Raw genomic sequence first — 40,807 nt, 5'->3', positions numbered from 1 at the left:
CTAACGTGGCAGGTGGGTCAGTTTTAGATGATCATAACCCACCCAGGTGGGTCACTTTTGCATGCCGATTCACAGCCAAGGGTAAATACAAGGGTCGTGTCCCTACAGCCAAGCTACAGTCTGACAAGGTAATAGCACTGAAGGAAGCTGGTGTTCCCCGTCAACAAATCATGGCCCAGCTTGGTATCTCACAGGCAAGCTACTACCGTATCATAAGAGGGTAAACTCTACTGACCTAATGTCTAGGGGGTCTCTACTTAGGCGTAGGGAACCCTTAGATTCATACAGCTAGGGGGATAGTTGGTCCGGTAAGGCCCCCAATTTTTGGAAGAAAAGAATTACTTTTGAGACCTGATAAATTAGTACACGCATATCGAGAAATCAGTACACGGAACCCTTGGAGTTTTGCCTAAAACCCTTATAAATAAGGTATCTGGTGTGTAAATGGTAGGCCCGGAGGGACTCGAACCCCCAACCAAAGCGTTATGAGCGCTCTGCTCTAACCAATTGAGCTACAGGCCCGACCTGCGCTTGTCTCTAGCAGATGGAATTTGCCGGTCAAGCGGGTCGGGGCGTCTTGGGTGCGCATTTGCGGCGCAAGGGCATTCTTTCCTTCACACGCTTGCAACCCGCGCGGGCAGGGGATTGGCACCGCCTTTCAGGCGGTTTGCGCCTTGTGGATGGCGCAAGGCGCTTTTCTTCGTCTGCTGCTTGGGGTAACCCCGCGCCAGCACGATATGACAAGGGGCGTGGATATGACCGAGGGCAAGAACGGCATCACCTATTCGGATGCAGGCGTGGATATCGACGCGGGCAATGCCCTTGTCGAACGGATCAAGCCAGCGGCCAAGCGCACCACGCGGTCGGGCGTGATGTCGGGGCTTGGTGGTTTTGGGGCTTTGTTCGATCTCAAAGCCGCCGGATACAGCGACCCGATCCTTGTCGGGGCCACAGATGGTGTGGGCACCAAGCTGCGCATCGCGATTGATACCGGCAACGTCGATGGCGTGGGCATCGACCTTGTGGCGATGTGCGTCAATGATCTGGTCTGCCAAGGTGCCGAGCCGCTGTTTTTCCTTGATTACTTTGCCACTGGCAAGCTGGACACCGACACCGCGGCCCGCATCATCGAAGGCATCGCCGAAGGCTGCGTGCGCGCGGGCTGTGCCCTGATCGGCGGGGAAACCGCCGAGATGCCGGGCATGTATCCCGACGGTGATTTTGATCTGGCCGGTTTTGCCGTGGGCGCGATGGAACGCGGCGCTGCCCTGCCTGACGGGGTGGCTGAGGGCGACTTTCTGCTGGGGCTGGCCAGCGACGGGGTGCATTCGAACGGCTACAGCCTTGTGCGCAAGCTGGTCGAGATGTCGGGCCTTGACTGGCAGGCCGATTGCCCATGGGCCGAAGGGACGCTTGGCGCGGCCCTGCTGACGCCAACGCGCCTGTATGTGCGCCAATCGCTGGCGGCGGTGCGCGCGGGCGGTGTGCATGCATTGGCCCATATCACTGGCGGCGGCCTGACCGAGAATCTGCCACGCGTCTTGCCCGAGGACATGGGCGCCGAGGTGGACCTTGACGCATGGGATTTGCCGCCGGTCTTTGGCTGGCTGCGCGAACAGGGTGGCATGGACGCGGCCGAGATGCTGAAAACCTTCAACTGCGGGATTGGTATGATCCTGTCGGTCTCGGCAGATCGTGCCGATGAGTTGCAGGCCTTGCTAGAGGCCGAAGGCGAAACCGTGTGCCGGTTGGGCCATGTGGTGGCCGGGCAGGGCGTGACCTATACGGGGTCGCTTGCGTGACCAAACGTGTGGTCATTCTGATCTCGGGGGGCGGGTCCAATATGGTCGCGCTGCTGGACAGCATGAAGGGCGACCACCCGGCGCGGCCCGTTCTGGTGCTGGCGAACGATCCGGCAGCGGGGGGGCTGGCCAAGGCGCGCGCGCGGGGCGTCGCCACGGCGGTGGTGGATCACAGGCCGTTCAAGGGGGATCGACCGGCCTTTGAGGCCGCCTTGCAAGACACGCTGGAGGCGCATAGCCCCGATATCATTTGCTTGGCCGGGTTCATGCGGGTTTTGACCGAAGGCTTCGTGCAAAACTGGCAGGGGCGGATTTTGAATATCCACCCGTCGCTTTTGCCCAAATACAAGGGCCTGCACACCCACGCCCGCGCGATCGAGGCGCAAGACACCGAGGCGGGCTGCACCGTGCACGAGGTGACGCCTGCTTTGGATGACGGCCCTGTTCTGGGGCAGGCACGGGTGCCGGTTTTGCCTGATGACACCCCCGACCGTTTGGCCGAACGCGTGCTTGAGCAGGAACATCGCCTGTACCCGGCGGTTCTGCGCCGCTTTGCCGAAGGCGACCGGCGGGCTATCATCCTGCCCTGAATCGGCCAAGTTATTTGCATCCACACGCCACTTCGCCCATACCGGGGCAAAATGAGCGTAAGAAACCTGTAGAAAAGCCATTCATGAAAACCATCACCACAACCCAAGACCTGGACGCCTTTTGTAAACGCGCCCAAACCTTTGACTACGTGACTGTCGATACCGAGTTTCTGCGCGAGCGCACGTATTTTTCCAAACTGTGCCTGATCCAGTTGGCGGTGCCGGGCGACGGGCCAGAGGATGCGGTTCTGGTTGATCCGCTGGCCGGTGATCTGTCGCTTGATCCGCTTTACGATCTGTTTCGTGATCAAGCCGTGGTCAAGGTGTTCCATGCGGCCCGGCAGGATCTTGAGATTTTCTTTGTCGATGCGGGCGTGATCCCTGAGCCCTTGTTCGACACCCAAGTGGCGGCGATGGTCTGCGGCTTTGGCGAACAGGCGGGCTATGAAACGCTGGTGCGCAAGATTGCGCGGCAACCGCTGGACAAGACCTCGCGATTTACCGATTGGTCCCGCCGCCCGCTGACCGAGGCACAAAAAACCTATGCCTTGGCTGACGTGACGCATTTGCGCGACATCTATGAATTTCTGGCCGCCAAGTTGAAAGAAACCGGGCGTGAAAAATGGGTGGCGGAAGAGCTGCGCACGCTGACCGCGCCGGACACCTACATCGTAAAACCCGAAGAGGCATGGAAACGCGTCAAGACGCGCAATGCCTCGGGGCGGTTTCTAGCCATCGTGCGCGAACTGGCGCAGTTTCGCGAAAGCTATGCGCAGGCCCGCGATGTTCCCCGCAGCCGGGTTTACAAGGATGACGCCTTGGTCGAACTGGCCTCGACCAAGCCGGCGACGCTACAGGATTTGGGGCGGTCGCGCCTTCTGCTGCGCGAGGCGCGCAAGGGCGACATTGCCGAAGGCATCCTGAAAGCCGTGCAAGATGGCCTGAACTGCCCGGCGGATGATGTGCCCAAGGTTGATACCGCGCGCAGCAAAATGCAGGTGAACCCGGCACTGGCGGATTTGTTGCGGGTCTTGCTGAAGGCCAAAAGCGAATCTTTTGGCGTGGCGTCAAAACTGATCGCCAGTGCGGCTGATCTGGATGCCTTGGCCAGCGGAGAGCGCAACGTTCCCGCCTTGGGCGGCTGGCGGCACGATGTTTTCGGTTTGGATGCTTTGCGGCTGTGCGAGGGCAAGATTGCTCTGGCGGCCAAGGGCGGCGATATCCGCACCGTTGAACTTTAGGCCAAGACTGACCATCGCCCCGACAGGGGGCGGGAACGGCACCCAGAGGGTTAGCGGGTAGCGGATCGTGCGTTGCGTTCGCCAAGAACGCGGATTGTGCGCACCTTGGCCAGATCTTGGTTGCTAAGGAAATAGCCCGCCGTGGCGCGGCGCACGCGTTCAGGCCCTTGCGGGGTGTTTGTGGGCTGTAACGCCTTCATTTCAAGGGTCAGAACGCCATCCACGGGTTCGCCTTCGGTGTCGGATGTCAGGCGCACATCATAGGCCCCTTGCTGAAGCGTTTGGCCTGTCGCCTTGACGATGGCGCCCGATGAGGTGCGTTCGATGGTCAGATCGGTGATCTGATCGACCGGGGTGCCAAGATAGACCTCTTCCTTATTGCCGCGTCGGAAGATGCTTGTTTCTTCGGGGATCAGCGGATTGGTCTGCGCCGGGGTGGCGGTTTCTGTGCGGGCTTCGGCGCGGCTGTTGCCGAACCAATTGCCCGGATTGACCCGCGAGTCACGCCAACCGCTGCATCCGGCAAGCGTGAGTGACAGAACCACGAGACCCGCAACTGTTTTCCGCATTTGGACCGCCCCTTTTGCTTTCATCCCAACTACCTTATCCCAACAGCGTTGAAAAGGTGTAAGCGAGGTCTGGACCTTCGCATCTTGCCCGCCTAGGTCAATACCAAAGCAGCAGGAGCATATGATGGCCACCGAAGCCTTTGAAGACATTGTCGCAGATTTCGAGTTTTTGGACGATTGGGAAGATCGTTACCGCTATGTCATCGAACGCGGACGCGCGATGGACCCTCTGGATGACGCGCTGAAGGTGCCGGCCACCAAGGTAGACGGCTGCGCCAGTCAGGTCTGGCTGCATCCGACCATCGCCAACGGGAAGTTCGACTTTGAGGGCGATAGCGATGCGATGATCGTGCGCGGGCTGATCGCGGTGTTGCGGGCGCTTTACAACGGCGTGCCGGTATCGCAGGTGGGGCAGGTGGATGCGCAGGCCGAGCTGGCCCGGTTGGGCCTGAACGATCATCTGTCGGCACAGCGATCAAACGGACTGCGCGCGATGATAGACCGGATCCGCCTTGTGGCGTCGCAATCCGCCTGATCCGAATGGGCGGCTGCGCCGCGCAGGTTTGCAGGAATGAGGGGCGCTGCCCCTCAAACTCCCCGGGATATTTTTGAACAGAAGAAGGGGTTTTAGGTCTTGCGGGCCTGATCGTGCAGAGCCTGTTCAAGATCGCCGTAGCCGGTGAAGCGGTGCTCGAAGTCAAGGCCAAGCCGTTCCGCGCAGGTGCGCGCCTTGTCGACAAGGGCCGGATCATGGGTTTGGGCCTGATAGATCAGTTTGGTGTAATTGCCGAACAACATATCACGTAATTCGGGATGACGGTCGAGCCCCATGGGTTTCCAGACGAAGGCATCGAATTGCTTGACCAGAAAATCGGTCAGGTAAAAGGCGGTGATTTCATCCTCGGCCCGCTCTGAAAAGGCGGCGTTGCCTTCGAAAAACGAATAGCAATGCGGACCTTCGATCATTTCGACGCCAAGCTCTGCGCATTTGGCCTGTAGCTGCCCGCCGGTGCCGCAATCGGCGTAGACCACGAAAATGTTGCTATAGCTGTCTTGATTGCGCGTGACGGCGCGGTCGACCTCGGTGACGATTTGATCAGGATAGAGGTGCAGTTTGGCGGGCAGGCATTGAAGGTCGATATGGGTCCAGCCATTGGCCTTGATCAAAGCCAGAATTTCACGCGCCAATGCCCCGCATGCGATCAGCAAAAGACGGTTTTCCTTGCCGCGCAGGTCCAGCCCGGTTTCGGTCAGTGTTGTGTCACTGGGCAGGTCGGTCATGGTGATTCCTTGCGCGGCGGCGGGGTAAACGCAAACGGCCCGCACTCAGGCGGGCCGTTGTCAAACCTTGGGCCGCATGCCCGAATTTAAGCTGTTACGCCTTGGTTATGCTTGCGCTTGACGTAGTCCTTCGCGGTTTCCACCGCAACCGCCGCGTCGCGGCAATAGGCGTCGGCACCGATGGCCTTGCCGAATTCTTCGTTCAAAGGTGCACCGCCGACCAGCACGACATAATCGTCGCGGATACCCTGTTCGACCATCGTGTCGATCACGACCTTCATGTAAGGCATGGTGGTGGTCAGCAGGGCCGACATGCCGAGGATGTCGGGTTTATGCTCTTCCAAGGCCTCAAGGTAGTTTTCCACCGGGTTGTTGATCCCGATATCGACCACTTCGAAGCCCGCACCTTCCATCATCATCGACACAAGGTTCTTGCCGATGTCGTGGATGTCGCCCTTGACCGTGCCGATGACCATAGAGCCCATGCGCGGCGCGCCGGTTGAGGCCAAAAGCGGCTTGAGGATGAACATGCCGCCCTTCATGGCGTTGGCGGCCAAAAGCACCTCGGGGACAAACAGGATACCATCGCGGAAGTCTTTGCCAACAACGGTCATGCCGCCAACCAAAGCTTCGGTCAGGATCTTGTAGGGGGCCCATCCGCGCTCCAGCAGGATGTTTACGCCTTCCTCGATTTCCTCTTTGAGGCCATCGTAAAGATCGTCCCACATCTGTTCGACAAGTTCTTCGTCGCTCAGCTCGGACAGGATGATGTCTTCTTCGTCGGACATTGCAGTGTTCCCGGGTCATGGGCGCATGCGCGCGTTCTGTTTCACTTAGCTTTCGTCAATTTGTCGCAGTGGCACTTTGCAAATTACGACATTGGCCGAACCTTGACCGACTTATAGTGTGCATTTGCGGCAATGGCTGCTGAAAAACTTGCATGATCTATATGGGGTTGCTGCATGATCGGCGCGCAGGGCTACCTACGAAAACAAACAGCCCCCGTCAGGGAGGCTGCTAGACGCATCATGCAGTTGTGGGGTCGCGCTTAGTCGCGGCGGCGGCGTGTGCGGCGTTTTTGCGGGCCACTGTTGGCATCGTCGCCGGTGCCGTCGGCGGCCGAGGAAAACGCGCCAAGCGCCTCGGTGATCTGGTCCAGCGTGGGCCGCGTTTCGGCGCGTGGGCGGGTCGACAGCGCCTCGTGCATCTTTTCAAGATGTTCAGGCGTTGTGCCGCAGCAGCCGCCAATAATCGTGGCGCCGCAATCGCGGGCCAGAACGGCATAGTCGGCCATCAGATCTGGGGTGCCATCGTAGTGGATGTGACCATCGACAAATTTCGGAATACCAGCGTTGCCTTTGGCGATAATCGGCCGTTCGGTGCCCTGCGCCGCAAAACCCAAAACCGTGCGCAGCAGGTCGGATGCGCCGACGCCGCAATTGGCCCCGAAGGCCAGCGGCGGGTTGGGCAGGCCATCGACCATCCTGACCATATCGGCCGAGGTCAGGCCCATCATCGTGCGCCCGGCAGTGTCAAAGCTCATAGTGCCACACCACGGCATGTCGGCCAGTTTGAACGCCTCGGCGGCGGCGGCGTATTCTTCAGGGGCCGAGATGGTTTCAAGCCACAAAACGTCGGCGCCGCCTTCTTTGAGGCCATCGGCCTGTTCGTGAAAGATTTCGACGGCCAGATCATGGGTCAGCGCGCCCATCGGGGCCATGATTTCACCGGTTGGCCCGACTGAGCCCGCGACCACAACCGGGCGATCACGGGTGTCGGCCACCTCGCGCCCGATTTCGGCGGAAATGCGCGACAAGTCGCGCGCGCGTTTTTCTTCGCCGTGCAGTTTCAGGCGGGCGGCGTTGCCGCCAAAGGAATTGGTCAAAAAGATATCGCTGCCCGCATCGACGGCCATCGCATATAGCTTGGTGATCCGGTCGGGATGGGTGTCGTTCCACAATTCGGGGGCATCGCCCGATTCCAGCCCCATGTTGAACAGGTTGGTGCCGGTCGCGCCATCGGTCAACAACCAGTCACGTGTTTGAAGCAATTTGGACAGGGCGTTTGTCATGATATCTCCTTGGGTGATAGCGCAGGGATGTGACACGGATCACACATCGGCGCAAACTCATAATACTCAACTGATATGTGAATGAAATTCCGATTCATGCGAGTCTGCGGCACTAAAAAAGGCGCGCCCTGACAGACGCGCCCGATATTAATTTTCGACGGCGATCAGGCCTCTTTGACCAACTGCTCTTTGGCAACCCGCAGCAATTCAGCCATCTTGCCGCGAATGGTGTCGGCGTCGGCCAGATCGCCCAGATCGGCGGCGACCTTGCGCACGACGTCCTCGTGGCCGGCCTCTTCGAAATCGGCGATCACGACTTCTTTGGCGTAGGCTTGCGCCTCGTCGCCGGTTTTGCCCAACAATTCAGCGGCCCAAAGGCCCAGCAATTTGTTGCAACGCGCCTCGGCGCGGAACTTCATTTCCTCGTCATGGGCGAATTTGTTTTCGAATGCGCTTTCGCGGTCGTCGAAGGTGGTCATTGGGCCTGTCCCCTCAGCATACGTTGCAGTTATCCCTGATATGCAACTCTGCGCGCCCAAGAGCAAGGCCTCAACGTGATCTTGCGACAATCGGGGGCATGATCTATGAGGACAGCACGACTTTTGGGGATTTGGCCCCGGTCGAGCGACGGAGGCTGCATGGCGCGGCGCAAAAAGATTTACGAAGGCAAGGCGAAAACCCTGTATGAAGGCCCCGAACCGGGCACCATCGTGCAGTATTTCAAGGATGACGCCACGGCCTTTAATGCCGAGAAAAAAGATGTGATCGAGGGCAAGGGCGTCCTGAACAACATCTTGTCGGAATATTTCATGAACGGCCTGACCAATGTCGGCATTCCGAACCATTTCATGAAGCGGCTCAACATGCGCGAACAGCTTGTGCGCGCCTGCGAGATTGTCCCGCTTGAGGTGATCGTGCGGAATTATGCCGCGGGCAGCATGGCCAAACGTCTGGGCATCGAAGAGGGCGTTCAGTTGCCCCGCCCGGTGGTGGAATATTGCCTGAAAGACGACAAACTGGGCGATCCTCTGGTCACCGAGGAGCATATTGCCGCCTTTGGCTGGGCCAGCCAGCAGGACATGGACGATATCCTGAGCCTTGCGCTGCGGGTCAACGATTTCTTGTCAGGCGTGATGTATGGCGTCGGGATCAAGCTGGTCGATTTCAAGATCGAGATTGGCCGCGTTTACGAAGGCGACTATCAGCGTCTGATCGTGGCGGATGAAATCAGCCCCGACAGTTGCCGCCTTTGGGATATCGAAACCGGCCAGAAGCTGGACAAGGATGTGTTCCGCCGCGACTTGGGCAGCCTGACCGATGCCTATACCGAGGTCGCCAAACGGCTTGGCGTGATGCCGAAAGGCGCCACGCCCATGGCGCGGCCCACGCTGATCAACTGACTGCAACCATGATGACCGCGGCCAAAGCGCCGCTTGATTTGAAACGAACGGGAAAACACTCATGAAAGCACGCGTTCACGTCATGCTGAAATCCGGCGTTCTGGACCCGCAGGGCGAGGCCGTGCGCCATGCGCTTGGCCAGTTGGGCTTTGACGGGGTCGAAGGGGTCCGGCAAGGCAAAGTGATCGAACTGGACTTGGCCGAAACCGACGCCGAGCAGGCCCGCGCCACGGTGACCGAGATGTGTGAAAAGCTTTTGGCGAACACCGTCATCGAAAGCTATAGCGTGGAGATCGCCTGATGCACGCGGCTGTTATCGTCTTTCCTGGGTCAAACTGTGACCGTGACCTGGCCGTCGCGTTCGAGAGGGCCGGGGCCAAGGTTTCGATGGTTTGGCACAAGGACACCGCCTTGCCCGAGGGCGTGGATATCATCGGTGTGCCCGGCGGGTTTTCCTTTGGCGATTACCTGCGCTGCGGCGCGATTGCCGCCAATTCGCCAATCTGCCGCTCGGTCGTGGCCCACGCGGAAAAAGGCGGCTATGTCCTTGGCATTTGCAACGGGTTTCAGGTGCTGACCGAAACCGGCCTTTTGCCGGGCGTGTTGTTGCGCAATGCCAACCTCAAATACATTTGCAAGCCCGTGGATTTGCGCGTGGAAACCGCAGACAGCCCGTTTACCGCCGGCTATGACGCGGGGCAGGTCATCACCGTTCCAATCGCGCATCACGACGGCAACTATTACGCCGATGCCGAGACGTTGAAGCGGCTGCACGGGGATGCACGGGTGGCATTCACCTATATGGACAATCCCAACGGCTCGGTCGACGACATTGCTGGCGTTCTATCGTCCAATCGCCGTGTGCTTGGCATGATGCCGCACCCCGAACGTATGGCCGAACCTTTGCACGGCGGCACCCAAGGCGCGCCGATGTTCGACAGCCTTGTTGCACAATTGACCAACGCGTGAGTGCTTGAGCCGGTGGGCACGGCGGCGTAATCTGGCGGTATGAGATTTTCGTCGGGCCAGTCTGTATTGAAGCGCAGTCGCACCACCAGTTGGCGCGCCCGGCTGGCACTTGTGTTTCTGGTCGTGGTGGCGGTCGCTGTTGTGGTTGTCACCAATCGGCTGCTGACCGACAGGTTTACCGAGACGACGCGCAACAGGGCCGAATTGCGGCTTGTGTTGTATAGCGGTAACTTGCTGAGCGAACTGCGCCAAAACGCGATTGTGCCACAGCTTCTGGCGCGTGACCCGGCGCTGATTTCCGCCTTGAATACAGGCGACTACACGCAATCGACACAGCGCCTTATCTCGTTCGTCGACGAGATCGGCGCAGCCTCTTTGACCTTGCTGGACCGTGACGGGCGCACGGTTGCCTCGACGGACAGAATTTCTTTGGGGCAATCGCACCGGCAGGCACCATATTATGTTGATGCGCTGCGCTCGAAAGATACTATTTTCCAAGTTTTGCGCGATGAAACCGGGCGTTTCCGGTTTTATTACTCCAGACGGGTCGACAGCCAAAATCAGGTTGTCGGCGTCATTCTGGTTGAGGTCGATCTGGGGAAATATGAACGGGCATGGGCCGGAATTTCCGACGCGGTTCTGGTGACGGACAGCGCGGGCAAGATCATATTGGCGACCGAACCGCGCTGGCGCGGTCTGAGCGAAGCTGAAGCCTTGCAACGGGAACCCGTGGACAGTGCGATCGAGCGGGCCATTCAGGCCACCGCCGATTGGACGGCGCTGCCTGCCGATGCCTATGTGCAAGGCGAGGCGGTGATGCGGGTCGAAGGGCGGGTGGCGTTTCGCGGATGGCGGATTGCCAGCTTCACCACCTATGCCAGCGTCCGGGAAAAAGTGAACGGATTTCTGGCGCTTGAGATCATGGGGTTTGCGATTCTTCTGGCCTTGGCGTTCTGGATGCTGAACCGCAAAACCGCCCTGCGCATGGCCTTGTTTCAACGGGAATCGGCAGAGCTTCGCGCATTGAACGCGCGCTTGCAGCGGGAAATCGCCGAGCGGGAGCGGGTGCAAGAGAACCTTGCCGTTGCCGAACAGACACTGGCGCAAAGTTCGAAACTGGCCGCCTTGGGCGAGATGTCGGCGGCGGTCAGCCACGAATTGAACCAGCCTTTGGCGGCGATGAAAACCTATCTGGCCGGGGCGCGTCTTTTGCTGACGCGCAACCGCCCCGACGAGGCGCTATCCTCGTTTCAGCGGATTGACGATCTGCTAGAGCGAATGGGCGCGATCACGAAGCAGTTGAAATCCTACGCGCGCCACAGCGGCGATACGTTCGAGCCTGTAAATCTTGGGGATTCGCTGTCGTCGGCACTGGCGATGATGGAACCGCAATTGCGTCAGCGGCACGTCAACATCACCCGCACCTTGCCCAAAGAGCCGGTCTTGATCATGGGCGACAGGGTGCGGGTGGAGCAGGTGATGATCAACCTGTTGCGCAATGCCATGGATGCCACCGAAGGCGCTGAAACCCCTGAAATTGACATCCTGTTGGCGGCGGGTGAAACAGCCGTGCTGACCGTGCGTGATAATGGTCACGGGATTGAGCATTTCGACAATCTGTTCGAGCCGTTTTACACCACCAAGCAGCCTGGTGACGGTGTTGGTCTGGGGCTTGCCATTTCATCGGGGATCGTCAACGACCTTGGGGGACGCCTGACAGCACGCAACGCACCGGGCGGGGGGGCTGTATTTGAGTTGCAGCTGCCTATCTTGACAGAAGAAACCCGTGCAGCGGAGTAACCTGCAATGCCAAGCGCAATGAAAATCGCGATTGTCGATGACGAAAAAGATATGCGCCAGTCGATCAGCCAATGGCTGGCCCTGTCAGGCTACGACACAGAAGCCTTTCCAAGCGCCGAAGAGGCGCTCAAGGTTCTGGGGCCGGATTATCCCGGTATCGTCGTAACCGACATAAGAATGCCCGGAATGGACGGGATGCAGTTTCTAAAGAAGCTGATGGGCACGGATTCCAGCCTGCCGGTGATCATGATCACCGGGCACGGTGACGTGCCCATGGCGGTTGAGGCGATGCGGATCGGAGCCTACGACTTTCTTGAAAAGCCGTTCAATCCGGACCGGATGAACGAATTGGCCAAGAAAGCCACCAACGCCCGGCGTATGACGCTGGACAGCCGGGCCTTGCGCCGCGAATTGTCGGACGGTGGCCAGCTTATGAAAAAGCTGATCGGCGCAAGTCCGGTCATGGAACGGCTGAAAGAGGATATTCTGGATTTGGGGCAGGCCGATGGGCATGTCCTGATCGAAGGCGAAACCGGAACCGGTAAAACGCTGGTCGCGCACGCCCTGCATGCGGTTGGGTCGCGGGCGGGCAAGAAATTCGTCTTGTTGTCCTGCGCGGCGTTCGAGGAGGACGCGCTGATCAAACGCCTGTTCGGCCCGATGCAGCCTGAAGACAGCCAACTGCCCGCGGTCGAAGAGGCGCGTGGCGGCACCTTGGTGCTTGAAGATGTCGACGCGTTGTCCGATGCGGTGCAGTCGCGTTTGCTGACCTTCATCAACGATGAAGGCACGCCACCCGAAACGCGGATCGTGGCCATTTCCAACATGCAGGAACAAGACCGCACATGCGAAGACGCGCTGCGCCCGGATCTGTTTTATCGCCTTGGCAGCTTGCGGATCACGGTGCCGCCGCTGCGGCAGCGCGGTGAGGATATCCTGACATTGTTCACCCGGTTCGCCGATCAGTTTGCCGATGATTACGGCTGTGAGGCACCGCAAGTGACGGCACAAGAGGCCGCACAGTTGTTGCAGGCGCCGTGGCCGGGCAACGTGCGCCAGTTGTTCAACGTGGCCGAGCGTGCGGTGTTGCAGGCGCGGCGTGGCAGCGGCACAATCGCATCGCTGCTGATGTCTGATCATCAAGAGATGCAGCCGGTCATGACAACCGAAGGCAAGCCACTGAAGGAATATGTCGAAGCCTTCGAGCGTATGTTGATCGACAACACCATGCGCCGGCACAAGGGCTCGATTGCGTCGGTGATGGATGAATTGTGCCTGCCGCGTCGCACGCTGAACGAAAAAATGGCCAAATATGGCCTGCAACGCTCGGACTATCTGGGCTGAGGGCAAAAGCAGCTGAGAGCGCGCCGAACGGTGCGCTCGGTGCGCTCGGCTGGGCTGACATCGTGTTTTCAACGCTGTCCTACGCGACGCGATAGGGGCGAAACACGATTTGGCATTGTCAGTCGGGGGCAAAACCCTCTATCAAGGACGCAGGAGCCTGGTCAGACCGAAGACAGGGTGTTCCGAAAAGTTTCGCTGTTTCGGGCGATTGAGGCACCTTTGTTGTGCTGTCGCTCCAAACAGACCGATCTGGCCCCGCACTGCCGGGCCGCCTACATGCCTGACCCGGTAGACCCGGACGTGCAGGCGCTGAATTGGCCCGTCGCTCGGGCCGGAGACCAAGAACCGCGATGAAAAGCGCTATAGGCACATACGATCAAAGGGGCCACTTCGGTGCGGCCCCTGTCAGTGTTTGCGCCATCGCCCCTAACATAGACCCACCGCAGACAGCCGCCCCACCGGGCCCGGCCTGTCTGACGTGGAGTAAACGGAAAACATGGCCAATAAAATGCTTATCGATGCCACCCACGCGGAAGAAACCCGCGTCGTGGTGGTTGACGGAAACAAGGTTGAGGAGTTCGACTTTGAATCCGAGAACAAACGGCAACTTGCCGGCAACATCTATCTTGCAAAAGTAACACGGGTTGAACCGTCGCTTCAGGCGGCGTTCGTGGATTACGGCGGCAATCGCCACGGGTTTCTTGCCTTTTCGGAAATACATCCGGATTACTACCAGATCCCCGTCGCTGATCGCGAAAAGCTGATGGAGGAAGAGCGCGCTTATGCCGAGGCGATGCGCGCCCGCGACGAAGAAGAAGACGCCCCGAAACGGCGCAACCGGTCGCGCTCGAAACCTGCCAAGGTCGAAACCAAAGATCCGCTTGTCACCGATGGTGGCGACAGCACGGCCGAACACGTAGCCGGCATGGAAATGATCGACCTTGACGGCGATCTGCCCGAAGGCACTTCGCCGGTTGAAACGGTCGCAGAGACCCCGGTTGAAGAACCGCTTGAAACCAGCTCGGACGTCACAAGTGACGCGGACAGTGCTCAGGATGTCGATGGGGACGATTTTGCCGAAACCGATGACGACCGCGCTCGGCGGTCGGACGCGGCTGGCAAGGACGACAGCATCGAGTCGGTCGCCGATGACGATGACAGCGACGACATTCGGCCTGTTCGCAAGCCGCGCCCGCGCAAATACAAGATCCAAGAAGTCATCAAGGTGCGCCAGATCCTGCTGGTGCAAGTCGTCAAGGAAGAGCGGGGCAACAAGGGTGCCGCGTTGACAACCTACCTGTCACTGGCCGGGCGCTACTGTGTCTTGATGCCAAACACCGCACGTGGCGGTGGTATCTCGCGCAAGATCACGAACGCTGTGGACCGCAAGAAGCTCAAGCAGATTGCGACCGAGATTGACGTGCCGCAAGGCGCGGGGCTGATTGTGCGCACAGCGGGGGCCAAGCGGACCAAGTCGGAAATCAAGCGTGACTACGAATATCTTCAGCGTTTGTGGGAACAGATCCGCGAATTGACGCTGAAATCCGTGGCACCGGCGAAGATCTACGAAGAAGGTGACCTGATCAAACGCTCGATCCGCGATTTGTATAACCGCGAGATCGACGAAGTTCTGGTGGAAGGCGAACGGGGCTACCGCATCGCCAAGGACTTCATGAAAATGATCATGCCGTCGCACGCCAAGAACGTGAAGCTTTATGCCGATCCGATGCCGCTATTCGCGCGTCATCAGGTCGAATCGTACTTGTCGGGCATGTTCAACCCGACGGTGCAATTGAAATCCGGCGGCTATATCGTGATCGGTGTGACCGAGGCGCTTGTTGCGGTTGATGTGAACTCGGGCCGGGCCACCAAGGAAGGCTCGATCGAGGAAACCGCGCTAAAGACCAATCTTGAAGCGGCCGAAGAAGTGGCGCGCCAGTTGCGTCTGCGCGATTTGGCCGGTTTGATCGTGATCGACTTTATCGACATGGATGAGCGTAAGAACAACAACGCCGTCGAGAAGAAGCTGAAAGACAAGCTGAAATCGGATCGTGCCCGCATTCAGGTGGGTCGGATCTCTGGGTTTGGCCTGCTTGAAATGAGCCGTCAGCGTCTGCGCCCCGGTATGATCGAGGCGACGACACAGCCATGCCCGGCCTGTCACGGCACGGGTTTGATCCGCTCGGATGACAATCTGGCGCTGTCCATTCTGCGCCAGATCGAGGAAGAGGGCGTGCGCCGCCGCTCGCGCGAGGTGCTGGTCAAATGTCCGGTTGGTATCGCTAATTTTTTGATGAACCAAAAACGCGAACATGTGGCCCAGATCGAAGCGCGGTATGGACTGTCTGTGCGGATCGAAGGCGACCCTGTCTTGATCAGCCCCGATTTTGCGCTTGAAAAGTTCAAGACCGCGACGCGCAGCGTGCCCGAAGTGGCCGCGCCTGTGGTGTCTGTGGACAGCTCCTTGATGGAGGAAGCCGAAGAGGAGGAGGAGGTCGTCGCGACCGAAGCCCCGGCTCAGGCTCAGGCTCAGGTGCAGGACGCTGCAGAGGAAGGCGACGACAAGCCCAAAAAGCGCCGTCGCCGTCGCCGCCGCCGGTCCAAATCCAAAGGCAATGGTGGCGAGGATCAGGGCGCGCAGGCCGAGGCCAACGGACAGGATGACACCGATCAGGGTGCCAAGACGGACGACGACGCGTCGACACCTGCCAACGCGCCTGCGGCTGCCGCAGGCGATGGATCGGGTGAGACCACGGCTGACAAGCCCAAGCCCAAGCGCACAAGAAAACCGCGCAAAAAGCCCGAGGCTGATGTGCCTGCGGATGCGGCTGTGGCGGCTGACCCGGTGGCGACATCTGACGAGGGGCTTACTGAAAAAGCGGCTGAAGCTGCGCCCGAGGCCACCGCAGAAGTGACCGAGGACAAGCCCAAACCCAAGCGCACCCGTAAGCCCCGCGCAAAAAAGGCGGATGTTGCACAGCCTGCCGAAAGCACGGCCCAACCAGAAGCCGAAGCCGAAACGGCGACCGATGACGCGACGCAAGCGGCAAAACCGGCGCGCAAGCCCCGCACGCGCAAAGCCCCGGCCAAGAAAGCGCCCGCCAAGGACGCTGCCGAGACCGAGGCGGCCACACCTGCGCCTTTGGCCGAAGCGGTGACCGAAACCGCGCAGGTCACGACCGCGGAACCGGCCCCGGCCGAAGCGAGCACGACCGAGCCTGTTGCAGCAGACCCAACACCGGCCAAGCCTGACACGGCCGATGCCAAGCCGGTGGACGCGGCAAAGCCTGACGACACCGCATCGGACAAGCCCAAGCGGCGCGGCTGGTGGTCAATCGGGCGTTAACCCGCCTTGGGTTTCGCAAGACATAGATGCCGCGTCCCTAGGGCGCGGCATTTTTCGTTTTGCTAAGGGATATCAGGACGTTTTGCGAAGGACGTAAACCTGAGCGCCATCTGCTTCGGTCACAGACACCAATTCGTGCCCGGATTCGTTGCAGTAATGTGGCACGTCTACAATGGCTGCGGGATCATCCGCGCGCAGTTCGATATACTGCCCGGGTGCCAACGTGCCAATGCGTTTGCGCAGCTTCAAAACCGGCAAAGGGCACAGCAGGCCGGTGGCGTCTATGTGATCAGAAATATCCATTCCTGCGACATAGTTGCCTTGTTACACCCTGTCCACAAGGATGTGACAATCGGTGACGTGACGCCGGGGTGGGAATTGATTATGTCAAACCCATGTTCGGATTCGAGATCATTGACGCAGGCCTTGCACCTGCCATGGCGATTGCCCTGTTTGCCGGGGTCATCTCCTTTCTAAGCCCGTGTGTTCTGCCGATTGTGCCGCCCTATCTGGCCTATATCAGCGGTGTGGCGTTGACCGATCTGACGGACCGGTCGCAAGCGCGCGCCAAGGCGTTTGTTCCGGCGCTGTTTTTCGTGTTGGGCCTGAGCACGGTGTTTTTGTTCCTTGGCTTTACGGCCTCGGCCATCGGGTCGATATTTTTGCAATATCAAGGCTGGTTCAACACGATTGCGGGGATCATCGTAATGATCTTTGGCGCGCATTTCGTTGGCGTTTACCGGATCGGGTTTCTTGACCGCGAAGCGCGTGTCGATGTGGGTGACCGGGGCGGATCGTCCTTTGGAGCCTATGTGCTTGGGTTGGCGTTCGCGTTTGGCTGGACACCGTGCATCGGCCCGCAATTGGGTGCGATCCTGTCGCTGGCCGCCTCCGAGGCGAATGTGGCGCGTGGCACTGTTCTATTGGCGATTTATGCCATCGGGCTTGGGGTGCCGTTCTTGCTGGTCGCAGCGTTCTTGCCGCGCCTGACGGGGCTGATGAGCTGGATGAAGCGCCATATGGAGCGGATCGAGCGTGTTATGGGCCTGTTGCTGTGGACCATCGGCTTGCTGATGCTGACCGGGGGCTTCTCGGCGTTTTCCTTCTGGCTTTTGGAAACATTCCCCGCACTTGCCGTGCTTGGTTGAGCCTTACTCTTGCCAAACTGCTGGTCTAAGGTGGCAGCGGTAAGAGGTGGGGCATGACAGGCAGCGTAAATCAAGTCGTTGGGCACCGGCGCGTTTTTTATATTCCGGGCTACGATCCGATCCATCCGCGCAGGTATCGCGAGCTATATCGCAAAGAGGGGGCCGCGCAGGCCGACACCTCGGGCTATGACGTGGCGTTGTCGCCCAAGGCTGCGGGCGGGCAGGGGCGATACGGCTGGCAAGTGCGGGCCCAGATCGACCAGCGGCAAATCCAAACCGAGTTCGAGGTTCTTGTCTGGTCCGACATCGTGCGCGACAGCATGGAGCAGGGCATTCTGGCCACCTATCTGCAACTTCTGCGCACGGCATGGGCGTACATCGCGTCGGGCGCGTTGTTTCGGCTGATGCGGTTGCGCAAAGGGCCGGTGATTGCGGCGCTGTATCCGGTGGGCATGTTGGTGCTGCAACTGCTTGTGGCCGTGCTGGCTGGCCATGTTGTGGGGCGCGGGCTGGCTTGGGCGGCGCAGGTTCTGCCGTTTGGGCCGGGCAGTGCCGGGGTGGTGACAGGGCTGGTCTATTGGTTGGGGCTTTTGCCCGTGGCTTGGGCTGTTTTGACTTGGTTCAAATCCAAAGATAATAAGCTCTTCGCCTATTACCTGATGCATGATTACGCCTATTCGGCGCGCTTCAACGGGGCCAATCCCCCCGAGCTTGAGGCGCGGATGGCAGAATTTACCGATGAGATCGCCGCCGCCTTGCGCGATCCGGTGGATGAGGTGTTGATCGTCGGCCATTCCTCGGGGGCGCATCTGGCGGTGTCGATCCTGTCGGACCTGATCCGCGCCGGGCAAGTGCCCGAGGGTGGACCGGTGCTGTCATTCCTGTCTTTGGGGCAGGTGGTGCCGATGGTGTCGTTCCTGCCGCGTGCACACCGCTTGCGCGCCGATCTGCGGTTTCTGAGTGCCAGCGATCAGGTGACGTGGGTTGACGTGACAGCGCCGGGTGATGGCTGTGCCTTTGCCCTGTGCGATCCGGTCAGTGTCAGCGGCATTGCGCCAAAGGGCAAACGCTGGCCGCTGGTGCTCTCTGCCGCCTTTACCCAAACCCTCAGCCCGGCGCGGTGGCGGGCTTTGCGGTGGCGCTTTTTTCGGCTGCATTTTCAATATCTCTGCGCCTTCGACCGGCCCGGCGATTACGATTATTTCCAGATCACGGCGGGGCCGCTGACGCTGGCCGAGCGGTATCGTGACAGGCGGCCATCGCCCAGCCGGATCGAAACGCCGGTTTCCAAATTTACCGAGATTTCAGCATGACGTTGCCGCCCAAACCCCCGGCCTGTGCCAAACGTGTGTCGCTATGGCGTTATATGAAGCTGTTTCGGCAAGATATTTTATCGGCGCAACCGGCGCATTTGTATCGCGCTTGGATGGCAGAATTTCGAACGCCGTTTTTCCGGTCGTTCCTGTGCAACCAGCCCGAACTGGTGGATCTCGTGCTGAAAGACCGCCCCGATGATTTTCCCAAATCCAACCGTATTCGCGAAGGGTTGGCGCCTTTGTTGGGCAATTCGGTTTTCGTCACCAATGGCGAAACTTGGAAACGGCAACGCCGGATCATCGACCCGGCATTCGAAGGCGGCCGCCTGCGCGACGTGTATCCGGCCATGCTGAAGGCCGGGCAGGCGGCGGTGGCCCGGCTTGAGGCGCAGGCCGATGGCCAGCCGGTTGAAATCGAAGCCGAGACCAGCCATGCGGCCGCTGACGTGATCTTTCGCACCCTGTTTTCCATCCCGATCGAGCATGAGGTCGCCGCGCAGGTGTTCGACAAGTTCCGCGCGCATCAGCGCGCGCAGCCGGTGCTGAACCTTGGGGCGTTTATCCCGTTGCCTGGGTGGTTCCCGCGGTTCCATAATGACAAGGCCCGGCGCACTGCGGTCGATATCCGCGGGCTGATCACCGGGCTCACGACCGACCGAATGGCGCAGATCAAGGCAGGCACCGCGCCGGATGATCTGGCGACCAAGATCATGACGACGCCAGACCCACAGACCGGCCAGACATTTGACACCGAGGAAATGGTCGATCAGGTGGCGATCTTTTTTCTGGCCGGGCATGAAACCAGCGCGTCGGCGTTGGCGTGGGCGCTGTATTTGCTGGCGCTCTACCCAGACTGGCAAGACAAGATCGTGGCTGAAACCGCAGATGTCATGCCGCAAGGCGCGCCAGATTTTGGCGATATCGCCAAGCTGAAAATCACCCGCGATGTGTTTCGTGAGACCCTGCGCCTTTATCCGCCGGTGCCGATGATGGTGCGCGAAGCGGCCTGTCCTGAAAGGTTCCGCGACCGCGAGGTGTCGCAAGGCGCGCAAATTGTCCTCAGCCCATGGCATCAGCACCGCCACGAACGGATTTGGGATAACCCCGATGCGTTTGATCCGGCGCGGTTTTCCACGCCCAACGGGCGCGACGGGCTGCGCTGTGCCTATATGCCGTTTTCGGCGGGCCAACGGGTGTGCACCGGCGCGGGCTTTGCCATGATCGAAGGCGTGTTGCTGCTGGCGCTGCTGGTGCGGGCCTATCGGTTCGAAGCCGTGGCTGAGCGCCCGGCGATGCCGGTGGCGCATCTGACGGTGCGCGGCAAGGATGGCATCTGGTTGAAGCTGACCAAGCGTAGCTAGAAAAGGCCCGGCAAAGTGGGGCCTTTCATGCATAAACTGCGCTGCGGCTCAGGCTTCGCGGCCCTCGGCCTTGAGGCGGGCGTGCAGGTTTGTGGCCTCGGGCGCGCCCGCCTCTAGCGCGAAGACATAGGCATGCGTCAGGTAAAAACACGACGCATCCACCGCATTGGCGCAGTCAGCGGCCTCGGCATATAGCTTGATCAGGGCGAAACGATCCTGCGCCTCGTGTGCGGAAATCATACGTGCATTCAGGTCATTCATTCTGCCGCCCTCGCTTTGGCGCGGTGGGTGTCCACCTTCGAGGCGACCCAAGCGTGGAAACAATGCGTCGGGCTGTCCATCACCGGCGAAAAGCGCCCGCCGTCGAACTGATCGGCGTGGCGACCCTTCTGCATGCCTTGGACGACAAAGATATCTTCTTCGAATACGGTTTTCCAAAGCTGGGTGTTGCGCATGCGCAGGCCTTCGTCGCTGTCGGGGACCGCGTAGTAAAGATGGATATGCTCAACCGTCTTTTCCGGGCCTTTCGGCTCAAGGATGATCGCAAAGGCATGGTCGCGATGTGTGCCCAGCAGGACATTGGGATAAACCGCGATATATTCGGCCTGTTCGTTCCATTTTGAGCCGACATCAGCGAAATCTGCAAAGGTTTCGCCGTTTTCATTGGTCAACTGGCGATAGACCATCGTGCCTTGGCCCGAATATTCGCCGGGTTTTTCGATGTTGTAATGATCTTCCAGCTTGGAATAGCTGTTCAGGCCCGGATGCACCCAAGGCAAGTGATAGCTTTCGCAGTAGTTTTCGACGGCCAGTTTCCAGTTTGTCTGCACCTCAAGGGTAAAGCGGCTGTCGTGGCCGCCATGATAAAGGGGCAGTTCAAATTCGCGCCAACGCTGCATGACATCGGCCATCGCGTCTTCAAAGGCGGGGGCATCGCCCGACACATTGATCCAGACCACATCGCGCCAGATGTGGCTGCGCACTTCGATCAGGCCCAGATCGTTGCGCTTGATCGCGTCGTGCGTGTTATGACCCGGCCCGCCGACATGCGGTGTGGCCACCAGATCGCCTTTGGTCGAATAGCACCACGAATGGTAGGGGCAGCGAATGGCGCCTTCGATCTTGCGCGGCTCTTCCACCAAGATCATTCCGCGGTGTCGGCAGATGTTCTGAAAGACCCGCACATCGCCGTCCTTGTCGCGCAGCAACAGGAGGGGCGTGCCCAGAAATTCCATCGGCACGGCATCGCCGGGGTCTGGCACATCGGCGGCGACAGCCAGACCGGCCCATTGCGAAAAGATCAGAGCCTGTTTTTCTTCGTTGAAAACGACAGGGTCGATGTAATGCGCGTTCGGCAGGCCGTTGGCGTTTTCAACGCTGTTCCGGACATTCGACAGATCGGTCACGGTCTCGGTCATGGCTGCGGTCTCCTATTTTGCGGGTCTTACTACCCCCAAAACAGGAATTCCGCCCTGTTGACCGCCAATTCGCGACGCGAGTTTCCTTCGGGCGACGTGCTGTGGCGATTTGCCGTGACGGGCCTTAGGTGCCGCGTGACAGGGCGGCGACACCGGTGCGGGCAATTTCCAGCAGGCCAAGCGGGCGCATCAGCTCGGCAAAGGCTTCGATCTTGTCAGGGGTGCCGGTGATTTCAAACACGAAGCTGCCCAAGGTGCTGTCGACCACATTGGCGCGGAAGATATCGGCAAGGCGCAGCGCCTCAACCCGCTTTTCGCCTTCGCCCTCGACCTTGATCAAGGCGAGTTCGCGTTCAACGGCGCGGCCCTCGACCGTCAGATCGTGCACCTCGTGGACCGGCACGATGCGGCCCAACTGGGCCTTGATCTGCTCGATCACCTGCGGTGTGCCGGTGGTGACGATGGTGATGCGGCTTGTGTGGCCGGTGTGGTCCACCTCGGCCACGGTCAGGCTGTCTATGTTGTATCCACGCCCCGAAAACAGGCCGATCACCCGCGCCAGAACACCCGGTTCGTTATCCACTTTTACCGCCAATGTGTGTGTCTCGGTGACATCCGAGAAATTGGGGCGAAGGTTATAGGCCGAATGCTTGGAGGAGCCTTTTTTGATTTGCAGGGCTGACATGTTCTTGTTCCTTGATAAATGGTGCGCAGTAAATGCGCACCCTACGAGGGATGGGGTAGGGTGCGCATTTACTGCGCACCCCGAAACGGTCAAACCAATACCGCGCCGCCTTCTTTGATGGCATCCTTGGTCGAGGCTTCGCCAAGCAACATGTTGTTGTGCGGCTCGCCCGAGGGGATCATCGGGAAGCAGTTTTCATGCTTTTCCACCAGACAATCAAAGATCACTGGCCCGTCGTAGTTGAGCATTTCCATGATCGCGTCATCCAGATCGGCGGCGTCTTCGCAGAGGATACCCTTGGCGCCAAAGGCTTCGGCCAGCTTGACGAAATCGGGCAGGGCCTCGGACCAGCTGGAGGAATAACGCTCACCATGCAGCAATTCCTGCCACTGGCGCACCATGCCAAGCCGTTCGTTGTTCAGGATGAACTGTTTGACCGGCAGGCGATACTGCACCGCTGTGCCCATTTCTTGCATGTTCATCAGCCAGCTTGCTTCACCGGCCACGTTGATGACCAAACTGTCAGGATGCGCCATTTGCACGCCGATCGACGCCGGAAAGCCATAGCCCATGGTGCCAAGCCCGCCGCTGGTCATCCAGCGATTGGGATCGTTGAAGCCAAGATACTGCGCGGCCCACATCTGATGCTGGCCGACCTCGGTGCAGATGTAGCGGTCATGCTCTTTGGTCAACTCTTCGAGACGCTGCAAGGCGTATTGCGGCTTGATCGTCTTGCCCGTCTGCTTGAACGACAGGCAATCAACCTTGCGCCACTCTTCGATCTGCGCCCACCATTTTTGCAGGCCTTCGCGGTTCACCTTGCGGCCGCGCGATTTCCAGACTTTCAGAACGTCTTCCAGCACGTGGCCGATATCGCCGATGATCGGAATATCTGTTTTGATGACCTTGTTGATCGAACTGGGGTCGATATCGATATGGGCCTTTTTCGAATCCGGGCTGAAGGCATCAAGACGCCCGGTGATCCGGTCATCGAATCGCGCGCCGATGTTGATCATCAGATCACAGCCATGCATTGCCATGTTGGCCTCGTACAGGCCGTGCATCCCCAGCATCCCCAGCCAATGTTTCCCATTGGCCGGATAAGCGCCAAGGCCCATCAGGGTCGAGGTGATCGGCACGCCGCTGGCCTCGACCAGTTCTCGCAGCAATTGACTGGCCGCCGGGCCAGAATTGATGACGCCGCCACCAGTGTAGAAAATCGGCCGCTCGGCCACTTCCAGGGCTTCGACCAGTTCCATGATCTCGGCCATGTCGCCCTTGACCTGCGGTTGATAGTGGTCGGTCTTGGCTTTTTGCGGTGGCACGTATTCAGCGCTGGCAAACTGCACGTCCTTGGGCAGATCGACCAGAACCGGGCCGGGCCGGCCAGAGGTTGCGACATGAAACGCCTGATGCATAGTGTCGGCCAGGTTCTTGGTGTCGCTGACCAACCAATTGTGCTTGGTGCAGGGGCGGGTGATGCCGACGGTATCCGCCTCTTGGAACGCGTCGGTGCCAATCATGAAGGTCGGCACCTGACCCGACAAAACGATGATCGGGATCGAATCCATCAGCGCATCGGTCAGGCCGGTCACGGCATTGGTTGCACCGGGGCCGGATGTGACAAGTGCAACGCCCGGTTTGCCGGTGGACCGCGCATAGCCTTCTGCGGCATGCACCGCGCCTTGTTCATGGCGCACCAACACGTGCCGAATATCATTTTGCTGAAAGACTTCGTCATAAATCGGTAGGACAGCCCCGCCAGGGTATCCGAATACGACGTCCACACCCTGATCCTTGAGGGCCTGAACCACCATTTTCGCTCCGGTCATCTGACGTGTCATTTGCTTACTCCGTTCATGACGTCAATGTTCATTCACACAAAAAAGCCCCCGGTCGGACGGGGGCGCATGGGGTACCTCTATGGCGTCCGTTACCGGCCCATGCGCCACTTTCCTACGACTACGATCAAACGTCCCATATCGGGAGGCTCCTTACTTTGTGTGTCCGCGACCTTATGGGCAGTCCAAGGGAGCGTCAACCGCATTTTCCAGCATAAATGTCGCAATCAGGGGTAATTTCTTTGCATTTGTTGCGCGGTGGAGTAGGATTGCGCAATTGACCTTGATGTGGAGCGCGGTCGGGCAAGGCGGTGGGCCAGAGTCAATCCATATGATGACACGATAAGCGCGCATACGCCGAATGTTTCTGGTCGTCGTGTCTGGGCGTGGTGAACAGGGGCTTGGGCGTGTTGGCTTCGCGCCCGGCAGGTTGTGACGGACTGAGATGTGCCGCACGCGATGGATTCGCCTTGGTCAATCAGACGCAGCGCATCGTCACCGGGCGCAGCAACGTCGGTCCTCGAAGACCGGCTTGTGTGGCGTCTTGTCACAGCTCCGAGCCGCAAATTCAGCTCGGGTGTGATCATTTATTGTATTTCTTGCCTTGCCTTGCCTGCGAACGGCCAATTTTTCAGAAGAACCAGCGCAATTCCTTGGGTCTAGGTATTTTCTATGGCGGAATGTGCGGTTAACCTATACCCGTTTGAACCGATCCGCGCGCCCGAACTTTGTGGTTTGGGCGCGCATCAAATCAATCTGGGAGGAAGAAAACCAATGGATCGACGCTCATTTTTGAAAAATACCGCGGTTGGCGGGACCGCAGCAGCAGCGGCCACCGCGCTGGCCGCACCTGCCTATGCCCAAGGCAAACGCACCTTGACCATGGTGACGACTTGGGGCCGTGGTCTGGCCGGTGTGCATGACAGCGCACAATACTGTGCCGATACGATCACCGCGATGACCGACGGCGCGCTGACCGTTGATCTGAAAGCCGCGGGCGAACTTGTGGGCGCCTTCGAAGTGTTCGATGCCGTGACCGCCGGTCAGGCTGACATGTTCCATGGCGTGGATTACTACTTCCTCAGCCAGCATCCCGCGCTTTCATTCTTTAGCCAAGTGCCGTTCGGGATGACTTTCCAGGAATTCAACAACTGGTTCTACCATGATGGCGGTCGTGAACTGGCCGATGACGTGTATTCGATCTTTGGCCTCAAAAGTTTCCCCGCCGGTAATACCGGGCCGCAGTCGGGTGGCTGGTTCGCAAAAGAGATGAACAGCGTCGACGATTTCCAAGGTCTGCGTTTCCGCATGCCCGGCCAAGGCGGTCAGGTGCTGGGCAAACTGGGCGCATCGGTGCAGAACCTGCCCGGCGCCGAAGTGTATCAGGCCCTTGCATCGGGCGCGATTGACGGCACCGAATGGATCGGGCCGTGGGCCGATGAAAAGGCCGGTTTCCAGGAAATCACCAAGTTCTATTACACCGCCGGTTTCCACGAGCCGGGTCCGAACCTGAACCTGAACCTGAACCTTGATGTTTACGAAAGCCTGACTTCGGCCCAGCAAAGCATCGTGGAAAACGCGGCGCGCGCTTCCAACCTGTGGACCATGTCGTTGTTCATGGCCAATAACTCGGCCGCGTTGCAGCGTCTTCAGTCGGGCGGTGTCAAACTGATGAGCTTCTCGGATGAAATCTGGGATGCCTTCGGTGCTGCCTCCAAGGAAGTGATCGAAGAGCCGCTTGGCGATGACCTCTACAAGACATGCTATGACAGCTACATGGCGTCGTTGAACAGCTCTGCCGCATGGGGCAGCCGTTCAGAGGGCACGTACTCCGCACAGCGCAACCGCGTTATGGGCCTGTAATCTTAGATGTCTCATAAGACCCGTGCCCCTGCTATCTAAGCCGGGGCACGGGGTAGTCTGTGCGCGCAACACATGATCCGGTGTGCGCCAGACATCAGCTTTCAAACAACCAAGGATTCAGCTTATGGATGAAACAGCCTCGACCGGAGCCTTTGGTGCCTTGGTTGATATGATCGTTGGGTTGTTCAGTGGAATCGGCTACGCCTTCTACAATCTGGGCTATGCCCTGACGCATCCGCAGCTATGGCTGGACTGGTCCGACAAGACCGCGATCATGCGCTTTGTCTATTACGGCGGGTCGGTTGAGTTCTTTTTCGTCATCTTTACGACGTTTCTTGTGATCACAGCCGTCGGGTTTTGGAAAAACAGCTTCATGTGGGGCTGTGTTCGTGTGCTGGAAGGATTTGCAAACACGGTTGGCCGCTTTTTTGCTTGGGCCGGGTTGTTGATGGTGGTCCAGCAGATCATCATCGTGTTTCTGCAACGCATCTTTGCGCGGCCGGATATCGTGATCGGCTTTGGTATCCCGCTGGAAATGGACATCAGCTGGTGGGCCGAAGAACTGAAGCTTTACAATGCCTTGGTGGTCACTCTTTGCGCGACTTATACGTTTGTGCAGGGCGGGCATGTGCGCGTTGATCTGGTCTATTCCGCCGTGCGCTTTCGGACCAAGAAGATGATCGACATGATCGGATCGCTTGTGTTCATGATGCCGATGGCGGTGCTGATCTGGTTTTATGGCTGGTTCTTCATGTGGCGCCATCTGATTGTGCCAAACCCATCCGCCAGCGACACCCTCGATCGGTTGCTTTTGAAATCCCGCGCCCTGCGCTGGAACGTCGAAACGATCGGCTTTTCGCCCAACGGGTTTAACGGCTATTTCCTGTTTAAAATCTTGCTGGTGGCCTTCGCCGCAATGATTTTCCTACATGCGATCGCGTTTTTCTATCGCTCTTATCTGGAATGGAAAGAGGGCGAGGACAGTGCCGGTAAATATCTCGACAAGGATAGCCTTGGCGAGGGTGAAGAAGCCTTTGAGGGCACTCATTAAAGGGACAGGACCACATGTTATTCGGACTTGACGGCGTCGAGATCGGCCTGATCATCGTCTTTTTGTGCCTCTTCGGGGGGATCTTGTCGGGCTTTCCGGTGGCCTTTGCCATTGGTGGCGCGGGGGTTATCTCATTCGGGATCATCGCGGCGATGGACAGCGCCGGGCTGTTGATCCATCAGGCGATTGATACTTCCAGCCAAGCCTATAATTCGCTTGTGGGAACGGGCGTTCGCCCCGAGACCATATCGACCTTCCGATATCCCGACTTGCCTCGAATAGGTGAGCCTGTGTTCCCGCAAGGCTGGGAATTCGCTCTTGACCGCAACGTCAGCTTCGTTGTCAACCGGATCAACGAACGTGTGCTGGCGGGGCAATCGATTGAAACGCTGCTTGCGGTTTTGATGTTCGTTTTGATGGGCATCACGCTTGAGCGCTCGAAGATCGCCAACGACCTGCTGACGACCATGGCGCGGGTGTTTGGCCCGCTGCCGGGTGGCCTGGCCGTGTCGGTTGTGGTTGTCGGTGCGTTTCTGGCGGCGTCGACCGGCATCGTGGGGGCCACGGTTGTGACCATGGGCCTGCTGAGCCTGCCCACCATGTTGCGCAACAATTACAGCCCTACGATCGCCACCGGCGTGATCGCGGCCAGCGGCACCTTGGGGCAGATTATCCCGCCGTCGATCGTAATCGTTTTGCTGGGCACGTTGGCGGGTGATTTGTATTCGTCAGCTCAGGAAGCGCGGGCGCAGACGGCAGGGTGCACGGATGCTTTGACCTATCTTGGGGAACCGGCGGTTGTGTCTGTGGGGACATTGTTCCAGGCGGCGCTGTTGCCGGGGATATTGCTGGCGCTGCTGTATGCTCTTTATGCATTCGGCTACGCGCTGTTTAATCCCAAACGCGCACCCGCCGTTGAACTGGGCAGCCCAAACAGTGAGGCCGTCACGCGCGGCGAGGCGTTCACATGGTTCCTTGGTGTGCCTGTGGCGCTGATCGCGGGTATGCTGCTTTTGGGTCAGGTGAACATCATCGGCTCGCAAAACTTGCAGGTCGACAGCTTTACCGACCGGGGCGAGTCCGCAGAATTGCGCACAAATGTCGGGGATGAATGCAAGGCGTCGATGATCGAGCTGCATGGCCAAGACGCTTGGGATGATGCCGTGGCCCAGAAAGCCGCCATTGATGAGGCCGGTGGGCAGGAAGAAAGCACACGCCTGAGCCCCGAACAGATCGCCGAGCTTGTCGTCGAGAAAGAGGCCAATGCCGCACCGATTGGCACCGGAGTTGCGACGATCATGTTGATCTTGGCGCTGATCCTTGCGGTGGCGCGCGGGGTCAGCCCGTCGTCACCGCCCGCGCCGCTTTTGATCGGTGGCTTGGGGATCGTTCTAGGACTTTTGGCCGATATCGTGCTGATTGCACCATCGACCAGTTCGGGCCTGTCTTTGGTGATCCTAGCGATACCCTATGCCATGGCGCTTTATGGCTGCACCCACGCGGCCAAGCGCCTTGCGCAAAACGATCTGATCCGCGTGGTCTTTCCGCCCTTGGTTCTGATCGTGGCGGTGTTGGGGTCGATCCTTGGCGGGATCACCAACCCAACGCCGGCTGCGGCGCTTGGTGCGGGTGGGGCGATCATGTTGGCGGCCTATCGCCGGCTGAAGGATATCGACCGTTCGGCCATGGTGATCATCTGGTCGACCTTCGCAATCATCGTCGCAATCTTGCTGGGCATCAACTTTGACTTGCGGATCAACAATGATGACGTGCCGCTGGAAAGCTGGCTGGCATTCTTCGGGGCCTATGCCGCCTATCTCTATGCCGCTTTTGGCTTGCTGTATTCCTGCTGGGTTCTGTTCTCGGGCGGTATCCTGACGCCGGTGGTCCGTGAAACGGCCAAGGTCACCTCGATGGTGTTCACCATCCTGATCGGCTCGCAGCTATTGAACCTTGTGGTCATCTCATTCGGGGGTGAGCATTATATCCAGCAATTCCTGCGCAGCTTTGACAACGAATACAAAGTGTTCCTGGTCGTGATGCTGGTGCTGTTCGTGCTTGGCTTTGTTCTGGATTTCCTAGAGATCATCTACATCGTTGTGCCAATCGTCGGGCCGGTCATCTATGGCGGCACCTTCGATCCGAAATGGGTGACGATCATGATCGCGGTGAACCTGCAAACCAGCTTTTTGACGCCGCCGTTTGGCTTTGCCTTGTTCTACCTGCGCGGGGTGGCCCCGAAAGAGGTGACAACAGGCCATATCTACCGCGGCGTGGCGCCTTTCGTGCTGATCCAAGTGCTGGGCTTGGCGATCCTGTGGTTCTTCCCCGAGATTGTCACGATTGTGCCCTCGCTGATCGGGTAGGACGTCCGGGCCAGAAACCGGATGCAAACTCGTAAAAGGCCGCTCTTTCGGGGGCGGCCTTTGGTTTGTGGTGCTTTCCCCTGTCCTCTGCGCATGCGACAAGGTGGGCCACATGAATAATGAGGCACAGCATGACATTACCGAACTTCGGGTTCCTGACCGCAGGTGATATTCGCTTTGGTCGCGGTGCGGCACAAGACGCGGCTGGCGCTGTGCTTGGCTATGGGCGCAACGTGCTTCTGGTGGTTGGTGGCAACGCCGACCGGTCCACGTGGTTGCGCACTGCGTTGGGGCAGGCCGGGGCGGGGGTCACGCTGTTTTCCTGCCGGTCTGAACCCGATGTCGCCTTGATCGAACAGGGCGTTGCAGCGGCGCGCGCGGCCAAGGCACAGGTGGTTGTGGCCCTTGGCGGCGGGGCGGTGATTGATGCCGGCAAGGCGATTGCCGCACTTGTCCCGGCCACCCGGCCGCTTGTGGATCACCTTGAGGTCGTGGGGCAGGGCCTGCCGTTGGATCATGCGCCACTGCCGTTCGTGGCTTTGCCCACCACCGCCGGGACCGGGGCCGAGGTGACCAAGAATGCGGTGATCGGCGTGCCGACAGCCGGGCGCAAGGTGTCGCTGCGCGACAATCGGATGCTGGCCGATCTGGCGATCATCGACCCGGCCCTGACCGATGATGCGCCATGCCTTGTGACGCTAGCCAGCGGTTTGGACGCGATCACGCAGGTGATCGAGCCGTATATCTGCCGCAAGGCCAACCCGCTGACCGATGCTCTGTGCCGTGATGCCATCCCGCGCGGGCTGGTGGCGCTCAAGGCACTGATGCAAGGTGAAACCCCCAATGCCCGCGACGAGATGGCTTGGGTGAGCCTGTGCGGCGGGCTGGCCCTTGCCAATGCCGGGCTTGGCGCGGTGCATGGCTTGGCCGGGCCGATTGGCGGGCTGACAGGCGCGCCCCATGGGGCGGTCTGCGGGCGCTTGTTGCCCTTTGTGTTGCAGCGCAACGCACAGGGCGCGACGGGGGAACTGGCAACGCGCTTGGCCGAAATTCGCGGCTGGATCGCGCAGGCGTTCGAGTGCGCGCCGGACGAAGCGACCCAAGCACTGGCCGATTGGTCGGCGCGCTCCGGGCTGCCGGGGCTGGCTGAGATGGGGGTGCACTCTGGCGATTACGCGACATTGGCCGAGGCTGCATTGGCCGCCTCGTCGATGAAGGGCAACCCGGTTGAGCTGTCACAGGCAGACTTGATCGCCGTGTTGGAGCAGGCGGCCTAAGCCACTGGCGCGGCCCGTTGCACCATGCCGAACAGGTCGCGCGGATCGTCTGGATCGGCCAGCAGGTCTAGCGGCAGATACAGATCGGTGCCGCCGATATGATCGCGGACATAGCGCAGGGCGCTGAAATCTTCGATCGCAAAGCCGACGCTGTCAAACAGGATGATTTGGCCTGCGCTGGTGCGACCGGGCTTGGTGCCGTTGATCACCTCCCAGATTTGCGTCACGGGATGATCGGGGGGCAGTTGCTGAATCTCGCCCTCTATCCGGGTTTGTTCGGGGTATTCCACGAAGATGTCACTGCGGTGCAGCACGCCGGGGGCCAGTTCGGTCTTGCCGGGGCAATCACCGCCGATGGCGTTGATATGCACACCACTGCCGATCATGTTGTCGGTCAGGATCGTGGCATATTGTTTGTCGGCGGTGCAGGTGGTGATGATCTGTGCGCCTTCCATCGCGGATTCGGCGCTGTCGCATACATGAACATTCAGTCCCAAGCCCTTGAGATTGTGTGCCGTTTTATGCGTGGCGGCGGGGTCAATATCCCACAGGCGCACGGATGTCAGGCCACAGATCGCTTTCATCGCAAGGCTTTGGAATTCCGATTGCGCGCCGTTGCCGATCATCGCCATGGTATCGGCCCCTTTGGGCGCAAGGTGCTTGGCCACCATGCCCGAGGTGGCCGCAGTGCGCAGCGCTGTCAGCACGGTCATTTCCGACAAAAGCACCGGATAGCCGTTGCTGACATCGGCCAGCAGGCCAAAGGCGGTGACGGTTTGCAGCCCGTTACGGGTGTTCTTGGGGTGGCCGTTGACATATTTGAACCCGTAAACTTCCCCATCCGATGTGGGCATTAGTTCGATCACGCCCTCGGTGGAATGGCTGGCGATACGCGGGGTCTTGTCGAACAAATCCCACCGGCGGAAATCCTGTTCGATATAATCGGCCAAGCCGCGCAACATCGGTTCAATCCCGATATGGTGCACAAGTTTCATCATGTTCTCGACCGAGACGAAGGGCACGAGGGCCTTGTCGGAAGGGGGTGTTGCGGGCATAGGAGTATCCTTTTTACGCAAAGGCTTGTGTGGGGCGATCAAAAACACGACGACCAAGGGCGGAGGCCGCAAGATCGACCATGACCTGCGCTGTGCGCCCACGCTCATCCAGAAACGGGTTAAGTTCGACCAGATCGAGCGAGGTCATCAAGCCGCTATCGCAGATCATCTCCATCACCAGATGCGCCTCGCGTAAGGTGGCCCCGCCGGGAACCGTGGTGCCGACAGCGGGGGCGATGACCGGGTCCAGAAAATCAACATCAAGCGACACATGCAGCGCGCCGCCCGCTTTGGCCACGCGATCCAGAAAGCCCGCCAGCGGTTTGGCGATGCCGGTTTCGTCGATTTGGCGCATGTCATGTGTCACGATGCGCGAGTTTTGCAGCCTGTCGCGTTCGGCCGGATCGACCGACCGCAAGCCCAGAATGCAAATATGATCTTCGGGGATCGGGGCGCAGACCTGCGGAAAGCCGCAAAACCCGTCGGCTCCGGTGGCATAGGCCAAGGGTGTGCCGTGCAGGTTGCCTGAACTGGTGCTGTGCGGCGTGTGAAAATCGCTATGGGCGTCCAGCCAGAGCACAAACTGCGGTTTGCCAATCTTTGCGGAATGGGCCGCAACCCCCGGAACAGAGCCCAAGGACAGGCTGTGATCGCCACCCAGAAAAATTGGCAGGCCATCGCGCATGGCGCTTTCCGCTGTTTTGGCAATGGCTTGAGTCCAGCCGATGGTTTGCGACGGTGCGTGTATATGGGCCGGTAGATCGGTTTGGGTGTCACACGGTTCGGGCGACAGGTTGCCAAGGTCGCAGACGCTGTGCCCCAGATCGGCAAGCGCCGCGCCAAGACCGGCCACGCGATACGCGTCGGGGCCCATCAGGCACCCGGGTCTGGCTTTGCCACTATCGACCGGCGCGCCGATCAGGATGCAGGTTTCTGGCGTCATGAGGATCGCTCTGTAATGTGAAGATATCTAAAAATTGTTGCAAAATAGGTTGAGTGACAGCCGTCAAATTGCACTAATTGGTGGTTAATTGATCAAACTGATAAGGTATATTGCCGTTATGGATGAAACAGACCGCAAGTTAATCTCGGCCCTGCGTCATGATGCACGGGCGTCTCTGTCGGATCTGGCGACCCGTTTGGGGGTGTCGCGAAGCACGGTCAGGGGCCGGATGGAACGGCTGAAACAGTCGGGCGAAATCGTCGGATTCAGCGTGGTTTTGCGCGGTGATACGGCGCGCGATCCGGTGCGCGGGCTGATGATGATCGGAATCGAAGGCCGCGGCGCGGATCGCATTATTCGCCAACTCAATGGGTTAAGCGCAGTGCGGGCGGTGCATACCACGAACGGACGGTGGGATCTGATCGTGGAAATCGGCACCGATACATTGGAGGCTCTGGATGCGACGCTGGCGCAGATCCGCAAATTCGATGGCATATCCAGTTCGGAAACCAGCCTGTTGTTGAATACACGCAAGGCCGGTGGCTGAACTGCTGGCCGACGTGACGGGGATACGCCAGATTTGAGCGTGTCAGGCTTGTTTGCGGATGCGCCATGCAGCGGCAAGCCAGACCACCGCCAGACCAAGCGAGGCCAGCATGTTCCAACTGGCCATCGACAGGCCGAACATCTCCCACGGGACTTCGTCACAGCGAATGACGGGCGCGGCCATGATCTGATCAAACAGGGCATCCGTGCTCACACCGGCGGGGCTGGTCGAGCTGCACGAGGACGGACCAGCCCACCAAGCGCGTTCAACGCCAGTATGATAAAACGCAATCCCGGTGGTGGTCAGCGCGGCAACGGCGCCTGCAAGGGCAAGCGACGCGCGGGGCAGGGCAAACGCCACGAGCCCAATCACGATGGCGGCCACGTGCGGATAGCGTTGCCACAGGCACAGTTTACACGGCGGCATGCCACCGATGTGCTGAAAACCAAATGCGCCCACCATCAGCAGGGCCGATCCGGCAGCGGCAAGGACAATCAAAGCACGGTGCGTCAAGATCATGGTCGTGGCTCCCTTCACAAATGCCGCACGAGGTAGAACCCACCGAACAGAAGGGCAATGAACACGATCGTGACCAGCCCAAGCCGCCGTTCGATGAAATCACGCACCGGAGCACCGAATTTCCACAACAACGCGGCGACAAGGAAAAACCGCAGACCGCGCGCAAGGATCGAGGTGGCGATGAACGTGGCCAATGGCATCCCGGTCCAGCCAGACATGATGGTGATCACCTTGTAGGGAAATGGTGTCATGCCCGCGATCAAGACCGCCCAAAATCCGACATCGTTGAACCGCGTGTTGAATTCGGCCATCGAGTCGGCCTTGCCAAGCGATTCAAGAATGGGCTGACCGATGCTGTCATAGGCCAGTGCCCCGATCGCATAGCCCAAAAGCCCCCCCAGAACGGATGTCACCAGTGCGACCAGCGCCACCAGCCACGCGCGGGAAGGGCGGGCCAGAATCATCGGAATCATCAAAACATCGGGGGGAATCGGAAAGACCGAGCTTTCGACAAAGGACACAGCGCCAAGCACCCACAGCGCGCGCGGGTGGCTGGCCATCCGGATTGTCCAATCATAAAGCCGTCTGAGCATGGCGAAAGGCCTTGTTTGCAAGAAGTGTCGTCTCTGACCATGGCGGCGTGGGACGGTCAAGCCTGTGCGGCATAAAATTGGCCGCGCCCTCTGGACCTTGGCGCGCAGCTTGGATAGAAGGTCGATCCGTGCCCAAGTGGCGGAATGGTAGACGCAGGGGATTCAAAATCCCCCGATGGCAACATCGTGTGAGTTCGAATCTCACCTTGGGCACCACTGCAAAATCAAACACTTAGTGGAAAATTGGAAGCGGCGAAGATAGCCGCCGGGGTGGGCGTGTAAGCATTTTGTAAGCAAGTTACGCGCAGTTCATCACCGGCCAGAATCGGTGCGCGGTGAGAGGAAAAAGAAAAGTCATCATCCGGTTCCAGTCTGCGGCGAAAGTCCAGGCATAAGGGTCACCCAGCGCCGTGCCCTTGACCATCGCCAGCGCGGCGGGCGTGACTTTCTCGCCGCGCTCGGCGTCCATGCGGACTTTGCGCGAGGTGACGCCAGTCTTTTCGGCCTGATCGCGGTCGAAAGAGGAAATGTTTTCCTCTTTGTCTGCCGTCGCCTTGCCATGCCCCGTCTCCGGGTGTTTCCGCAGATACGCCTCTTTGCGCTTGGCGGATCACGCGGCCTTGATAAGCCTGCGGAATCGGTCAGCGTCAAAGCGTTCGGCCACCGCCTCGGGGTCCAGCCCGGTAAAGACGCAAACAAGCTGAAAGTCGCTCGATCCTATCCAGCCCGCATCTTTGCCCTTCGCAGCGTCATGGAGCCCAGCGGTCAGCACCGACTGCCACAAGCGGGCCTCGGGCGTGCGGGTCATTGCCGCCGCGCCCCCTCAGCTTCCAGCCGGGCACGTTCGCGGGTCATCTCGATCAGCAAGCCGTTGACGTGTTCCTGCGCCGCGGCAACTCTGATACGCCCCCTTAGGGTGCACGCCCCCGAACCGGCGAACCGGCACGACGCCGGGGGCGTGCTGGCACCGCGCGGAACTTTGACCGCCGTGCCGTCTGACTTTGGGAAAAAAGACAAAACCCTAGCCAGCGTCTCTTTAAGCCTCGATTCCGAACACGACAGCCTTAAGGGCTTCGGAGTTCTGCACCGCGCCACCGATGCGGCTATAGGCGTAGAAGTGCACATTGGGCTTGTCGGTGAACGGGTCGCGCAGCAGGCGCAGCCCCGGACGCTCGATAATGATATAGCCCTGCTCGAAGTCCCCAAACCAGATTGCAGGTGCATCGGCCCCAATATCCGGCATGAATTCGTCGAGTTCCACGGGATAGCCCATCAAGAGGGGCGGTTGCCCAGCCGCGAGGCTATCGGCCCAGAGAAAGCGGCCATCCGCGTCTTTCATCTTGCGCACCGCGCCTGCGGTCTTGCTGTTCATCACCCACCGGGCATTCGGTCGGAAATGCGATTGCAGGCTGTGCACCACGTCCACAATGATATCTTGCGGTGTGGACGCTGCGAAGTCACCCGAGACGCCGGTGAAATGCGCTTGGATATTGCCCCAAGTCCGGGTTGCATCCTCGGTGCTTTCGAGTGTGGATGCCGTTATCCCCAGCGGCTTCTTGATCCCGTCGCCAGTGGCGAAGGCGGCACCAGCGGCACGCCCCAGCTTGTCGGCAATGCGTCCCGAAAGCCAATCCCCGAGGGGGTAGCGGCTATCGTCCAGCATCCGTTGTGTGATCTTCTGATTTGCATAGACCTCGTGCAGAGGCACGTCGAGCAAAGCAAAATCCGCCGTTGCGGTTGTCGGTCGGGCCTCTGTCTCGCCCACCCATGCTGTGCCTACGTCGCCTAGGTCTTGCGGCTCTTGGAAGTTTGAGCCGCTTTCGATGGTGACGCGGCGGGCCAGCCGGGCAATCGCAGACTGCGCGAATTGGCGCTGCATGATCTGGTCAGAGATTGCCGGAAAGACCGTTGCACCGCCCTTGGACAGATCGCCCCCGCCGGTGCCGTCAATGCTCAAATCAGCGCGTGGCCGGAATTTGTCCAGCGCGGATTCGACCCCACGGCCGAAAGCTGCAATCGCGTCATGTTCTGCACGCGGGTTGCCGCGCGGGGTTGCTTGCCCCGTGCCGTTGAGATTCATCGCGGCAATCTTGCTCGCATGTTCGTCTACCGTGTCGCGAAGTTCTTGCACCTCGCCTTGGTGCTTGTCTTTGAAGGCGCGAAAATCGCCGTTGATGCCTTCGATCAGGGATTTTACGTCGCTGCCTTGCGCGCGCACCGCTTGAATCCCGCGGATTTTTGCGTGTTTCATCTCACACACTCCTATAGCTGCCCCGAAGGGCGTTTCGTTTTGGGGATATGGCGCAGCGCATGGCGTGCGGGTTCCGGGCCGATCCGGTCGATCTTCTGGATAGCGCGCGGCGTATCCTGAATTTCGGGCCATTGGCGCAGCGCAAGGCAATGCACCTCTGACAGCATCAAAATACCTCATTGCAGTGTTGCTTTCAATGACAATTCGCCGCGTTCGATCTCGTCAGCCATGTCTCGCAGCCATTCCGCCGCCCCAATCGGGCCGCATGTGTGTTGCGCCAAAGTGATGCCCACACCAAGGAAGGCGGTCGTAACCTGCTCGTCGTTCATCGCACCGCCTTTGCGGATGCTTTCGGCGGTTTCAGCCAGCTTCTGGAAAAGGTGGTCGCGGATTTGATCTCGTGTTTCTGTGGTCATGTCGTGGTCCTTTCGTGGTGGTATCCCCCTACCCCATTGCGGGGCGCGGATATTGCAAACGGAGGGGGGCAACAGGTTTCCGCTTTGGGGGGTTGTGAACAATTAGCCGCCCCCCCGTGCCATCGCGGCGGTCGTGGTTCTGTCGACAAAGTCGCTTGCGCGCGTGTCGCAGAAACTTGTCGCGATAGAAAAAGAGGCGTTTTCTTGTCTGTATTCGTGCGCGCAAGCGACAAAGTCGACAAAAGTCATACTTTCCCCCGGCTCAGGTCTTGGATTGTTTCGCGGGCTCTCCTGCGACGTTTGGTTTCGCGGGCGGCGTGATCGGTGAATTTCGCGCGAACCGCCGGGTTCACCTGCCAGTGTGGCGGCGATGACGGGCGCGGCGGGTCGATACGATCCAGCCAGCCAAGGGCGGCAAGTTGTTCCAGCAGCGGGCGGATTTCTTGTTCGCGCAAATTGCGCATTGTCCGGATGCTGCGTTGCACGTCCCGGTTTGTGATCCGTTCAACTTTGTGTGCGAGTATATAGCCCGCAATCGCGGTCAGCCTGTCGTGATCGTCAGACAAGCCCAGAACGCCGCTGTAAAAGCTGATAGCGTGTGCCAGCAGGAAGCGGTGCAGAAACTCCGCAACGCGCTGTGCAGTGGCCTCTTTGACTGTGATAGGCAATTCCTGACCTGCATGTTCAATGCAGTGCCAGACAATGCACAGACGCGCGAACAAGCCGTCATATTTGCCGATATGTGACGCCAGTTTGCGGTTGATGGTTTCCAGCGATTGCAGATCAAGGTGACGCGCTTCCAGATCCCGGCGAATTGCCTGCGCCCCGCTGTCAAACTCCAATGTATTGCCCTGCACAAATCCCGGCGGGGTCAGCTTGCGCAGCCCTTCGATCAAGGCGCGATAGTCGGCATTGATCGGCGGCATGGGTTCATCGCGGCCCATCGTGGCGGTGCGTAAGGTGATCGGAAAGAGGCGTTGCAACAGGCCATCGTCAACGCTGTCGCCTGCAATCTTGCGCAGGGGTTCGGGCTGGATGCCCCCCAGCATTGAAACACTCAGATTGTCGATGATCGCAGCCCCGCGCCCTACGCGGTTCAAGGCGAATTGCCCGCCGTTGAAACTGCGCAGCCAAAACGCCCGGTCGGCTTGCGCGCCCTTGCCGCCGTTGTATTTGTCCATCTGCCCGAAAAAGCCGCTCAATTCATCCTGCAAAAGCAGCACACCCCAGGGGCTACCCTCTAGCACCTGTTGCGCGGCCTCTACGGTCGCATCCTCGATGCGAAGCCGGGTTTGCGGCGGGCGCGGCATGGCCTTCTTATCGTCTGCGCTCAGGGCTTCATATTCCGCGACGTTCTGTTGCCATGTGCGCATCATGTCCACGTCAAGGCGGCATAGCGGCCCGGTCGCGGCGGATATGATCGGGCTTTTCTTGGCGGATGGTGGCCCCATCAGCGCAGCCCAAAGGCGCGCGCTCTCGGTCCAGTCATCGTGCCGTTTGACCTTGATCTGCACCGCGTCTGGTATCGCGGCTGCACAAGTCACCAGCGCAGCCATTGCCAACCCGGCGGGGTCTGCGCCCATCTGTGCCCCATTGGCGCGGGCAAAATCTTCGATGATCGGCGGCAACAACCCTTGCGGCAATTCCGGCGGGTCAAAGCTGCCCCAAAGGTCAACCGGATCGCCAGCAGGTGCAGGTTCGGCAAATTTATCAAACCCGCTGTCGATAGAGTTTTGCACGTTCTTGTCATAGACCGTGCAAATCTCCCTCACGAACGCTTCCACAAACCGTTTGTTGTATCCCTGCGCCGCCATGCTGGCGGCAATGTCGCGCACGCTTTTGTGCTTTTCGCCGTCTGTTCGCATACCGCGCAGCAGGCGCGCATAATCATATGCGGTCTTGCCTTGCTGACCCGTGTCGATCCGCGCGGCCTGTGCGCCGTTTTGCGCCCCGCTGGCGGGCTTTGCTGCGTCCTGTAGGGGCAACGCCCCGGCGGCGTCGTGAAGGCATTCCAGCGCGTCGTGCAGGTCGATTTCGGCGGCCTCATTGCTAGACACGATACGCGCAAGACGCGGTTTGCCCTTGCGATGCAGACTGCCCGGCCATCGGATCGGATGCACAAGCGGCGCGTTCGTGTCATCCCCTCCCACCAGCTTTGTCGCAAGCGCACGGGCTGACTTTAAAAGCTCATGATCGTCAACGTCTTGCGTCGGTTCGTTTAAGCGCCAGTGTAAGTGCAGCTTGTCTTGCAATTCGCCTGTTTCGGGGTCGGTCCACTCTCCCCCCGACGCCACGATGATTGTTGCCGGGCCTAGCAGGCTTTCCAGCTTGGCGCGCGACTTGAAGGGCGTTTGATCACAGTCAACCGAAAGCGCTACGCCCTCCGCCACGTTCTCAGCCTTCCCGTTTCGGCCATCCTTGAACGTCACCACGGGCGGGCAGAATACAATCGCCTGTGCTGCGGTTGCGCACCGCTCCGCCAAGGTTGCGGCGTGATCTTTGACAGGCGCAAGCCCGCTACCGTTGATCTGGACGGCCTCAATAGCAAATGGCGGCTTGCCCTTTTCCCGGTCATCAAAGGCGCGCAAGGAAACAAAGCCGCCCTCGCTGGCATAGGGAAACAGGGTTTCGACAAAGGTGCTGATTTGATCCGGGTCAGTTTTGATTGCAGCCATCAGCTTGCCCCCCAGATCAACGCGGCGATTGCCTGCGCTTGCGCTTCGGTCAGCCCGTGAAGGCGCATCAGCATTTTGATTTGAATCTGTCTCATTTCATGCTCTCCGAAACCGGAAAGCCGCTCACGTTGCAGACGCGGGCAAGGTCTGCCAGCATCCGCACCTCGATCTGGTCGCGGGCCTCCTCGGGTGGTAGTCCGCGCACAAATGCCCAGCGAAGGCACCACGTTCCGCGCCCGCCAACGTCGAGTCCGAAAGCGCAAAACGATTGCGCCCCCTTCGGTGTCGGGCTGCATCCGGGCAGGCTTCCCGCCTCGGCGGCCGTGACGCGCAGCACAATCGGCTTGCAGTTATTTCGGATCAGGTCCGCAAAGCCGCGCGCCAGCACCTTGCGGGCGGTCGGGTTGGACACAAAGCCATTACGGCCATCCGGTTGCAGTGCGTTTTGCGCCATTACGGCGGCGATCTTATCCGCGTTCTTTTTCGCCGCGCGGATTGCGGCTCTGTTCTGCTTTCTCATTGCTCGTGCCTTGTAGTTGCCCACAACGGCCCGGTCAGTTATGCTGTAACAATCGTGCTTGCCCGCTCGATCAATTCCAGCCCCGCCCGCGTGCCGCCGTGGGTGGGGTTTTATTTTTCCAGTTCGATGATCTCGGCCCCGCCGTTGCGGCGGCGGATTTCGGCCCGAAGTTCGCCGGCGTGTGCAGCGTGGCGTTCGGCCATGGCCTGCACCACATCGGCAATCGCGTCAGTTGCACCGGGCACGCCATCAAGGCGACGTAACAGCATGTCCAGCGCCGCGCCGGTATCCTCGCCCACGGCTTCCATCGTGCGGCGGATCACGTCTTTTTCCCAGTTCATTGCGCCGCCTCCCCAGCTTCACCGCGCGCTTGTGCGGCTTCGTCAGGTGTCACACTGGTGCTTTCGCCACCGTGCCCCACCCATTCCAAGGCGTGCGCTTTTTCGGCTTCGGTCAGCTTTCCTTGCGCTGCTGTCAATGAGCGTTCAAAACTGACCCGTGTTCAGCGTTTAATTTTGACCCAGCCTATGCGGTGCAAAGCCCCCAGGC

The 40,807-nt window shown here is 59.6% G+C and carries 41 protein-coding genes and 2 tRNA genes; 19 read left to right on the top strand and 24 right to left on the bottom strand.

All coding sequences use genetic code 11. From position 1 onward, the window contains the following. Window positions 1–445 precede the first annotated feature (445 nt). Window positions 446–522 (bottom strand) — tRNA-Ile (locus HAT86_RS12245). A gap of 233 nt (window positions 523–755) precedes the next feature. Here HAT86_RS12245 and purM point away from each other — a divergent pair. The 3 genes from purM (at window position 756) to rnd (ending at window position 3,633) form a co-directional block, all read left to right on the top strand. After that, a complete protein-coding gene (gene purM, locus HAT86_RS12240) occupies window positions 756–1,802 on the top strand; it encodes a phosphoribosylformylglycinamidine cyclo-ligase (protein ID WP_167198030.1) in 1,047 nt (348 codons plus the stop codon). Next, window positions 1,799–2,392 carry a phosphoribosylglycinamide formyltransferase gene (purN, locus tag HAT86_RS12235; RefSeq protein ID WP_167198027.1) on the top strand — a complete coding sequence of 198 codons (594 nt, stop codon included), beginning with the start codon at window positions 1,799–1,801 and terminating at the stop codon, window positions 2,390–2,392. Before purM ends, purN begins: the two co-directional genes overlap by 4 nt. A gap of 83 nt (window positions 2,393–2,475) precedes the next feature. After that, window positions 2,476–3,633: a ribonuclease D gene (gene rnd, locus HAT86_RS12230; RefSeq protein ID WP_167198024.1), complete on the top strand. Its 1,158-nt coding sequence runs from the start codon at window positions 2,476–2,478 to the stop codon at window positions 3,631–3,633. Window positions 3,634–3,683: 50 nt separating this feature from the next. On the opposite strand, the gene HAT86_RS12225 is transcribed toward rnd, so the two are convergent. Then, the gene (locus HAT86_RS12225; RefSeq protein WP_167198021.1) at window positions 3,684–4,202 is read right to left on the bottom strand and encodes a hypothetical protein; all 519 of its coding nucleotides are present in this window, start codon (window positions 4,200–4,202) and stop codon (window positions 3,684–3,686) included. A 124-nt stretch (window positions 4,203–4,326) separates the two neighbouring features. On the opposite strand from HAT86_RS12225, the gene HAT86_RS12220 reads away from it, so the two are divergent. Continuing rightward, on the top strand, window positions 4,327–4,737 hold the full coding sequence (locus HAT86_RS12220) for a SufE family protein (protein ID WP_167198018.1): 411 nt from the start codon (window positions 4,327–4,329) through the stop codon (window positions 4,735–4,737). Between the two features lie 92 nt (window positions 4,738–4,829). On the opposite strand, the gene HAT86_RS12215 is transcribed toward HAT86_RS12220, so the two are convergent. The 4 genes from HAT86_RS12215 to HAT86_RS12200 form a co-directional block, all read right to left on the bottom strand. After that, window positions 4,830–5,483, bottom strand: coding sequence for a DUF1638 domain-containing protein (locus tag HAT86_RS12215; RefSeq protein ID WP_167198014.1), 654 nt, complete (start codon window positions 5,481–5,483; stop codon window positions 4,830–4,832). 86 nt (window positions 5,484–5,569) lie between these two features. After that, on the bottom strand, window positions 5,570–6,271 hold the full coding sequence (locus tag HAT86_RS12210; protein ID WP_167198011.1) for a corrinoid protein: 702 nt from the start codon (window positions 6,269–6,271) through the stop codon (window positions 5,570–5,572). A gap of 260 nt (window positions 6,272–6,531) precedes the next feature. Next, window positions 6,532–7,554 (bottom strand): betaine--homocysteine S-methyltransferase, encoded by a 1,023-nt coding sequence (gene bmt / locus HAT86_RS12205; RefSeq protein WP_167198008.1) that lies wholly within the window; start codon window positions 7,552–7,554, stop codon window positions 6,532–6,534. A 164-nt stretch (window positions 7,555–7,718) separates the two neighbouring features. After that, entirely contained in the window at window positions 7,719–8,033 is a 315-nt protein-coding gene (locus tag HAT86_RS12200) for a DUF1476 domain-containing protein (protein WP_167198005.1), read from the bottom strand. A 159-nt stretch (window positions 8,034–8,192) separates the two neighbouring features. On the opposite strand from HAT86_RS12200, the gene purC reads away from it, so the two are divergent. The 6 genes from purC (at window position 8,193) to HAT86_RS12170 (ending at window position 16,413) form a co-directional block, all read left to right on the top strand. Further along, the gene (purC, locus tag HAT86_RS12195; RefSeq protein WP_167198002.1) at window positions 8,193–8,954 is read left to right on the top strand and encodes a phosphoribosylaminoimidazolesuccinocarboxamide synthase; all 762 of its coding nucleotides are present in this window, start codon (window positions 8,193–8,195) and stop codon (window positions 8,952–8,954) included. Window positions 8,955–9,015: 61 nt separating this feature from the next. Continuing rightward, the gene (gene purS, locus HAT86_RS12190; RefSeq protein ID WP_167197999.1) at window positions 9,016–9,255 is read left to right on the top strand and encodes a phosphoribosylformylglycinamidine synthase subunit PurS; all 240 of its coding nucleotides are present in this window, start codon (window positions 9,016–9,018) and stop codon (window positions 9,253–9,255) included. Further along, window positions 9,255–9,923 (top strand): phosphoribosylformylglycinamidine synthase subunit PurQ, encoded by a 669-nt coding sequence (gene purQ / locus HAT86_RS12185; RefSeq protein ID WP_167197995.1) that lies wholly within the window; start codon window positions 9,255–9,257, stop codon window positions 9,921–9,923. The genes purS and purQ overlap by 1 nt, the downstream gene beginning before the upstream one ends. 39 nt (window positions 9,924–9,962) lie before the next feature. Then, window positions 9,963–11,723, top strand: a complete 1,761-nt coding sequence (locus HAT86_RS12180; RefSeq protein ID WP_167197992.1) for a sensor histidine kinase — start codon at window positions 9,963–9,965, stop codon at window positions 11,721–11,723. Window positions 11,724–11,729: 6 nt separating this feature from the next. Beyond that, the gene (locus HAT86_RS12175; RefSeq protein WP_167197989.1) at window positions 11,730–13,067 is read left to right on the top strand and encodes a sigma-54-dependent transcriptional regulator; all 1,338 of its coding nucleotides are present in this window, start codon (window positions 11,730–11,732) and stop codon (window positions 13,065–13,067) included. Between the two features lie 496 nt (window positions 13,068–13,563). Then, window positions 13,564–16,413 (top strand): Rne/Rng family ribonuclease, encoded by a 2,850-nt coding sequence (locus HAT86_RS12170; RefSeq protein WP_167197986.1) that lies wholly within the window; start codon window positions 13,564–13,566, stop codon window positions 16,411–16,413. Between the two features lie 72 nt (window positions 16,414–16,485). Here the strand turns inward: HAT86_RS12170 and HAT86_RS12165 are convergent, their stop codons facing one another. Further along, window positions 16,486–16,716: a sulfurtransferase TusA family protein gene (locus HAT86_RS12165; protein WP_167197983.1), complete on the bottom strand. Its 231-nt coding sequence runs from the start codon at window positions 16,714–16,716 to the stop codon at window positions 16,486–16,488. A 92-nt stretch (window positions 16,717–16,808) separates the two neighbouring features. Between HAT86_RS12165 and HAT86_RS12160 the strand changes: the two genes are divergently transcribed. The 3 genes from HAT86_RS12160 to HAT86_RS12150 are packed head-to-tail and all read left to right on the top strand — an operon-like array spanning window position 16,809 to window position 20,238. After that, complete coding sequence (locus HAT86_RS12160; RefSeq protein WP_167197979.1) at window positions 16,809–17,561, top strand: cytochrome c biogenesis CcdA family protein; 753 nt, start codon at window positions 16,809–16,811, stop codon at window positions 17,559–17,561. A 53-nt stretch (window positions 17,562–17,614) separates the two neighbouring features. Continuing rightward, window positions 17,615–18,874, top strand: coding sequence for a hypothetical protein (locus HAT86_RS12155; RefSeq protein WP_167197976.1), 1,260 nt, complete (start codon window positions 17,615–17,617; stop codon window positions 18,872–18,874). Next, window positions 18,871–20,238, top strand: a complete 1,368-nt coding sequence (locus tag HAT86_RS12150) for a cytochrome P450 (protein ID WP_167197973.1) — start codon at window positions 18,871–18,873, stop codon at window positions 20,236–20,238. The genes HAT86_RS12155 and HAT86_RS12150 overlap by 4 nt, the downstream gene beginning before the upstream one ends. A gap of 48 nt (window positions 20,239–20,286) precedes the next feature. Here the strand turns inward: HAT86_RS12150 and HAT86_RS12145 are convergent, their stop codons facing one another. The 4 genes from HAT86_RS12145 to HAT86_RS12130 all read right to left on the bottom strand — a co-directional run bounded on the left by HAT86_RS12145 (window position 20,287) and on the right by HAT86_RS12130 (window position 24,185). After that, window positions 20,287–20,499, bottom strand: a complete 213-nt coding sequence (locus HAT86_RS12145; RefSeq protein WP_167197970.1) for a hypothetical protein — start codon at window positions 20,497–20,499, stop codon at window positions 20,287–20,289. Further along, window positions 20,496–21,656 (bottom strand): aromatic ring-hydroxylating oxygenase subunit alpha, encoded by a 1,161-nt coding sequence (locus HAT86_RS12140; protein WP_167197967.1) that lies wholly within the window; start codon window positions 21,654–21,656, stop codon window positions 20,496–20,498. The genes HAT86_RS12145 and HAT86_RS12140 overlap by 4 nt, the downstream gene beginning before the upstream one ends. A gap of 124 nt (window positions 21,657–21,780) precedes the next feature. Next, window positions 21,781–22,341, bottom strand: coding sequence for an acetolactate synthase small subunit (gene ilvN / locus HAT86_RS12135; protein ID WP_167197964.1), 561 nt, complete (start codon window positions 22,339–22,341; stop codon window positions 21,781–21,783). An 89-nt stretch (window positions 22,342–22,430) separates the two neighbouring features. Further along, window positions 22,431–24,185: an acetolactate synthase 3 large subunit gene (locus HAT86_RS12130; protein WP_167197944.1), complete on the bottom strand. Its 1,755-nt coding sequence runs from the start codon at window positions 24,183–24,185 to the stop codon at window positions 22,431–22,433. 771 nt (window positions 24,186–24,956) lie between these two features. Between HAT86_RS12130 and HAT86_RS12125 the strand changes: the two genes are divergently transcribed. From HAT86_RS12125 to HAT86_RS12110, 4 genes are all read left to right on the top strand, one after another. Then, a complete protein-coding gene (locus tag HAT86_RS12125) occupies window positions 24,957–26,045 on the top strand; it encodes a TRAP transporter substrate-binding protein (RefSeq protein WP_167197941.1) in 1,089 nt (362 codons plus the stop codon). A 124-nt stretch (window positions 26,046–26,169) separates the two neighbouring features. Next, a complete protein-coding gene (locus HAT86_RS12120; RefSeq protein WP_196780600.1) occupies window positions 26,170–27,096 on the top strand; it encodes a TRAP transporter small permease subunit in 927 nt (308 codons plus the stop codon). Between the two features lie 14 nt (window positions 27,097–27,110). Then, on the top strand, window positions 27,111–29,462 hold the full coding sequence (locus HAT86_RS12115) for a TRAP transporter large permease (RefSeq protein ID WP_167197938.1): 2,352 nt from the start codon (window positions 27,111–27,113) through the stop codon (window positions 29,460–29,462). A gap of 131 nt (window positions 29,463–29,593) precedes the next feature. After that, the gene (locus HAT86_RS12110; RefSeq protein WP_167197935.1) at window positions 29,594–30,739 is read left to right on the top strand and encodes an iron-containing alcohol dehydrogenase; all 1,146 of its coding nucleotides are present in this window, start codon (window positions 29,594–29,596) and stop codon (window positions 30,737–30,739) included. On the opposite strand, the gene HAT86_RS12105 is transcribed toward HAT86_RS12110, so the two are convergent. Together HAT86_RS12105 and rocF are read right to left on the bottom strand one after the other, a co-directional pair. Then, window positions 30,736–31,794, bottom strand: a complete 1,059-nt coding sequence (locus HAT86_RS12105) for an ornithine cyclodeaminase (protein WP_167197931.1) — start codon at window positions 31,792–31,794, stop codon at window positions 30,736–30,738. The genes HAT86_RS12110 and HAT86_RS12105 overlap by 4 nt on opposite strands. A 13-nt stretch (window positions 31,795–31,807) precedes the next feature. Then, window positions 31,808–32,737, bottom strand: a complete 930-nt coding sequence (rocF, locus tag HAT86_RS12100; protein WP_167197928.1) for an arginase — start codon at window positions 32,735–32,737, stop codon at window positions 31,808–31,810. Window positions 32,738–32,855: 118 nt separating this feature from the next. Here rocF and HAT86_RS12095 point away from each other — a divergent pair, with 118 nt between their 5' ends. Beyond that, the gene (locus HAT86_RS12095; protein ID WP_167197926.1) at window positions 32,856–33,284 is read left to right on the top strand and encodes an Lrp/AsnC family transcriptional regulator; all 429 of its coding nucleotides are present in this window, start codon (window positions 32,856–32,858) and stop codon (window positions 33,282–33,284) included. Window positions 33,285–33,326: 42 nt separating this feature from the next. On the opposite strand, the gene HAT86_RS12090 is transcribed toward HAT86_RS12095, so the two are convergent. After that, window positions 33,327–33,803, bottom strand: coding sequence for a disulfide bond formation protein B (locus HAT86_RS12090; RefSeq protein ID WP_167197923.1), 477 nt, complete (start codon window positions 33,801–33,803; stop codon window positions 33,327–33,329). Between the two features lie 14 nt (window positions 33,804–33,817). After that, entirely contained in the window at window positions 33,818–34,396 is a 579-nt protein-coding gene (locus HAT86_RS12085; protein WP_167197920.1) for a YqaA family protein, read from the bottom strand. Between the two features lie 130 nt (window positions 34,397–34,526). Between HAT86_RS12085 and HAT86_RS12080 the strand changes: the two genes are divergently transcribed. Further along, window positions 34,527–34,612: transfer RNA gene (locus tag HAT86_RS12080), tRNA-Leu, on the top strand. Between the two features lie 82 nt (window positions 34,613–34,694). Here the strand turns inward: HAT86_RS12080 and HAT86_RS12075 are convergent. The 9 genes from HAT86_RS12075 to HAT86_RS12035 all read right to left on the bottom strand — a co-directional run bounded on the left by HAT86_RS12075 (window position 34,695) and on the right by HAT86_RS12035 (window position 40,736). Continuing rightward, window positions 34,695–34,865 carry a hypothetical protein gene (locus tag HAT86_RS12075; protein ID WP_167197917.1) on the bottom strand — a complete coding sequence of 57 codons (171 nt, stop codon included), beginning with the start codon at window positions 34,863–34,865 and terminating at the stop codon, window positions 34,695–34,697. 141 nt (window positions 34,866–35,006) lie between these two features. After that, complete coding sequence (locus HAT86_RS12070; RefSeq protein ID WP_167197914.1) at window positions 35,007–35,204, bottom strand: hypothetical protein; 198 nt, start codon at window positions 35,202–35,204, stop codon at window positions 35,007–35,009. A 228-nt stretch (window positions 35,205–35,432) separates the two neighbouring features. Beyond that, window positions 35,433–36,647, bottom strand: a complete 1,215-nt coding sequence (locus HAT86_RS12065; RefSeq protein WP_167197911.1) for a phage major capsid protein — start codon at window positions 36,645–36,647, stop codon at window positions 35,433–35,435. Window positions 36,648–36,658: 11 nt separating this feature from the next. Further along, window positions 36,659–36,814, bottom strand: a complete 156-nt coding sequence (locus tag HAT86_RS12060; RefSeq protein WP_167197908.1) for a hypothetical protein — start codon at window positions 36,812–36,814, stop codon at window positions 36,659–36,661. Between the two features lie 9 nt (window positions 36,815–36,823). Beyond that, window positions 36,824–37,063, bottom strand: coding sequence for a hypothetical protein (locus HAT86_RS12055; RefSeq protein ID WP_167197906.1), 240 nt, complete (start codon window positions 37,061–37,063; stop codon window positions 36,824–36,826). A 245-nt stretch (window positions 37,064–37,308) separates the two neighbouring features. Further along, window positions 37,309–39,738 (bottom strand): DUF3987 domain-containing protein, encoded by a 2,430-nt coding sequence (locus tag HAT86_RS12050; protein ID WP_167197903.1) that lies wholly within the window; start codon window positions 39,736–39,738, stop codon window positions 37,309–37,311. A gap of 91 nt (window positions 39,739–39,829) precedes the next feature. Then, entirely contained in the window at window positions 39,830–40,258 is a 429-nt protein-coding gene (locus tag HAT86_RS12045) for a hypothetical protein (RefSeq protein WP_167197900.1), read from the bottom strand. Between the two features lie 110 nt (window positions 40,259–40,368). Beyond that, window positions 40,369–40,599, bottom strand: coding sequence for a hypothetical protein (locus tag HAT86_RS12040; RefSeq protein ID WP_167197897.1), 231 nt, complete (start codon window positions 40,597–40,599; stop codon window positions 40,369–40,371). Beyond that, window positions 40,596–40,736, bottom strand: a complete 141-nt coding sequence (locus HAT86_RS12035; protein WP_167197894.1) for a hypothetical protein — start codon at window positions 40,734–40,736, stop codon at window positions 40,596–40,598. The genes HAT86_RS12040 and HAT86_RS12035 overlap by 4 nt, the downstream gene beginning before the upstream one ends. Window positions 40,737–40,807: the final 71 nt, after the last annotated feature.

This window comes from Roseovarius gahaiensis, from assembly GCF_011601345.1.
Classification (GTDB): Bacteria; Pseudomonadota; Alphaproteobacteria; order Rhodobacterales; family Rhodobacteraceae; genus Roseovarius; species Roseovarius gahaiensis.
The sequence above is the reverse complement of the archived record's forward strand: the minus strand, read 5'-3'. Positions and strand labels throughout refer to the sequence as shown.

What these genes read in the sequence shown, in the direction of transcription:
- purM (WP_167198030.1), top strand. Translation starts at nt 756, where the DNA reads ATGACCGAGGGCAAGAACGGCATCACCTATTCGGATGCAGGCGTGGAT.
- rnd (WP_167198024.1), top strand. Translation starts at nt 2,476, where the DNA reads ATGAAAACCATCACCACAACCCAAGACCTGGACGCCTTTTGTAAACGC.
- HAT86_RS12225 (WP_167198021.1), bottom strand. Translation starts at nt 4,202, where the DNA reads ATGCGGAAAACAGTTGCGGGTCTCGTGGTTCTGTCACTCACGCTTGCC.
- HAT86_RS12220 (WP_167198018.1), top strand. Translation starts at nt 4,327, where the DNA reads ATGGCCACCGAAGCCTTTGAAGACATTGTCGCAGATTTCGAGTTTTTG.
- HAT86_RS12215 (WP_167198014.1), bottom strand. Translation starts at nt 5,483, where the DNA reads ATGACCGACCTGCCCAGTGACACAACACTGACCGAAACCGGGCTGGAC.
- HAT86_RS12210 (WP_167198011.1), bottom strand. Translation starts at nt 6,271, where the DNA reads ATGTCCGACGAAGAAGACATCATCCTGTCCGAGCTGAGCGACGAAGAA.
- bmt (WP_167198008.1), bottom strand. Translation starts at nt 7,554, where the DNA reads ATGACAAACGCCCTGTCCAAATTGCTTCAAACACGTGACTGGTTGTTG.
- HAT86_RS12200 (WP_167198005.1), bottom strand. Translation starts at nt 8,033, where the DNA reads ATGACCACCTTCGACGACCGCGAAAGCGCATTCGAAAACAAATTCGCC.
- purC (WP_167198002.1), top strand. Translation starts at nt 8,193, where the DNA reads ATGGCGCGGCGCAAAAAGATTTACGAAGGCAAGGCGAAAACCCTGTAT.
- purS (WP_167197999.1), top strand. Translation starts at nt 9,016, where the DNA reads ATGAAAGCACGCGTTCACGTCATGCTGAAATCCGGCGTTCTGGACCCG.
- purQ (WP_167197995.1), top strand. Translation starts at nt 9,255, where the DNA reads ATGCACGCGGCTGTTATCGTCTTTCCTGGGTCAAACTGTGACCGTGAC.
- HAT86_RS12180 (WP_167197992.1), top strand. Translation starts at nt 9,963, where the DNA reads ATGAGATTTTCGTCGGGCCAGTCTGTATTGAAGCGCAGTCGCACCACC.
- HAT86_RS12175 (WP_167197989.1), top strand. Translation starts at nt 11,730, where the DNA reads ATGCCAAGCGCAATGAAAATCGCGATTGTCGATGACGAAAAAGATATG.
- HAT86_RS12170 (WP_167197986.1), top strand. Translation starts at nt 13,564, where the DNA reads ATGGCCAATAAAATGCTTATCGATGCCACCCACGCGGAAGAAACCCGC.
- HAT86_RS12165 (WP_167197983.1), bottom strand. Translation starts at nt 16,716, where the DNA reads ATGGATATTTCTGATCACATAGACGCCACCGGCCTGCTGTGCCCTTTG.
- HAT86_RS12160 (WP_167197979.1), top strand. Translation starts at nt 16,809, where the DNA reads ATGTTCGGATTCGAGATCATTGACGCAGGCCTTGCACCTGCCATGGCG.
- HAT86_RS12155 (WP_167197976.1), top strand. Translation starts at nt 17,615, where the DNA reads ATGACAGGCAGCGTAAATCAAGTCGTTGGGCACCGGCGCGTTTTTTAT.
- HAT86_RS12150 (WP_167197973.1), top strand. Translation starts at nt 18,871, where the DNA reads ATGACGTTGCCGCCCAAACCCCCGGCCTGTGCCAAACGTGTGTCGCTA.
- HAT86_RS12145 (WP_167197970.1), bottom strand. Translation starts at nt 20,499, where the DNA reads ATGAATGACCTGAATGCACGTATGATTTCCGCACACGAGGCGCAGGAT.
- HAT86_RS12140 (WP_167197967.1), bottom strand. Translation starts at nt 21,656, where the DNA reads ATGACCGAGACCGTGACCGATCTGTCGAATGTCCGGAACAGCGTTGAA.
- ilvN (WP_167197964.1), bottom strand. Translation starts at nt 22,341, where the DNA reads ATGTCAGCCCTGCAAATCAAAAAAGGCTCCTCCAAGCATTCGGCCTAT.
- HAT86_RS12130 (WP_167197944.1), bottom strand. Translation starts at nt 24,185, where the DNA reads ATGACACGTCAGATGACCGGAGCGAAAATGGTGGTTCAGGCCCTCAAG.
- HAT86_RS12125 (WP_167197941.1), top strand. Translation starts at nt 24,957, where the DNA reads ATGGATCGACGCTCATTTTTGAAAAATACCGCGGTTGGCGGGACCGCA.
- HAT86_RS12120 (WP_196780600.1), top strand. Translation starts at nt 26,170, where the DNA reads ATGGATGAAACAGCCTCGACCGGAGCCTTTGGTGCCTTGGTTGATATG.
- HAT86_RS12115 (WP_167197938.1), top strand. Translation starts at nt 27,111, where the DNA reads ATGTTATTCGGACTTGACGGCGTCGAGATCGGCCTGATCATCGTCTTT.
- HAT86_RS12110 (WP_167197935.1), top strand. Translation starts at nt 29,594, where the DNA reads ATGACATTACCGAACTTCGGGTTCCTGACCGCAGGTGATATTCGCTTT.
- HAT86_RS12105 (WP_167197931.1), bottom strand. Translation starts at nt 31,794, where the DNA reads ATGCCCGCAACACCCCCTTCCGACAAGGCCCTCGTGCCCTTCGTCTCG.
- rocF (WP_167197928.1), bottom strand. Translation starts at nt 32,737, where the DNA reads ATGACGCCAGAAACCTGCATCCTGATCGGCGCGCCGGTCGATAGTGGC.
- HAT86_RS12095 (WP_167197926.1), top strand. Translation starts at nt 32,856, where the DNA reads ATGGATGAAACAGACCGCAAGTTAATCTCGGCCCTGCGTCATGATGCA.
- HAT86_RS12090 (WP_167197923.1), bottom strand. Translation starts at nt 33,803, where the DNA reads ATGATCTTGACGCACCGTGCTTTGATTGTCCTTGCCGCTGCCGGATCG.
- HAT86_RS12085 (WP_167197920.1), bottom strand. Translation starts at nt 34,396, where the DNA reads ATGCTCAGACGGCTTTATGATTGGACAATCCGGATGGCCAGCCACCCG.
- HAT86_RS12075 (WP_167197917.1), bottom strand. Translation starts at nt 34,865, where the DNA reads ATGGACGCCGAGCGCGGCGAGAAAGTCACGCCCGCCGCGCTGGCGATG.
- HAT86_RS12070 (WP_167197914.1), bottom strand. Translation starts at nt 35,204, where the DNA reads ATGACCCGCACGCCCGAGGCCCGCTTGTGGCAGTCGGTGCTGACCGCT.
- HAT86_RS12065 (WP_167197911.1), bottom strand. Translation starts at nt 36,647, where the DNA reads ATGAAACACGCAAAAATCCGCGGGATTCAAGCGGTGCGCGCGCAAGGC.
- HAT86_RS12060 (WP_167197908.1), bottom strand. Translation starts at nt 36,814, where the DNA reads ATGCTGTCAGAGGTGCATTGCCTTGCGCTGCGCCAATGGCCCGAAATT.
- HAT86_RS12055 (WP_167197906.1), bottom strand. Translation starts at nt 37,063, where the DNA reads ATGACCACAGAAACACGAGATCAAATCCGCGACCACCTTTTCCAGAAG.
- HAT86_RS12050 (WP_167197903.1), bottom strand. Translation starts at nt 39,738, where the DNA reads ATGGCTGCAATCAAAACTGACCCGGATCAAATCAGCACCTTTGTCGAA.
- HAT86_RS12045 (WP_167197900.1), bottom strand. Translation starts at nt 40,258, where the DNA reads ATGAGAAAGCAGAACAGAGCCGCAATCCGCGCGGCGAAAAAGAACGCG.
- HAT86_RS12040 (WP_167197897.1), bottom strand. Translation starts at nt 40,599, where the DNA reads ATGAACTGGGAAAAAGACGTGATCCGCCGCACGATGGAAGCCGTGGGC.